This window comes from Curtobacterium subtropicum, assembly GCF_030362975.1.
Taxonomy (GTDB): domain Bacteria; phylum Actinomycetota; class Actinomycetes; order Actinomycetales; family Microbacteriaceae; genus Curtobacterium; species Curtobacterium subtropicum.
This window is the reverse complement of the sequence record NZ_JAUCMM010000015.1, coordinates 1-56,816: the sequence shown is the minus strand read 5'-3', so window position 1 is coordinate 56,816 and position 56,816 is coordinate 1. Positions and strand designations below refer to the sequence as shown.

Here is a 56,816-nt window from a genome sequence, read left to right as displayed (position 1 = left end):
GGGAAGATCGAGCGGTTCCACCGCACCCTGGGCGAGGGCTGGGCATACGCACGGTTCTACGGCTCAGAGACCGAACGCCGACAAGCGCTCCCGGGCTGGCTCCACTTCTACAATCACCACAGGACTCTCTCCGCCATCGGAGCACCACCCATCAGCAGACTCAACAACCTGCCTGAACATCACATCTAGACGGGCGACGACCGAGGCGCGGAACCGGGCCGTGACGGACGGGAGGCTCCCCACCGGTCCGGTGGGGAGCCTCCCGTCCGTCGGTCGGCCGACCGTCTCGTGACGTCAGCCGGCGGATGCGCTCGCGGAGGGGGTCGGCGTGGCCGTCGGCGACGGCGTCGCCTCCGTCGCGCCCGCCGCCGACACCACGAAGGTGCGGAAGTCGTCGTTGGTGATCGGCGCGGTCAGCTCGTACTGCTTGCCGTTCACGAGCACCAGGGGCGGCCCGGGGAACTCGCTGAGCGACGACCCGGGGATGTCCCCACCGGTCACGTCGGCCGTGCGCTCGTCGACCCACTTGACGTAGGTCTGGTCACGGATGCAATCACGGATCGCCGCGGCGTCCTGCACCCCGTCGACCCCGGTGACGATCCGCTCGAGCTGCGCGTCGGTGAGCCCGGAGGTGCCCTGGTCGGGCTGGCGCGCGAAGAGCGCCTGGTTCACGGCGTAGAACTGGTCGGGCGACCGGTCCGCGACGCAGGCGGCGGCGTTCGCGGCGCGCAGCGAGTACTTCGTTCCCTGCGAGCGGTTCGTCAGCACGGCGACGGGGTGGATGTCCACCGTCGCGGCGCCGGACTCGGCGAGGCCCGCGATGTAGTCGCCGTTCGCCTTCTCGAACTGGGCGCAGGTGTCGCAGAGGTAGTCGACGTACATGGTGATGCGCACCGGGTCGGAGGTGCCGGTCGCGCTCGGCGACGGGGCTGCGGCAGCGTCCACGGCCTTCAGGTCCTGCCCGATGGTGATGCCGCCACGGGACATCGTGGACGGACCGGGACCCGCAGGCCCGACCGAGTCGACGAGCACGAGGGTGACGACCGCCACCGCGGCGAGCAGCACGACCCCGAGGCCGACCTGCAGCCCGAGACGGGTCCCGCGCTGCCGGCGCTTCTGCTGCGTCCGGGCGCGCTGGGCCCGTTGCCGTGCGGCCTCTCGTCGTTCGTTGCGCGCGGCGCGTGCGTCACCCTCGGGGCGGTTGGTCATGCGTCGATGGTCCTCACGTTGATCCTGACGTCCGCACGGCCTCACCTTCCCCCGTACGCCGGACGGACCCGCCGATCGTAGTGGTCCTTCCTGGGACCAGCCAACCAGGTCGGACCGACACTGGCGCTGGCGGGGGAAGTCGTGTTGTATGAGCAGCGATGGTCGACGGCGACCATCCGGGGCCCCAACGGGCAACCGCTTCACTACGGATCGTCCGGCACGTACCTGCCGGTGAAGGAAGGATCGAACGCTCATGGCGTCCGTCACCTACGACAAGGCAACCCGTCTCTACCCCGGAGGCACCCGCCCCGCGGTCGACTCCCTCGACCTGGACATCGCCGACGGCGAGTTCCTCGTCCTCGTCGGCCCCTCGGGCTGCGGCAAGTCCACCTCGCTGCGCATGCTCGCCGGCCTCGAAGAGGTCAACTCCGGCGCCATCCGGATCGGCGAGCGCGACGTCACCGACGTCCCGCCGAAGGACCGCGACATCGCGATGGTGTTCCAGAACTACGCGCTGTACCCGCACATGACCGTCGCCGAGAACATGGGCTTCGCGCTCAAGATCGCCGGCGTCGGCAAGGAGGAGCGCGCCACCCGCGTGCAGGAGGCCGCGAAGCTCCTCGACCTCGAGCAGTACCTCGGCCGCAAGCCCAAGGCGCTCTCCGGTGGTCAGCGTCAGCGCGTCGCGATGGGCCGCGCGATCGTCCGTCAGCCGCAGGTGTTCCTCATGGACGAGCCGCTGTCGAACCTCGACGCCAAGCTCCGCGTCCAGACCCGCACCCAGATCGCCTCGCTGCAGCGTCGTCTCGGCGTCACCACGGTCTACGTCACGCACGACCAGACCGAGGCGCTCACCATGGGTGACCGCATCGCGGTGCTCAAGGACGGCATCCTGCAGCAGGTCGGCACCCCGCGCGACCTGTACGAGAAGCCGAACAACGTGTTCGTCGCCGGCTTCATCGGCTCGCCGGCCATGAACCTGCTGCCCGCCGACGTCATCGAGGGCGGCATCAAGTTCGGCTCGCTGAACCACCCGCTCGACCGCGACACCCTGTCGAACGCCCGCTCCGGCTCGATCACGGTCGGCATCCGCCCCGAGGACGTCATCGTGTCCCCGTCGGGCGAGGGCCTGCCGGTCACGGTCGACGTGGTCGAGGAGCTCGGCGCCGACGGCTACCTGTACGGTCACGCCGACGTGAACGGCCAGCGCGCCGACATCGTCGCCCGCGTCGACGGCCGCTCGCACCCGTCGATCGGTGACACGATCGTCATCTCCCCGAAGCAGGGCCACGTGCACGCCTTCGACACCGAGTCGGGCGAGCGCCTGGACGACAAGGCAGTCGTCAGCGCGTAACGCTGGAAGAGCCGGACCGACCCCGGTCACCGCACCAACAGGAGCCACCCGTGCCCGACTCCATGTCCATCACCGCCGCCACCGTCGACCCCGGCCTGCTCGACCTGCCGTGGGACCTGCCGCTCGAGGACTGGCCCGACGACGTCATCGTCGCCCTGCCGAAGGGCATCTCGCGGCACCTCGTGCGGTTCGTCCACCTGAGCGGGTACGTCGCGGCCGTCAAGGAGACCGGCGAAGAGGTGGCCCGAGCCGAGTACGAGATGCTCCGCACGCTGCAGCGCATGGACGTGCCGTGCGTCGACCCGGTCGCGGTGATCACGAACCGCGTCGACGAGCACGGCGACCCCCTGCACCCGGTGCTCGTCACGCGACACCTGCGGTTCTCGCTGCCGTACCGGGCGCTGTACTCGCAGACCCTGCGGCCGGAGACCGCGACGCGTCTCGTCGACGCCCTCGCCCTGCTGCTCGTCCGGTTGCACGTCATCGGCTTCTACTGGGGTGACGTCTCGCTGTCGAACACCCTGTTCCGCCGCGACGCCGGAGCCTTCGCCGCGTACCTGGTCGACGCCGAGACCGGCAAGCTCTACCCGGGCGGGCTGTCGAACGGCCAGCGCGAGAACGACCTCGAGGTGGCCCGGGTGAACATCGCCGGCGAGCTCCTCGACCTCGAGGCCGGAGGCCGCCTCGACGAGAACGCCGACCCGGTGGACGTGTCCAACCGGATCGTCGCGCAGTACCGGACGCTCTGGAAGGAACTGACCGGCACCGAGCAGTTCGACGTCAGGGAACGCTGGCGCATCAACGACCGCGTCGAGCGGCTCAACGCACTCGGGTTCGACATCGAGGAGCTCTCGATCCACACCACCGAGGGCGGCTCGCAGGTCCGGATCCAGCCGAAGGTCGTGGACGCCGGGCACCACCAGCGTCGACTGCTGCGGCTGACCGGGCTCGACGCCGGCGAGAACCAGGCGCGACGGCTGCTCAACGACCTCGACGCCTACCGGGCGCGGAACGGTCGCGACCAGCTCGACGAGGAGATGGTGGCGCACGAGTGGGTCTCGCGCGTCTTCGAGCCCGTCGTGCGGTCGATCCCGCGGGACCTGCGCGGTCGGCTCGAGCCCGCCGAGGTGTTCCACGAGCTGCTCGAGCACCGCTGGTACATGTCGCAGGAGGAGGAACGGTCGGTCTCCCTGCCGGAGGCCACGACCGCCTACATCAACGACGTGCTGCGGCACCGTCGGGACGAGCGGCTGCTCATCAACCCGCCGACCTCGTCGATGACGCTGCCGATCCCCGTGGTCGACGACGACGCCGCCGAGTCCGACGAGGACGACGTCGAGGACTGGCGCGCCACGGTCTGACCGGCGCGGTGCCCTCCGCTGAACGCGACGTCGGCGGCTGCTCGCAGTGCTGGAGCGCTGCGGGGAGCCGCCGACGTTGCGTCGTGCGAGTGGCGGGGTGCGGGAAGCGCTACTCGGCGCGACGGCGCCGTGCGACCTCCCACAGGGTGACGCTCGCGGCGATGCCCGCGTTGAGCGACTCGGTGGCGCTCGAGATCGGGATCGAGACGATCGCGTCGCAGGTCTCGGTGACCAGGCGCGACAGCCCCTTGCCCTCGGAGCCGACGACGATCACGATCGGCCGGTCGGCGAGTTCGAGGGCGTCGAGCTCGACGTCCCCGTCGCCGTCGAGACCGAGCACGAAGAGCCCCATCGACTTCAGCGACTTGAGGGTCTGCGTGAGGTTCGGCGCCATCGCGACGGGCGTCCGGGCAGCGGCACCGGCGCTCGTCTTCCACGCCGACGCGGTCACGCCGACCGAGCGACGCTGCGGCACGATGACGCCGTGCCCGCCGAAGGCCGCGGTCGACCGGATGATCGCACCGAGGTTCCGCGGGTCGGTGATGCCGTCGAGCGCCACCATGAGCGGGACCTGGTCGCGGGAGAACGCGCGCTCGGCGATGTCCTCGGCGACGGCGTACTCGTAGGCCGGCACCTTGAGCGCGACGCCCTGGTGGACGCTGTCGTGCCCGGTGATGCGGTCGAGCTCCGGCCGCATGATCTCCATGATCGGGACACCGCGGTGGTTGGCGAGCGCCAGGATCTCCTTGACGCGGTCGTCGACCTCGATGCGGGCAGCGATGTAGAGCGTCGTCGAGGGGGTCTTCGTCCGCAGCGCCTCGAGCACGGAGTTGCGCCCGGTCACGAGCTCGGAATCGTCGCTCTTGCGCTGCGGCGGGCGACCGGTGCGCTGTTGCGGTGCACTCGAGGCACCGTGGCGTCCACGCGCTGCGTCGAGTCGCTCCTTCGCCGCCTTGCGCTTGCCGGCGGGGTGGTACGGACGGTCCTCGGCCTTCGGCGTCGGCTTCCGGCCCTCGAGCGCCTGCGCGCCCTGGCCGCCGGAGCCGACCTGCTTGTTGCCCTTGCGGCCGGAGCGGACGGCGCCGGGCCGGCCCTTCTTGCTCCCCGAGACGTTCTTCATTGCTCTCTCCTGTCCGGCACGGCCGTTGTCAGGCGATGCTCCAGCGTGTTCCTGCTGCGGTGTCCTCGATGGTGATCCCCGCGGCTGCGAGGTCGTCCCGCACCCGGTCCGCCGTGGCGAAGTCGCGTGCCGCACGGGCGTCGGCGCGCTCCTGCACGAGGCGGTCGACGAGCGCGGCGAGCGGTGCGGCCGAGACGTCCTGCGCACCGCCGGACCAGTGGGCCGCTCGCGGGTCGATGCCGAGGACCTCGACCATCGCGGCCACCTGATGGTACGCGGTCCCGAGCGCTTCCGCATCGTCGGCGTCCAGGGCGGCGTTCCCGGCACGCACGGTGTCGTGCAGCACGGCCAGCGCCTGGGGCACCGAGAGGTCGTCGTCCATCGCGGCAGCGAACGCGTCGGGCACGGACGGTGCATCGCGGAGCGGGACCCCCGCGAGCCGGGCTCCGGCGCGGGCGAGGAAGCCCTCGATGCGGTCGTACGCCGCCTCGGCCTCGGCCAGGGACCCCTCGTGGTGGTCGATCGACGACCGGTAGTGCGCGGCTCCGAGGAAGTAGCGGACCACGGCGGGACGGGCGGCCCCGAGGAACTCCGCGGCGAAGATCGAGTTGCCGAGGGACTTCGACATCTTCTGCCCCTCGACCGTGACGAGCCCGTTGTGCAGCCAGTGGCTCGCGAAGGCGTCACCGGCGGCGGTGGACTGGGCAAGCTCGTTCTCGTGGTGCGGGAAGCGCAGGTCGAGGCCGCCGCCGTGGATGTCGAACGCCGGGCCCAGGTAGCGCCGCGACATCGCCGAGCACTCGATGTGCCAGCCCGGGCGACCCGGACCCCAGGGCGAGTCCCAGGTCGCCGTCGTCGGCTCCCCCGGCTTGGCGCCCTTCCACAGCGCGAAGTCCCGCGGGTCCCGCTTGCCGCGCGGGTCGGCGTCGGCTGCCTCGACCATGTCCTCGCGACGCTGGCGCGTCAGGGCGCCGTACGACTCCCAGCTGCCGGTGTCGAAGTACACGTCGCCCGTGCCGTCGGCAGCGGCGTACGCGTGCCCGCGCTCGATCAGCCGCTCGATGATCTCGTGCATCTGCGGGACGCTCGCGGTCGCCCGTGGCTCGTAGGTCGGCGGCAGGATGCCGAGGGCGTCGTAGGCCGCGGTGAACTCCCGCTCGACGCGGTACGCCCGGGCGAACCACGGCTCGTCGGTGCCCGCGGCGAGGTCGAGCACCTTGTCGTCGATGTCGGTGACGTTCCGCACGAGGGTCACCCGGTACCCGCGGTACGTCAGCCACCGGCGCCAGACGTCGTACACGAGTGCCGAGCGCAGGTGTCCGATGTGCGGGGACGACTGCACGGTCGGACCGCAGACGTACATGCTCACCTGTCCGTCGACCAGCGGGACGAGGTCGACGACGGCTGCGGCGCGGGAGTCGTACAGGCGAACGGTCACGCCACAAGCCTAGGACGTCGGGCGGTCCCGGCGTCGGAACCCGGTGCGGGCCGCTGGGCTCAGGCCGGGCGGACGACGGCGGTCGCGATCGCCGCGAGCCCCTCGCCGCGCCCGGTCAGGCCGAGGCCGTCCGTCGTCGTGCCGGAGACGGCCACCGGAGCGCCGACGACCGCGGCCAGGGCGGCCTGCATCTCGTCGCGCCGTGCACCGATGCGTGGGCGGTTGCCGATCACCTGCACCGTGACCGACGTCGGCACCAGCCCGGCAGCCCGCAGCAGCTCGACGGCGCCGCGGACGAAGACGGCACCGGCGGCACCGGCGTACTGCGGGTCGGACGTGCCGAACCGGCCGCCGATGTCCCCGAGTCCGCCCGCCGACAGCAGGGCGTCACAGACCGCGTGCGCCACCGCGTCGCCGTCGCTGTGCCCCGCGAGACCGGGTTCGCCGGGGAAGTCGAGCAGCCCGACCCGGCAGGGCGATGCCGGGTCGAAGGCGTGCACGTCGACGCCGAGCCCCACCCGGACGGCGGGTACCGTGGCGGCAGCACCCGCGCGGGTGGCGACGAGCGCCTCGGCCCGTGCCAGGTCCCACCGCGTGGTGATCTTGAACGCGTCCGCATCACCCGGCACCGTCCGCACGGTGCCACCCGCTGCCCGGTACACCCCCGCGTCGTCGGTCTCGGACCGCTCGGCGACCGCGTAGGCGTCCCGGAGCCGGGCGAGCGGGAAGACCTGCGGCGTCTGCACCCCGACGAGCGCAGACCGGTCCACGGTCTCGACCACGACGTCACCCTCGACCCGCTTGACCGTGTCCGTGACGGGCAGGGCCGGGACGACGCCGTCGCCGGTCTCCCGCGCACGGGTGAACACCGCGTCGAACTGGGCGGCCGGGGTCAGGCAGCGTGCCGCGTCGTGGACGCCGACCCACTCGATGCCGTCCGGCAGGGCGTCGAGGCCCGCCTGCACCGACGCGTGCCGGTCCGCGCCACCCGTGACGACGGCGGTGAGGTCGACCGCGGGTCCGGCGACGGCGGCGACCAGGGCACGGCACTCGTCGAGCCGGGCCGCGGGTGCGACGACCACGACGACGGTCGGCTCGGCCAGCGTGAGCACGGTGCGCACCGCACGCGTGAGCATCGCCTCCCCGGCGACGGGCACGAACGCCTTCGCGTCACCGATGCCGAGCCGTGTGCCCGAACCCGCCGCGACGACGACGACCGCCCTGCTCACCCGAACGGGGAGCAGGACGGTCGTCGTCGTGTGGTCCAGCTGCGGTTCGCGCTAGGAGGCGAGGACCTCGTCGAGGACGGTCGATGCCTTGTCCTCGTCGGTCTTCTCGGCCAGGGCGAGCTCGGAGATCAGGATCTGCCGGGCCTTCGCCAGCATGCGCTTCTCGCCCGCGGAGAGCCCGCGGTCCTGGTCACGGCGCCAGAGGTCGCGGACGACCTCGGACACCTTGATGACGTCGCCCGACGCCAGCTTCTCCAGGTTCGCCTTGTACCGGCGCGACCAGTTGGTGGGCTCTTCCGTGAAGGGTGCCCGCAGGACCTCGAAGACCTTGTCGAGGCCTTCCTTGCCGATGACGTCGCGGACGCCGACCAGGTCGACGTTGTCCGCCGGCACCTCGATCGTCAGGTCACCCTGCGTGACACGCAGCTTCAGGTAGACCTTTTCCTCGCCCTTGATGACGCGCGTCTTGACTTCAGAGATGGTTGCCGCCCCGTGGTGGGGGTAGACGACGGTCTCGCCGACCTCGAATTGCATGTATCAGGCTCCGTTCCCAGGACCCCCAGTTTACCACAAGGGCGTTTCGGGTAAGGGGCCTGGGCGGCCCGCACCCCAGACGATCGGTAGGATGGACGCGGACCGCCTGGTCCACATCGTGATCTTCCGGAGGAATCTCTTGCGAGCTCGGGTACTCGTGTCCGTCGCCGTTGCGGCAACCATCGCGCTCGGCGCCACCGGCTGCGAGTTCATGTCGCCCGCGCACACCACGGAGATCAAGCAGATCACCGACGGCGTGAACGTGAGCACCGGCTCGATCGACATCCGCAACGCGCTGTTCATCAGTGACCAGGAGGACGACGCCCGCTTCGTCGGCACGATCGTCAACACCGGGTCGAAGGAGATCACCCTCTCGATCGAGGTCGGCGGCGACACGCAGACCGTCGTCGTCCCGGGCAACAGCCGCGCCGACCTCGGCGCGAACACCCCGAACGCATCCCAGACCTCCGAGGCGGGCTCGGAGGAGGGCACCGACGGGCAGGGCTCGAAGGTCGCCGACTCGCAGGCCGTCCTGTTCGACGCCTCCGACGTGGTCCCGGGTTCGCTCGTCAAGACGTACTTCTCGTACTCCGGCGCCGAGGGCGTCTCGGCCAGCGTGCCGGTGCTGACCAGCGCGCTCGAGGAGTACCAGACGCTCGCCCCCTCGACCTCGCCGTCGGCCACGCCGTCGATGCGGTCGACCTCCCCGTCGGAGAGCGGCTCCGAGCCGACCGGCGACGCGACCGCCCCGGGCACGCAGTCGGGTGACTCGCAGACCGACTCGTCCGAGGGCGACAGCGGCACCAACTGACAGTGACACCGTCTGATCGCTGCGCGCCGGACCGGCGCGACGAACGTGACGCAACGCACCGGAGGCCCGGTGGCGGTTCCCGGAACCGGCACCGGGCCTCCAGTGCGTCGCCCGTCAGCAGTGGACGTCCGGCAGCGGACGGCCAGCGTGCCGCGGACGGCGGCGACGGGGCGCGGGCTCAGCCCTCGATCCGGTACCCCAGGCCGCGCACCGTCACCAGGATCTCCGGGGCGCTCGGCACCCGCTCGATCTTCGAGCGGATGCGCTTGATGTGCACGTCGAGCGTCTTCGTGTCGCCGAAGTAGTCGGAGCCCCACACCCGGTCGATGAGCTGCCCGCGGGTGAGCACGCGCCCGGCGTTCCGGAGCAGCAGCTCGAGCAGCTCGAACTCCTTGAGCGGCATCGGCGTCTCGGACCCGTCCACCGACACCGTGTGCCGCTCGACGTCCATCCGGATCCCGCCGACCTGCAGGATGCCGCTGTCACCCGGGTCGTCCTCGGTCCGCCGACGCAGCACGGCCCGCAGGCGCGCCAGCAGCTCGCGCGTCGAGTACGGCTTCGTCACGTAGTCGTCGGCGCCGAGCTCGAGCCCGACGACGATGTCCACCTCGGAGTCCTTGGCGGTGAGCATGATGATCGGCACGTTCGACCGCGTGCGGACCTGCCGGCACACCTCGGTGCCGCTCAGTCCGGGCAGCATGAGGTCGAGCAGGATCAGGTCGGGGTTCTCGGCGTCGAACTTCGACAGCGCGGTCACGCCGTCCGCGGCGACGGAGGTCTCGTACCCCTCGCGCTGCAGGAGGAACTCCAGGGGCTCGCTCAGGGCCGGCTCGTCGTCGACGATGAGGATCTTGGTCACGATGGCTGCTCTTCCAGTTGCTCTTCGAGTGCGGTGGTGAGTTCGGGATCCGCCTCGGGCAGGCGGATCGTGAAGGTCGAGCCCTTGCCGGGCTGCGACCAGACGCGGACGTCGCCGCCGTGGTTGCCGACGACGTGCTTGACGATGGCGAGACCGAGGCCGGTGCCGCCGGTGGCCCGGGACCGCGCGGGGTCGACGCGGTAGAAGCGCTCGAACACGCGGTCGAGGTCGGCCTCCGGGATGCCGACGCCCTGGTCGGTGACCGCGATCTCGACGAAGCCCTTGGTGGACCGGACGCCGACGCCGACGCGGGTGTGGTCCGGGGAGTACTTGACGGCGTTCGCGATGAGGTTCGACACCGCGACCTGCAGCAGCCCCGGGTCACCCATGACCCGCAGCTTCGACCGCTTCGCCCGGACGATCTCGATCTCGCGGGCGCGGGCGACGACCTCGTTCGCGTCGACGGCGGCCTGCACGATCTTGTCGACGGAGGTCTCCTCGCTGCTCTCGAGCGTGTCGACGGACTGCAGTCGGGAGAGCTCGATGATGTCCTTCGTCAGCGCCCCGAGGCGCTCCGACTCGGTGATGAGCTGGCCGGCGAACTTCTTCACGTGGTCGGGGTCGTCGGCGGCGAGCACCAGCGTCTCGGCGAGCAGCCCGATCGCACCGATGGGGGTCTTCAGCTCGTGCGAGATGTTCGCCACGAAGTCGCGTCGGACCTCGTCGATGCGGCGGCTCTCGGTCAGGTCGTCCGCGGTGACGAGCACGTACCGGTTGCCGAGCTGCGCCGCCCGGAAGCTCAGGTAGCCGACCAGTTCCCCGCTGCGCCCGCGGGGCAGCTCGAGGTCCTCGGAGCCCATCTCCCCGCTCCTGCGCACGCGGTCCACCAGGTCGACGAGCTCGGCGTGCACGAGCTTCCGGCGCACGACGAGCCCCACGGTCAGTGCCTGCGGTGACGCGGCGACGACCGTGTTCGACGGGTCGACGACCACGGCCGGGTTGTGCATCGTGGCGATGACCGCGGCGACACCGTCGGGCAGCGTCCGTTCCGCGACGTCGGCTGCCCGGGCCGTGCGCTCCGCCGTGATGACCAGCACCACGACCCCAGCGCCGAAGACCCCGCCGAGGAGCATCGACAGTGGCACGAGCCACGCGTTGTCCATGCCGCCAGTGTAGGGATCGTCACGCGGGGTTCCGACGCCGTTCACCCCGCTCCGGCGCAGTTCCGCCCCCGGATCGAGAGGTGTTCAGCCGCAGGTCACCGTTCGTTCACCTGGGCTGACGACACTCGTCCGGTACGCATCAGAGAGGCACATCCCCCATGCGCGAAGTCTTCCAGCAGGAGCTCCAGGACGTCCAGGAGCGTCTGACCGAGATCGCCGGGCTCGTCGAGTCCGCGATCACCCGTGCGACGCAGGCGTTCAGCGAGTCCGACGTCGCCCTCGCCGAGGAGGTGATCGCCGACGACGCCAAGATCGACCAGGCCGCGAACAGCCTCGACGAGATCGCCATCGACATCCTCGCCCGGCAGGCCCCCGTCGCCCGTGACCTCCGCGTCGTCGTGACCGCGCTGCGCGTCAGCTCGTCGCTCGAGCGCATGGGCGACATGGCCGAGCACATCGCCCAGCTCGCCCGCCAGCGCTTCCCCGAGAAGGTCGTGCCGAAGGGCCTGCGCGGCACCTTCAAGCAGATGGGCGCGCACGACGTCCAGATGGCGCAGAAGCTCACGCGCCTGCTCGCCACCGAGGACATCGCCCTGGCCGCGGAGATCCGCGACGAGGACGACGCCGTCGACGAGCTCCACGCGAGCGTCTTCGACTTCGTGCTCGGCGAGACGTGGAAGGGCAACCCGATCGACACGGTCGACGCGACCCTCGCCTCGCGCTACCACGAGCGCTTCGCCGACCACGCGGTGTCGATCGCCAAGAAGGTCGAGTACCTGGCGACGGGCGACTGGACCGGCGCCGCGTCGGTGACGACCTCCCCCGCCTGACGGGTTCTGCCAGGATCGTGGCATGGCTCAGGTCGCGATCATCGTCAACGGGATGCCCGGTTCGGGCAAGAGCACGGTGGGCGCCGCCCTGGCCGAGGTGCTCGGCTGCCCCTTCCTGTCGAAGGACCGCATCAAGGAGCCGCTGGCCGACGTGGTCGGTCCGATGATCGGTCCGCGCGACCTCGGCGGGATCGCGATGGACACGATGTGGTCGATGGCGCGGGCCGTCGAGAACGGGGTCGTCCTCGACGCCGTCTGGCTGCCGTCCCGTGACCGCGACCGCCTGGAGGCCGGACTCGCCTCCGCCGGGTCGCCGCGCGCCGTCGAGGTGTTCTGCCAGGTCGACCGGGTCACCGCCGCGGACCGGCTGCGCGACCGGTACGAGCCCGGCACGCTGCCCGTCCGGCACGAGGTGCACGGGGACCTGGCGGAGATCCTGGCCTTCTGGGACGAGCACGGCGACGAGGCGGCGCCGATCGGGCTGCTCGGGGTGCCGGTCGTGCGGGTCGACACCGGCCGGCCGTACGACGTCGGGGCGCTCGTGCAGGAGATCGCCGACCACTTCGTCTGAGGTGCCCGCGGTCGTTCGAGAGCCCGACCGCAACGCGGAAGCGACAGTCTGCCGCGAGGGTTCGGCGGCGGACTGTCGCTTCCGCGGTGCTGTCTGGTGCTACTTCTTCGCGCCCTGGGCGGCCACGGCGGCAGCGCCGGCAGCGGCGGCCTCGGGGTCGAGGTAGTACGAGGGCTTCGTCGGACGGAAGTCGTCGTCGAGCTCGTACACGAGCGGGATGCCCGTCGGGATGTTGAGACCGGCGATGTCGTCGTCCGAGATGCCGTCGAGGTGCTTCACGAGCGCGCGGAGCGAGTTGCCGTGCGCCGTGACCAGGACGGTCTTCCCCTCGCCCAGGTCCTTCGTGATGTCCGACTCCCAGTACGGCAGGAGACGGTCGATCACGAGCTTGAGCGACTCGGTCCGGGGCAGCTGGTCGCCGAGGTCGGCGTAGCGGCGGTCGCCTGCCTGCGACCACTCGGCGTCGTCGGCGATGGGGGGCGGCGGGACGTCGAACGAACGACGCCACTCCATGAACTGCTGCTCGCCGTACTGCTCGAGCGTCTGGGCCTTGTCCTTGCCCTGCAGGTCGCCGTAGTGGCGCTCGTTGAGGCGCCAGTCGCGCTTCACCGGCAGCCAGGCGAGGTCGGCCTCGAGCAGGGCGATGTCGGCGGTCTGGATCGCGCGGGTCAGGAGCGACGTGTAGAGGACGTCCGGCACGATGCCCGACTCGGCGATGAGCTCGCCGGCGCGCTTCGCCTCCTTCTCGCCCAGCTCGCTGAGCCGGACGTCGACCCAACCGGTGAACAGGTTCTTCTGGTTCCAGTCACTGTTGCCGTGACGGAGCAGGACGAGCGTGGAGGTCATGCGTCCGAGTCTACCGAGCGGGTGCGCCTCGCTACCCTGGGTCCATGCCCATCGGGAACGTCACGCGCGGGACCACCGGGTACAACCGGCTCCGCCGTGTCGACCGGTGGATCGCCGCGCTCCCGGTCCTGCGCCGGACGGACGACCCGCTCGTGGCCGACGTCGGGTACGGTGCCCGGCCGACGACGACGCTCGAGCTCCGGGACCGACTGGCCCGCGTCCGGCCGGACGTCGAGGTGACCGGCATCGAGATCGAGCCGTCGCGGGTGGCGCTGGCGAACGCCGGCACGCGCGACGGCGTGACCTTCCGGTTGGGCGGGTTCGAGACGCCGACGCCCGGTGGCCGCTTGCCCGCTGTCATCCGCGCCTTCAACGTCCTGCGGCAGTACGACGAGTCCGCCGTCGTGGACTCGTGGCGGATCATGCAGGACCGCCTGCAACCAGGGGGTGCGCTCGTGGAGGGCACCTGCAACGAGGTCGGCCGGGTGGCGGCCTGGGTCACGCTCGACGAGCACGCGCCGCACACCTTCACGGTGTCCCTGCGGGTCGCCGACCTCGAGCTGCCGAGCATCGTCGCCGAGCGGCTGCCGAAGGCGCTGATCCACCGGAACGTCCCCGGGGAACGGGTGCACGCGTTCCTGCTCGACCTCGACCGCGCGTGGGCCGTCGCTGCGCCGCTCGGCACGTACGGCCCGCGTCAGCGGTGGATCGCCACGGTGCACGGCATGCGCGACCGAGGCTGGCCGGTGCTGCACGGGGGGACCCGCTGGCGTCTCGGCGAGCTGAGCGTCCCGTGGTCGGCGGTCGCCCCCGCCTGACCGCACCGGTGGGAATCAGGTTCCGCCAGCAGCACCACGGAACGGACGCACGGAGCACGGTGCCGTGTCCGGAACCAGGTTCCGACGTGACTCGGATCAGCTGCGGCGGACGGCTCCGAGCCGGGGCAGGCGCGGCACGTTCGCCGTCGCGCCGGCCTCCGGCGGGACGATCGTCTCCTGCGCCGCGGTGACCACGACGTCGTCGACGGTCAGGGTCAGCGTCGCAGCGGGGTCGAGCGAGCGCTTCACGACCGCGAGCCCGATCGGCCCAAGCTCGTGGTGGAGCGCCGAGGCGGTGAGCCGCCCGACGTCCTTGCCGTCCAGCTCGACCGCGGTGCCGGGTACGGGCAGCACGCCGTCCGACCCGTCCAGGTGGAGCATCACGACTCGGCGCGGCGGGTGCCCGAGGTTGTGCACCTTCGCGACGGTCTCCTGCCCGCGGTAGCAGCCCTTCGACAGGTGCACCGCGGAGCGGAGCCAGTCGAGCTCGTGCGGGATCGTCCGCTCGTCGACGTCGGCGAGGACCGGGCGCCACGCGGCGATGCGCAGTGCCTCGAACGCGAGGAGCCCCGCGACCGGCGCACCGGACTCCGCCAGGGCGACCGCGGTGTCCGGGGTGACCACGTCGATGCGGAGGGTCCAGTCGGAGCCGGGGTGGGCCTCCAGGGCGGCGTAGCCCCACCCACCGGGCGTGACCGACGACCACGGGTCGACCCACTCGACGACCACGTCGTCCGGCGCTGCCGAGCCGTCGAACCGGCCGAGCGTGACGAGGTCGGCCGAGCGGTCGGCGACCTCGACGCGGAGCATGAAGCGCATGGAGTCGAGCCAGGCCGCGAGCGGGGCGGCGTCCGTCGGCTCGGTGAGGAGCCACGTGACCTCGCCGTCGTCGACCACCCGGGCGGCGTGCTCGACGCGACCGGACTGGTCGAGGACCAGCGTCTCGGTGCTCGCGCCCGGTGCGAGTCCGGTGAGCAGCTGGGACGTGATCGAGTTGAGCCAGGACAGGCGGTCCGGTCCGCTGATCGTCACGACGCCGAGACCGAGCTCGACCACGGCACGGCCGGCGGCGAGCGCCCGCTGCTCGCCGACGGGGTTGCCGTAGTGGGCGGCGGGACCGGCCTCGGATGCGACGAAGCCGTCGCGACCGGCGAACACCGACATCAGTCGACCTTCGCGAGCTGCCCCGAGGCGTGCGAGGTGAGCTGCTGCCCGAGCGCGGCGATGTCCCACGCCCAGAAGAGCTTGCCCTCGACCAGGCCGTACAGGCGGGTCGCCGCCGAGTAGTCCTTCGCGTTCGGCGAGCGCATCACGGCGTCGGTGGCCAGGTCGATGCGACCCTTCTTGACGCGGCCGACGTAGAGCTCGTTGACACCCGTCGGGTGGATGATCGCCGCCTCGACGTCGAAGCCGTCGGTGGTGTTGCGGAGCGTCTCGACGCTCTCCACCGTGCTGAACGGGACGGGCCCGTCACCCATGAGCATCGCGGGGCCGCGGTCGCCCGGCTCGTTCGGACGGTCGATGCGCCAGTAGCCCATCTCGGCGGCGAGGGGGGTGTGCTCGTCGTCGAGCAGCCACGTCGTCGAGGAGTAGTTGAGGTAGGGCAGGCCGTCGTGGCTGAAGCTCACCCGCTGGCCGAACTCGTACTTGCGGGGCTCGTCCTCGTCGCCCACGGGGTACTCGACCACGCCCGTGCCCTCCCAGACACCGACGAGCCACGACAGCGGGACGAGCTCGGGCGCCAGGCCCTCCGGCAGTTCGATCAACGCTGACCCTTGAACAGCTTCACGACGACGACGACCGAGATGAACGCGATCGCGAGCGACGCCAGGCCGAGGAGGCCCACGTAGAACAGCTCGAGCGCAAGCAGCGAATCCATGCGGCGAGTCTACGCGGCACGCCTGACGGCGCCAGGGGGCGTGCCGCGCGGTCGCTGCCGTGTTCAGCGGGCCAGCAGCACCACGGCCGTGACGAGCACCACGACGAAGGACCCGGAGGACGCGATGCTGATCCGCTCGACCAGGCCGTCCTTCGTCGCGGTGATGAGCTGCAGCACGAAGCTCACGAGCACGCAGAGCACGAAGACGAGCAGGAGCCAGGCGAACGAGTCCTTCTGCGTCAGGGTCAGCACGAGCACGGCGCCGACGACCGCGAGCACCCAGACCGGCAGCACGGAGGTCAGGCGCAGTCGGCGCTGGTCGAGGGGCGGGACGGGCTCGGTCACGCGCTCCATCATGACAGGGCCGCGCCTGCGCCGTCGGAGCCCTGACCGACCAGCCGGTCGGCGGGGCGCCGCCGAGGCATCACTAGGATGACTCCACGACGTTCCCTCGCTCTGGAGGTCCTGTGGCCCAGCTCCTGGTACTCACCTCAGCCGCGCCCGGCGACGTCCTGCCGAGTCTCGGTCTCCTGAGCCACCGGATCCGCCACGTCCCCGCCGAGGCCGCGCAGCTGGTCAACGCTCCGCAGAGCGACCTGATGTTCGTCGACGCCCGTCTCGACCTCGTCAGCGCCAAGGCCCTGTGCAAGATCCTCGCGACGAGCGGGTCGACGACGCCGATCATCCTCGTCGTGACCGAGGGCGGGCTCACCGCGGTGAACAGCGAGTGGAACGTCGACGACGTCGTGCTCGAGAGCGCCGGCCCCGCCGAGGTCGACGCCCGCATCCGGCTCACCACGGGCCGTGCCGCGAAGAACCCCTCGGGGTCGAAGATCCAGGCCTCCGGCGTCGTCATCGACGAGGCGAGCTACTCGGCGAAGGTGCGGGGTCGCCCGCTCGACCTCACCTTCAAGGAGTTCGAGCTCCTGCGCTTCTTCGCCTCGCACCCGTCGCGTGTGTTCACCCGCGAGCAGCTGCTCAGCGAGGTCTGGGGCTACGACTACTTCGGCGGCACCCGCACGGTCGACGTGCACGTGCGACGCCTCCGCGCGAAGCTCGGCGACCTCGAGTCGCTCATCGGGACGGTCCGCAACGTCGGCTACCGCTTCAACGTGCACGACGACGAGGCCGAGCGCCTGGCGGGACAGTAGTGCTCGCCGTCGTCGAGATGCTCGCCGCCGCCTCCGTCGCGGCGGGCGAGGCGCCGCCGTTCTCCGACCAGACCCTGGTCGACGTCCGTGTCGGCCGTGCGACCGTGGTCGGCGACGAGCGCGGGGTCGCCGTGGTCCGTGACGGCGAGTTGGAACTCGTCGTCGCCCGGGAGGCCCGTGGCCAGGGCGTCGGGTCGGCGCTCGTCGCGCAGGTGACCGACCCGGGCGCCGGGGGCGCGACGACGGACCCGGGGGCGTCCGCAGACCCGGGCGCGTCCGCTGACCCCGGTGCTCCACGTCTCGCGTGGGCGCACGGGGACCACCCCGCCGCGCGTGCCCTCGCCGACCGGTACGGCTGGACGCCGGTCCGGACACTGCTGCAGCTCCGGGCACCGATCGTGGACACGACCGCACCCGTCGGTCTGCCGGTCGGGTACGGGCTCGACGCCTTCCGCGCCGGCGACCCCGAGGACGAGGACGCCTGGCTGACCCTCAACGCCGCGGCCTTCGCGAACCACCCCGAACAGGGCCGGATGACCCTCGACGACCTGCGCGCCCGCGAGGCCGAGCCCTGGTTCTCCGGCGACGACCTGCTGCTCCTGCGCGACGAGTCGGGCGCGCTCGCGGGGTCGTGCTGGCTCAAGGTCGAGGACGGCACCGGCGAGTTCTACGCGGTGGCCGTCCGGCCCGACCTGCAGGGCCAGGGGCTCGGCGGCGTCCTGATGCGCGCGGGATCGGCCCGTCTCACCGGCCGTGGGCTGACCGCCGCGGCGCTCTACGTCGAGGGCGACAACGAGCCGGCACTCGCGCTGTACCGCCGCTCGGGCTTCACCCAGCACGCGATCGACGTGCAGTACGCGCGCGGCTCCGGCCGGTAACATGACGCGAGGTCGACGAGGGGTCGGCCAGGGGCACTCGGGGGCAACGTGACGGAGCAGGGTCGTGTGCAGTACGGCCGCGGCGAGCCGCTCGGAGCGTCGTACCGGCTGGTCGACCTGCTCGGCACCGGCGCGACCGGCGAGGTCTGGCGCGCCGAGCACACCGCGACCGGCGAGCACGTCGCCGCGAAGCTGCTGCGCGCCGAGCTCGCCGCAGACCCGACCGTCGTCGAACGCTTCGTGCGGGAGCGCACCGTGCTGCTCGGTCTGCAGCACCCGTCGATCGTCCGGGTCCGTGACCTCGTCGTCGAGGGTGACCGACTCGCGATCGTCATGGACCTGGTCGGCGGGGGCTCCGCGCGGGACCTGCTCGCCGGCGCGGGGACGCTGCCACCGCGGGACGCCCTGACGATCACCGCCGAGACACTCGACGCCCTCGCCGCCGCACACGAGCAGGACGTCACCCACCGCGACGTCAAGCCCGACAACGTGCTGCTCGCGACACCGTGGACGCCCGGCGCGACGGGTGACGTGCGGGTGTCGGACTTCGGCATCGCGTCGGTGATGGCCGACCGGCAGCGCACCACGACCGGGCTGCTCGGGACGCCACAGTACATGGCGCCCGAGTCGATCAGCCAGGGGCGCTCGGGGCCCGCGGCCGACGTGTACGGCACCGGGGTGATGCTCTACGAGCTGCTCGCCGGACGCACCCCCTTCGCCGGACCCGGGACCGACTTCGCCGTCGCCTACCGCCACGTCACCTCCGACCCGCCGCAGCTCGACGTCCCCGCGGCGCTCTGGTCGGCGGTGTCGACGATGCTCGCGAAGGACCCGGCCGCACGGCCCGCGGCCGCGGATGCCGCGGCCACCCTGCGCCAGCTCGCCCGGCAGCTCGCCGACGCCCCCGCGCTGCGCCCGACGTCGGACCCGGAGTCCTTCGCCGAGGTCGAGCGGCCGGCGACGGTGGTGCGCGGCGTGCGGCCGACGGACGAGACCCCGGCTCCGGCACCGACGGCAGGTGCGGACGATGCCGGCCCCGCTCCCGAGCTCGGGCAGGCGGGCTCGCGGACGGTCTTCCGGCCGCTCGCCCGCCCGCCGGTCGCGCCCGCTCGCGAACCGGAGGCCCCTGCACGCGGTCGGTGGCAGCGCCCGGACTGGCTGACGAACCGCATGCTCGGCCTCGGTGCCCTCGGCGTGGTGCTCGTCGCGGCGCTCGTCGTCGGCGGGGTCGTCTGGCTCCCCGGCGCGTTGGGCGGGAAGGGCACGCCGAGCGCTGCCCGCACTGCACAGGCGGCCAGCGCCTACCAGCAGGACCGCCCGCTGCCGACCGGGCTCTCGACGACCCGCAAGGCGACCGTCGACCCGCAGGCAGGGACCGTCGCGCTGTCGATCACCTACGCCGCGCAGGCCGCGACGCTCCGCGGGCCGCTGCTCGAGGTGGTACCCGGTGTCGGCGAACGCTCCGAGTGTCCCGCGGTGACGTGGGACGGGGACGCGGCGGCGGGCGACGACGTCACCGGTGCTCGGAACCAGCCGTCGGTGACCGGCGTCGACGTCCGGTGCGGGTGGACGCTGTCCGACGTGGTGGTCCCGGCGGGCGAGGACGTCACCGTCCAGGCCACCGTGCGGCTCGCCGATGTGCCCGACCAGGCCGGCCTGCAGGAGTGGCTCGACGCCGCCGGGAGCGCGACCACGGCGGCCGTCACCGACCAGGCCGTGACCGGGACGTCGTACCCCGTGCAGCGGATGCAGGGGGTCGAGGTCCGCACCCCCGACCGCACGGTCAGCCAGACCACGCTGCCGGTGACGCTCGTCCCGGTCTGGCCGAGCGGCGCCGACGAACTGAACCCGCTGTACCGCAGCCCCTCGACCGGTGCTCCGTCCGAAATGCTCACCGACGTCGCGGGCGGGGAGTCCGGCCTCCGCTTCGCCGACGGGTGCTCGGGCGCGCTGGCGGTGTCGTCCGACGGACTCGTGGTGACCGCGCTGTCCGTCGCACCGTCGTGCACGGTCCGGGCGACCGTGGGCAACTTCACGGACCTCGAGAGCTCGCCCTTCGGCATCACCACCCGCGACTGAGCGGCCCCCGGACCTGTTCCGTCGCACGTGCGCGCGAGCCGGGGATCCGACGGACGGGAGGCGCGCGGCGGCGGTGCGCCGTGCCTCCCGTCCGGTGGTGGTCGCGCCGGTCAGGCGCCGGGTGCGGCGGTCTGGACGAGGCGGACGGCCCCGCCCGACGCGGCGTAGCCGCGGCCCACGGTCAGCGCGACGGGCGCGCGGCGGGGCAACGGGACCCCGAGCAGTTCGCCGTCGTAGTCGACGTCGGGCTGCAGGAGCACGCCGCAGCGGGACTTCCGGACCGCGCGCGTCCAGTGGCTGTAGAGCGACCGGAGGTCGGCGGACCGGCCGGCCGCGACCACGCACAGGCCCGGTCGCTCGGAGGACAGCAGCGAGGCGATCGCCTGGTCGGCGTCGTCGAAGCGTTCGGCGTCGTCGACGAGCAGCAGGACCGGGCCGCGCTCCAGGCGGAGGCCGGCCAGCAGGGCGGGGACGTCGTCGGCCCCGACGGCGAGGCGGTCGAAGACACCGTCGGCGAGCGGGGACCGGCGGTCACAGATCGCCCACACGGCGGGTCGGACGCCCTCGGCTGACCGCGCCTGGTCGGCCAGTGCGAGGAGCACCGTCGACTTGCCGGAGCGCGCCGGGCCGGCGACGAGCACGTGCTCGCCGTCGTAGACCTCGAGTGCCGCGGTGCCGAGGTCGTCCTCGGCGATCCCGACCGGCAGGCGCCACGGCTCGGTGTCGAAGCGCGCCGGCGCTCCGAGGTCGTGCACCCGGACCGCGTCGGGCAGCCGGCCGACGGCGCTCGTCTTCGGCGCCGCGTCCGGCCAGGCGGCGGCGACCGCGGCGACGGCGTCGGCGAGGGGCACCGCCGGCGTCGCGACGTGGCTCTGCAGCTTCGTCGTGGAGTGGACGTAGCGCCCGGGCACCGGGGGCGGGACGTCCTTCTGGCGGACCCCGATGGACGCGTAGTCGTACGGGTCGGCCAGGCGGAACATCCACTTCTGGGTCGTGACCTCGTCCATCGCCGACGGCACGGCCTTCGCGCGGGTCGTGGAGACGGCGAACGAGATACCGAGCGCCGGGCCCTCGGCGTACACGCGGTACAGGGCGTCGAGCAGCTGCTGGCCCTCGAAGTCCTGGTACTCGTCCCGGAGCGCCGCGAGGCCGTCGATGAGCACGACGGCCCGACGCCCGCCGGGGTTCGCGCGCCGACGCTCGAGGTCCGCGCGCAAGTGCCGGAGGAAGCGTGCCTGCAGTTCGCCCGCGCCCGCCCCGGAGCCGACGTAGGCCGTGGTGTGCGGCAGCTGCGCGAGCGGCGCCAGGTCGCCGGGTCCCATGTCGAGCACGAGGAGGTCGAGGTCGTCCGGGCTCGTCGTCCTCGCGAGGCGCAGCGCCAGTGCGGACAGGGCGGTGCTCGTGCCGCTGCCCGGGATGCCCATCAGGACGAGGTTGCCCTCGTCGAGGTCCCAGCCGCCCGCGACCTGGCGCTGGTGGTCGGGGTCGTCGGCGAGCGCGACGGGTACGAAGCGCCGGGCACGGTCGTCGGACGGTTCCGGGATGTCCGCCAGGTCGACCCGGTCCCCCAGCGCCTCGGGCCAGATCGGACGGGGAGCGGCGTACCCGGCGGCGTCGTTCGCGGCACGGATCGCCTCGATGAGGACGTCGAGGTCGGTGTCGTCCGACGCGCTCGGTGCGGGTGCGGGCGCCGGGGCCGGGACGCCGAAGACGTCGGTCGGGCGGACGGAGACCGGCTGCTCGACCCGTTCGTCGCGCGCGCGGCCGGTGACCAGCGCGGTCTGCACCGGAGTGATGTCGTCCTGCCCGAGCTTCACGTAGGCGCGGCCGGTCTGCTGCCGACCGATGCCGGCGGCTGCGGGGACGCCGATGACGTTGGTCGAGTCCTCGCGGCTCTGCACGCGGAGGGCCACCCGGAGGTTCGTGTTCGCGAGGATGTCCTCGCTCACGACGCCCGCGGGGCGCTGCGTCGCGAGCACCATGTGCACCCCGAGCGTGCGGCCCACCGCGGCGATCGCGACGAGCGAGGTCAGGACGTCGGGGAACTCCTTCGCGAGCATCGCGAACTCGTCGACGACGAAGAGCAGGCGCGGCATCGGCTCGGTCGGCCGCGTCGCGAGGTAGGCGTCGAGGTTGTCGATGTCGGCACCGGCGGTCGCGAAGACCCGCTGGCGACGCTCGAGCTCGGCCTCGAGCGCACGGATCGCCCGGTCGGCGAGCTGCTCGTCGAGGTTGCTGATCGTGCCGATCGTGTGCGGCAGCCGTTCACAGGCGGCGAAGGCGGCGCCGCCCTTGAAGTCGACGAGCAGGAAGTTGAGCCGCGTCGGGTCGTTCCGGGCCGCGAGGCCGGCGACGAACGAGCGGAGGAACTCGCTCTTGCCGGACCCCGTGGTCCCGCCGACGAGGCCGTGAGGGCCGTCGCGCACCAGGTCGATCTCGAGGACGCCGGACTCCGAGGAACCGACGGGGGTCGAGGTCCCGGTGCTGGTCTGCCACAGGGTGCGGATGCCCTCGGCGGTGGTGGTGTCGACCGGAGCGGTGCTGCGGTGGGCTGCGGCGTTCCGCGCGGTGCTGCCGTGGGCCGCGGCGCTCCGGGCGAGCAGCTCGGGCAGGCGGACGAGCGACGGCAGTGATGCGCCGGGGACCGTGAGCTCCGGGTCGTCGAAGTGCGCGACGGCGCGGGCGACGCGCTCCGCGGTGACCGCGGTGAGGCCAGCGAGCACGACGTCCTCGACCCGCGTGCGGTCCTCCGGGCGGTAGACCGTCGCGGCCGCGTCCGCCCCGACGGTGACGATCGTCGTGCAGGCGGCGGGCAACTGCTGCTCGTTCGTGGCGATGACGATGCCGCTCACCCGCTGCCGCCGCTCCCCCGGGCGCAGCGAGACCCCGGGGACCGTCCGGCCCTGGCCGAGCAGGCTGCGCGCCGGGGCGTCACGGCCCTCGGTGAGCACGTCGGAGTCCACGACGACGAGCAGGTTCGGCGTGGGGAGCTCGTCGAGCGACTCCTTGAGACCGCGCAGGACCGCGGCGCTCTGATCGCGCTGCGCCGACATCCACCGGGCACCGGTGCTGCTGCCCGCCACGCGCGTGTGCGGCAGCCAGGAGGCCCAGGACCAGTCGTCCTGTCGGCCCGCGTCGCAGAACATCCCGACCGTCAGGTCCGCCGGCCCGCAGTGCACGGTCGCCTGAGCGAGCAGGCTGCGGGCGAGGGCGAGCGCCCCGTCGCGGTCACCGACGATGCCGACGACACCGGCGTCGGACAGGTCGGCGACGACCGGTGCCGCCGTGAGACGGCTCTCCGCGATCGCGGCCTTCGCCTCGTCCTCGAGCTTCGACGACGCCGCGCGCTGGTCGACCTCGGGACGCCACGGTGCGTCGCCGGTGCCGGCGTGCAGGCTGAGGAAGTCGTCGTCGTCCGACCGGCGCTGCCAGAGGTCGGTCGTCGGCAGGAGCGCCCGGCGGACCACGGTCGCCGGGTCGGGCACGAGGTCCTGCCGGCGAGCCGCCTCGACGGCAGCCGCGGCGGCGATCTCGCCGCGGAAGCCCTCGACCGCCTCGGAGAAGCGCGTCTCCTCCTCCTTGAGGTTCTTCGCCCGGCGGTGCTTCTGCTCGAACCACATGCCGATCGCGGTCACGGGGCTGAGCAGCGCGAAGAGGGCGAAGCGGGCGTCCCCGAGCAGGAGCACCATCGCGCCGGCGAGCACGAGCGGCGCCGCGACCGTGATCCAGCTGAACTTCGACGCCGGGGCGACGTCCTTGCGGCTCGGCGGGGACACCGGCTCGGTGTCGGTGACCCGACCGGGTCGGGGCGGACGGTTGAAGGGAGCGGTGGCGGCCGGGGTGAGGTTCGGGAGCGTCCCCGCCGCGGGCACCGTCGTCTCCGGGAGCTCCGGCCGGAGCAGCAGGACCGCGCCCCCGACGATGACGCTCGTGGTGCCGGTCAGCAGGACACCCTCGCCGTCGATGCGCTCCCCCGCGATCACGGTGCCGTTCGTCGACCCGGAGTCACGCACCCGGACACCGTCGTCCTCGCGTTCGACCGTGCAGTGCTCCCAGGACGCACTCTCGGTGGGGAGCACGACGTCGGCCTGCGGGGCACGTCCGACGACGAGCCGACGGCTGCGCGGCACCGGCACGACGAGCCCAGCCTCGAGGCCACCGGCCAGGGTCACGCTCCAGCCGTCGACCGCGCGCGGCGGCTCCTCGGTGGTGCGGGCGACGCGGGACCCCTCGAGGAGCACGAGGTCGCGCAGCGGGGTGTCCGAGCTCGTCCGGTGGCCGTCGACCGCCAGGGGTGTCCCGGGGTCGAGCGGGGTGCCGAGCGACGCCGTGACGAGGTCCCCCAGCGTGGAGGACTCCGCCCACCCGTCGGCCTCGATCGTCTCGCGGCGGTCGTCGAGCTCGATCAGCAGGCGCATGGGCGGTCCTCCCTGGGCGTGGTGCGGCGGTGCGGGTGGTGCGGGTGGGACTCGGTCAGTCGGACGAGTCGGCGAACCAGACGAGCGCGGGTGTGGCCCCGCCGTCCTCGGTCGCGCGGCCATCCCGGGTCGCGCTGGCGGGCCGGAGCCCGAGGTCCTGCGCGGAGGCGGCCAGCACACCGGCGCGGTCGCCGAGGGCCTGCCGCGAGCCGAAGTCGAGTGCGGGGCCCGCGAGTCCGTCGCCGGCGTCGAGGTCGAGACGGGCCAGCGCCTCCGACACCTTCGCCCCGTCGGCGCTCCGGGCCGACCCGACGGCCGCCACCAGCGCCACGACCGCGTCGTGGCTGCGGGCGTCCGCGACAGACGCGACCGATGCGAAGGAACGGTCGCCGGTCAGGTTCTTCGCGTCCAAGTCGTCCGCCAGCACCCGGACGCCGCCGAGGAACGCCGACATGGCACGACCCTCGGGCTTCGAGGACAGGGCGCGGGCGTCGTCGGTCTCGACACCGACGGTGCGGAACGTGCCGCTGAGGCTGCCGCCGGCCTGGGCGAGGGCCGCGGCGAAGGCGGGGCTGGTGGCCTCGGGGGTCAGGACGACGGGCGCGGTGACGTTCGCCTCCTGGAGGGCGGCGACGAGGGCACCCTGTCGACCGGCCGGACCGCTGACGACCACGGCGTCGGAGTCCGGGGCCGCCTGCTCGGTGCTGTCCTGCGTGACGCCGGTCGTGGTTCCGGCCTGGTCGTCGGTCGTCGGGGCGTCGGTCGTCGGGGCGCTGGTCGTCGTGGCGTCGGTGGAGCCCGCGGCCGCGCCGGTGCGTTGCGCGATGGTCGTCGCGAGCGCGCCGAGGTCGGGCGTGCTCGTCGCGTCGAGGACGTGGGCGAACCGCACGCCGGACGGCGCTCCGCCGCCCAGGTCGACGAGCAGCGGCGACGCAGCGTCACCGAGCGCGTCCTGCAGTGCCGCGGCGACGGACTCCGTCGACGGCGCGGTCGACCACGCGTCGTCACCGCCGGCCGCGTAGGGCGCGACGACCGGGATGTCGGCGTCGGCCGCCGCGGTGAAGGCACCGCGGACGTGGTCGCCGGACGTCGCCACGACGATGCCCGAGACGCCGTCGGCCGCGAGGGCCTCGACGGCCTTCCGGGCACCGTCGGTCGACCCGCCGTCGTTCTTCGTCACGAGCTGCACGTCGGTACCGCCGAGCTCCAGACGACGCTGCGCGACGAGGGCGCCCTGCGCGGCGTCGTCCCACTGCGCACCCTCGCCGTCGCCGAGCGTGACCACGACGCCGATCTTCGTGCCGTCGGGGACGTGGGCGACGCTGATCGGAACCGGGGCAGTCGCTGAGACCGCCTCGGCCGGGGTCGAGGCCGAGACACGCACCGCGAGCACCGCGGTGACGACGGCGGCGACGACGAGGACGGCGATCGCGACGATGATCGCGGTCCGCCGACGCTTCCGGGTCTGGGCAGCGTCGGTCGTGGTCGGGTCGTCGGTGCCCTGCTCGTCGATGGTCGGCTCGGTCGACTGGTCCTGCACGTGGCTCATCGCTCGGCTCCGATCCGGAAGGCGTAGAGCGTCGTCGACGTCGCGCTGGACGGCACGTCGAGTCGGAAGGCGGGGAGCGTCGCGGCCCGGTCGAGCGACGCGCGGAACTGCTCCTGCTGCAGGAGGATGCCCGCGACGTCCTCGGCTCGGACGTTGGCGTAACCGGAGGCGTTCTGCGACGCCAGGGCGAGCTGGTAGTCGGCGGAGTCGGACTTCGCCGCGCTCGTGGCCATCGCGCCGAGGATGCCGGAGCCGTTGACCTTGCGGTCGCCGAGGTCGAGCATCACGCGGTTGAGGTCGCCGATCAGGAGCGTGCTCGCGCCCTCGACGTCGCGGACCGAGGCGCTGGTGCTCGCGTCGATGCGCTGCAGGCTCGCCGCGGTCTGCTCGTCCACCGCCGAGGCGAGGCTGCTGCCCTGCTGCTGGAGCGCACCCTTCTGCTCGTCGATGGTGCCCTTCGAGTCGCTCGTCACCTCGCCCGAGGTGGTGCGGAGGCCGGCGATCGACTTGTCGAACGCGTCGACGACGGCATCTCGACTCGTTGCGGATGCTTTGCCGACAATGCGGACCTGCGACCGCAGCGCCTCAGCGAGCGCGTCTGTCGAGCTGTCGGAAGCATCGGCGAACGACTCCTGGACCCGGTCAGCCAGCTCGAGCTGCGTCTTGTGCACGGACTCAAGCTGCTCCGCAACGGTCGTTCGCTGGGACTGCGCTTGCTCGATACTAGTGCGAAGATCACCAACCGTCTTGTCGATGTTCGAGCCCCCGGTCGTCGAGGCGGCACGAACCTCCTTGATCGCCTCCTGGAGTTGATCGAGCTGCGATCGGAGGTTGCCCACCGATGCGCCGATCGTTCCTTCTGCTGCCCCTTCGGTCTTCGTACCGTCGGCGACTTCTTGCCAACGGTTTGCCTGGTCCTCGAGACGCGCATCCATCGGCGTGTCGAACCCGGGGCCCGGGCTCAGCTTCTCGTCCTGTGCAGCTCCCGCGCAGGGCTCTGCCGTGAGGTAACCGCGCAGACGCGCTGCATCTTCGTCGGAGATGCGATCCAACGTCGCGAGCAAGCAGAGCTGGTCTGCAACTGCTGAGTTCTGACGCTCCATCGAGAACGGCAGACCTGCCCCGTCGATGAGCGACCGGGCCGCGTCGGCCCGCGCATGCAGCGCTCGCAGCGCCGTCTGCAATTCGTCGGAACGATCGCTCAAGTCGGAGGAACTTTCCTCAAGAACGTCCAGCGCTTTGGTCACAGACGACGGGTCCGCATCGGCTTGGTAAGCGTCAAGCGTCGTAGACAGGCCGTCAAGAGTGGTTTGCAGCTTGGTTACGCTGTCCGAGGCATCGCCGAAGTTCTGGTTGCGCAAGACGTCGGCGATCGCGGTCCCGGCCGTCACAAGACCGATGAGCGATTCATTGATCGACTTCGAAGAAGCGAAGAGAGAGCACGTCAGTGAATCGGCGTTCTCCTTGAGCGCACAGGAGTCTTCGTCCGGCTGCTCCGGCCCGACAGCGGCCGCGAGCTGCGCGGTCACCTCCTGCTTGCACGCCTCACTCGCCTCGGCGTAGCCCTCGAGCTGCGCGGACACGCGCAGCAGGTTCCCGTAGACGCTCGCGCCCGCAGCGCCGGTCTGCGGCACGGCCTTGCACCCGTCGTCCTTCAGAACCGGCGCGGGGGCCGTCGCCGAGGTGTCGCCGAGCAGCGCGTCGAGGCTTCCCGTCGTCTGCTGCAGCTGCTGCAGCACCGTCGATTGCGTCGCCTGCACGGTCGAGCCGAGGTCCCCGTTGAGCGAACCGAGCTCGCCCGACAGCGACTGCATCGTGCTCGCGAGCGACGCACTGCTCTCCTGCAGGCGCTCCGCCGTCCGCACGCCGAGGGTCTGGGACGTCGACTCGAGGTTCGTGCGGACCTCGGTGATGGTGCCGCCCGCGCGGGCGAGCACCTCGTTCACCTGCGCGATGAGGTCGATCGTCCGGCGCTGGAGGGCGAGCTCGGAGTCCGTGTCGGAGCCGAACGCGCCGTTCATCACGCCGCTGGTCGACAGGTCGGTCGTCAGGCCGGGCTGTGCGGCGACGTCGATCGCGGGCGTGGAGAATTCACGGACGTCTGCGACGAGGTGCAGCGTGCTGCTCGCACCGGAGGTCGGCGGCGCGAGCAGCCGTCCCCACTGGACGACAGCGTCGCCGGAGGCGTTCGTGCTCACGACGCCGTCGGTGGCAGCGCCGCCGTCGACCGACTGGGTGACGATGCGGTCCGGGGCGACGCCGTCGAGCACGGTCGACGCGGCGATGCTGAAGGGCGCGCCGACCAGCGCCGGGGTCGAGCGGGACGCTCCGGCGACGTCGTAGGTCAGGTTCTCGGACCGGACCGTGAGGTTCTCGACCGTCACGTCGATCTCGACGCGACCGGAGTACCCGTCGAGGTCGGCGAGGTCGGTCCCGGAGCGCTTGTCGGTCGTGTACTGGGTGGTGATCCGGAGCGGCAGGTCCCCGGCTGCGTCCTGCACGTCGTGGTCGACGGTCTTCGACGACGAGCGCTTGCCGGCGACCGAGATCGTCGTGTCCGAGATCGCGTTCACCGCGCCGTTCGTGGTGAGCGTCGTGTCCACGGTCTGCAGCACACGTGACGGATCCGTCACCTGGTCCTGGTCGGCGGTGCAGCCGGAGAGCACCAGCGCGAGTGCGCCCGTGACGGCCGCCACCCCTGCGATGCGGCTCCCCTGCCGAGTCCCGGTCCCCCCGGCGCGCGTCAACATCACGATCGTCCCCCTCAGAAATCGACTGCGTGATCGATCCTAACCGCTGAAATACCGTGAGGTTCCGTTCTCCACAGGCCACCGTCACCCCCGTTCGAGCCACAGCTCGGCGACATACGAACTTGCGGTCAGCCCTGGAATTGATACTCTGCACACCGCACCCTGGGGGGATCGCCGAACACGATCTGGTGGTCGGGGATGCATGATCGAGTGGTCGACCGTTCCGGACGTGGCGGTCGACCACTCGGTCCAGGGGCCGCAGCACGAGGGGGACGACACATGTGGATCACGATCACGTCCGTGGGCATCGCCATGGTCGCGGCATTCGTCATCACGACATCCGTGACGGCGGCGACCAAGCGCAGCGACCGCCGCCGACGCGAGCGTGGGGAGCCGCTGCCGAACGAGGGCGGTGCGCTCGTCACGGTGCGCCTGCGGACGTTCCAGTGGGTCCTCATCCGGGTGGTCGCCATCGTCTTCGTCGTGGTCGGAGCCCTGCTGTCGCTGGGCGCCGCCACGACGATCTCGACCGGCGTCGATCCCAGCCTGCTCATCGTGGCGATCGTCATCCTGCTGGCCGGCATCGGAGGCATCGTGCTGTCCCGCTCGTTGCGCCGGACACGGGTGCTCGCGATGGAGGACCACCTGCTGGTCCGTCAGGGCCTCCAGCGGGAGCGCCGCGTGGACCTGCGCGCGATCGCGGCGGTGCTGCCGATCGCGAACCAGTACGGCGGCCTGCAGGCGCGCGATGCGACCGGGAAGCGACTCTTCCACGTGATGGGCCTGGCCCGCGGGTACGCGGAGCTCGAGGCGTACCTGCAGGAAAGCGTCGTCCGTCCCCGCATGACCGCCCCCGCAGGGCTCGGACCGAACGGCGTCTCGGTCCCGCCCTGGCGCGGTGTCGCGTGCAGCGCCGACTGGACCACCGTCCCGCTCGGCCCCGGCGGTCGGGTGCGTCCGGTCATCCGCCTGTTCGTCGGCGGTGACGTCGTCGCGCTGCAGCCCGCCGAGGTCCGCGCCCTCATCGACGGCCGGACGGGGGTCGTGGAGTCCGATTCGCAGCCCCTCGCGTTCCTGGCGAGTCCGGCACTCGTCGACCCGTCATCCCTCGGAGGTCGGCAGTTGGCCGGCCTGCCGCCGGAGAGCCTCGCGCTCCTGTACGACGCGCAGGAGGTACGGGCGGTCGTTCTGCGCGACGGCGACGCCCTCACGTTCCGCGCGTGGGTGAGCGGTCTCCCGTGCTGACCGTCGGAGGCTGATCCCGCACGACCCGGCCTGGAGGCGCGGTGCCGGTCCGACGGACCGCCCACCCGGCCACGCGTCGAGCGCGCCGTCGCCCTGAGAGCACTTGTCGTCGGGCCCTCGCCCACCGCCGAGTGCGCCTGGTCCGGATCCTCCGTGTGACGCTCTCGACCGTCTGCACCGTGAGCAGCGGCGCCCCGACGGCCAGGAGCGGCAGTGCGGTGAACGCGGCGCCGCGGCCGCGGGCGACCCGTCCGATGAACATCTCGCGGAGTTCCGCAGACCGGACGCCCGCCGTCGTCGCGTCGTCCGGGTCCACCATGATCGTCAGGCGCTGCCCGACGCGGTAGTAGTCCGGTTCGTTCGTCACCGTGTACACGTCGAGCGCCGTCTCGTAGTCGACCCCCTCGAACGTCTGCCGCGTGACGGGCGTGTACTCGGTCCGGCCGCGCCCCTTGTAACCGGTGAAGTGCACGCGCTCGACGTGCACGATCTCACCGGAGACGACCGCCCCGGTTCGGCGAAGCGCATCGTCGTAGCGCAGTGCATCCGCGCCCTCGCCGTGCAGGAGCTCACCCAGCGCGGCCACGCAGAACGCACCGAAGCAGAGCATGAACGGTCCGGCCTCACGCAGCCGCTCCCCGCCCGACGTGCGCAGCCCGCGGCCCGTTGTCTCCTTGCGCCGCCTCTCACGAGCGCTTCGCCGTAGGCGAGCCCGAGGGCGGTGACGACGGCGAACGCCCCATCCGTGACGTGGAAGTGCCCGACCACGACCAACGCACTGCTGGCAAGGGCCACCGCTGCGAGCAGCGTGTGGAAGGCCCGCCGTGCAGGAGTCACCGCTCCTCAGTCCGCCCGCTCGAGTGTCAGCAGTCGGCGCTGGTGACCGAGAAGTCGAGCGTGCGGTCGGTGCCCTCGAAGACGTAGGAGTACCGCATCACGATCGCCTTCGACAGCAGGTCACGCGAATCCTTCTTCTGGCAGACGTTCGACACAACCGACGACTTGAGGTCCGCCGCGGTCAGGCTCGCTGGATCGACCGAGGAGTCGATCGTGTATGCGTACTCGAGCTGCGCGCCGTCAGCCGTCACACCGTCCCAGCGGGTCACCTCGTCGAGCTCGAGCGGGAACGTGTAGTTCTCGTTGACCTGCTTCGCTGCCTCGGTCGCGAGGGCCGACGGCGACGGCTCCGCGGTGGCGTTGAAGAACGCGCGGACGCCGAGCGACGCACCGACCGCCGCGAGGACGGACACGACCGGGATGAGGATCCGGAGCGCGACGCTCTTGCCCTTCTTCTCCGGGGTCGGCGGCTGCCAGGGCGGCATACTCCCGGTCGCACCGGCGTAGGGCTGCTGCTGGTACCCGGGCGCCTGCTGGCCCGGCTGCTGGAAGCCGGGCATCTGCTGCTCGTTCGGCTGCCCGAAGCCCGGCGCCTGCTGGTTCGGCTGCTGGAATCCGGGCGTTTGCTGGTCCGGCTGGCCGTTGTTCGGCTGCCAGTCGCCGGGCTGTCCGTTGTTCGGCGTCGTCATGATGGTCCTTCGCGGTCAGCACTCGCGCGCCGGACGTCCCCGAAGTTCCGTGCCCCTGCCGCTCCGCAGCCGGTCGTTCACGCCCCCTCGAGCGCCGGCGCCCCCTGTGCGCGGTACTCGATCTCAGGCACCGGCAAGGCCAGCGCCTGCATCCAACGTATCAGGCCGGCAGCCATCCGCCCCTACCACCGGCGCCGACTCTTGAGTCCTGGTGAACGCCTCCGAACAGGCGTGCGCCTGAGACCTCTCCGAGGGCGGAACCAGCCGAGCCTCCCATCCCAGTCGCCACGAGCTCGGCCCCAGGCACGCAAAGCCCGCGGCGCCACCCCGAAGATCTCAGGGCAGCCAGGGCCGGACCGTCAACACGTCCTCCCCGCGCCATGTCCCGGCTGAACCGGTGACAGTCCGCCCGCCGTGGAACCCCCGAGCGATGGATGACGCCTCGTCCGCACCCACGAGCAGACCACGAGCAATCGGTGCGGACACGTTCCCCATCGCGATCTCGACCGAATCCTGGTCGTCGACTTCCGCACCGAGCGGGACTTCCCAGAGGGATTCATCCTTGGCGTCCTCGGTCCGGAGCACGATGATCCCGGTTGCAGCATCCCCACAGAGGTCCAGCTCCCGCGCTCGATCACGCAGAATGACAAGCGTTCGATCGCGGCCGTCGAGGGCTCGTATCTTGGCCTCGACCTGCGCGAGCGTCGGGTTGGGTTCCTCGAACCGCTTCCCACGGACCCACCACTGCAGGATCGGCCGCTCCTCCGACCCGCGTGCGGGCAGCCCGCGGTCCCGGATCCGACGCACCAGTGCTCCCAGTGCCCAACCCGCGAGGATGCCCTAAGGGTCCGCGACCTCACCCGGCTCCTTCTCTGCCCAAGCGTTGTTGACTCCGATCGCCAGGCCGCCGGCTCCTCCCGCCGCACCTGCTGCGGCACCAACCAGCATCTGCGGACCGACCTTTCCCCAGTCGACCGGTCCGCCATCGGCGGATGATTGAGAACTCGCCAGCCGGGAGGGCACCGGGTCCCGTGGCCGCTCCGACAGCGACCGCCAGGTTGACGCCGAGAACGAACATGAGGGCACGTCGGCGGCTCTCACCGAGCCGGCCCCAATTGCCTCCTGCTGTTCACCGAGCCCTCTACGGAATCGACCCGCAAACGTCTCACCAAATTCGTTCAAGAACCAGCCGAAGTGCTTTATTGACTCACCCGCTGGACCTCGACGGCTTGGTGCAAAGACCGAAGCAATCCCCGAAGCCGGTAGGACGCAGCTCCGAGGCTCAGAGCATAACTACGACCACTTTGAAACTCAGCTGCAATATCCGTTGCGTTGTCGGCCGACACTCCTCTACGTATGTAGACAGTTCCGCAATCGGAAGAATCGAGACGCACTTGATTGAACGATGCACCGATGCCACGCACAGATCGCGATGACCCGTCACCGGCGGAGGCCTCAGTGACACGGCACTTCACCACGAGCGGATGAGCGGCGTCATATGCCTTCAGCGTCACCGGCGCTACGAAGATCGTGGTGAATATCAGCACCATCCCGAGCAGCCATGAGAAGAAGATGATCCTCTTCGACCGCATCGAGCGCTCTTTCCGCATCAATTCCGACTCCTTGCATTGGTCACTTCCGCGCTCCTGCTGAACCCGCGTCAGTGTTTGGGCTTCGTCGCACCGATCGACCCGCCTGCCACGGCGCGGGCCTCATTCCTCAATTGCTCACTTTCGATGCTCTTGTAGTCGAATGCAGTGGGGAATCGGTTGATCAGTTTGAGAGCGCTGCGGAACCAATAGGAAGATGCACCTACACTGAACTCAAACGTTCCCCCTTGGTTCAGCTCCGCCGCAACAGCTTGCTGTTTGCCGGTCGGAATTCCCTGCAGGACCAGCGTGCCACAATTCTTCGTGTCAACGCGGATGTATGAGAACGGCTCCCCCAGGCCCGTCCTGCTCGAGGTGCTGCCTGAGTATTCTTCCGCGCTCTCCACCTGGCATTGCAAAGCGCGCCTGTGGCCCCCGTCGTACGAACTCATTGCTTTAGGCCAAACAAGCAGGACAGTCAAGGAGACGATCACACTGAATACCCATACGGCGAGAATCACCCATGCCCGCCGATTCGTACCCTGTGCGCCCGGCGCCTTCTGCTCAAGGCTCATGTCAGCAACTCCTCACCGCGCGGAGTGCTGCGGGACGTAAGTCGGACTCGGCCTCCCTGACAGGATGCCGTTCACAGCCGTGGTCGCGAACGCGCCTTGCACGTCTCCGCCCGGCCGGATGGCCTCGTTGGCTACCGCGGTGAAACCCCCCATCAGATGATTCGTCGTGCTGCCGATGATCTCATTCGCCGCCGTGGCGAACGGATTTTCCGAAGCGTGGTAACGAGAGCTCGGTCTGCCGAAGCCTGCAGGCACCTTCACCACCGAGCTGATGCCGCGAGAGGCAGCACTGTCACAGCACAGAAGATCTCTCACTCATCGACGATGCTCCCATGCTTGTAGGACTCCGAAATTTGCACCTGCCGTGTAGCAACTGCGTATACATGACCATCGAAGGGCCCGAGTTGCGAGGCTTGTACTCATCTTCGCGGCGATCACCTCACCAGTAGCCGCACCGGCGCCACCGGTCCGCGTCCCGACCGCGGCCTGCACTCCCACTTCGCACCAGTCGACGGACCCCCTTTGTCGCCTTCTGGGGTGCCACAGAGATTCCACCGCTGCCAAGCCCGGCGATGTCAGACGTGATCAACGGACTTGAACTGGTCGCTCCACTGTCACATCCCGACCGATCAGTCGCAGCACGGAGCGGATAGCGTAAGACCCTTGCCCGGCCTCAAATCGGTAATCGCCACCGCTTTTCAACTGCCCAGCGAGTTTCGATGCGTTCTCCGCCGTCACCCCCTGACGCAGCAAGAGTTTCCCACAGTCACTCGTTGTGATCTCGATCTCATCGAAGGACGTGCCCAAACCCGTCCGCGTCACGCTCCCTCCCCTGAGCGGCTCTGCCGCCTCTACGGAGCAGATGATCTGCACACGATGGGCGGCGTCGATCCGGCTCAGCACGAACGGGCCGACCAGCGCAACCAACGCGATGACGACGATGAGCCCGAGGGCACGGTAGAAGCGCCATCCCACCCGCTTTGCCGGTCCCGGCTCAGCCTTCGGTTCTTGCATCAGTCCTCCACCTCGCCGCCACAGTTGCCCTCAGCCCCGTGGTCCACGTGCCCCCGATATGAAGCCGTTTGCGGCGTCCGTCCACAGGTCAGATCCGCGATCGCCGTTCGGTCGAAGCATCTCATTGGCCAATGCTTGGCCAGCCCCAACGACACGATCCGTCGCGAACGCCGTGACCTCATTGGCTAAAGCGACCCCGGGCGTGTTCGCGGCGTGACCGCCGTGTACGTGAATGTCCAGATTCGAAGGCAAGCGCAAGTCTGCGCTGAGCTTGCTTGCGAGGCCACTGCCCCCGGCCCCCGTGACAAGACCACTTCCGAAGGCTTGGGCGTAGCCACCGATACTCCTGTCCTCTCCGTTGAAGGCGTGATCTACCGTGTTCGAGACGGCTCCCTGAGTTCCTGCGGTGACCGCGCGCTGTCCGCTGGATCCAACAGCGGCTCGTACGATGCTCTGTGCTCTCGGATTTGCTATCTGCTGAATCCTCGGAAGCGCTGACTGCGCAACGCTAGAACCGTACCTCCCCACCAGCAGGCCGCCGGTTCCTCCCGCCGCACCTGCTGCGGCGCCAACCAGCATTTGCGTCCCGACCTTCCCCCAATCAACCTTTCCGCTGTCGGGTCCTTGCTGGATGATCGAGAAGCCGCCAGCCATGAGGGCGCCAGACCCCATGGCCGCTCCGATAGCAACAGCCACGTTGACACCCGGAACGAACATGAGGGCAATGCCGCCAGCAATCATGGCGCCTGCCGCGATTGCCTCCTTGTGCTCGCCGACCCACTGCCCCGCCTTCGACAAGAAGCTCTGGTTCGCATCGCGATACGCCGCCAGGTCCTTGTCCGTCGCCGGTCGGAGCCCCAGGGGGTCGATCGCGTGCATCGGGTCGTTCCCGGCGTACGAGTACGGGTTCGCCGACCACGCCGCGCCGAGCACGGGCGCCAACGGGTCCGTCGACAGGAAACCCCTGGCCGCTGGGTCGTACACGCGCGCCCCGAGCCACTCCAGCCCCGCGATCGACAGCCCGCCGTCAGCGGTGAGCGAGACGCCGGTGGGTAGCGCCGCTCCCTGGCTTGATGCGAGCACCGCCCACGGGTCCGAAGGGTCCGTGGAACGAGCGCTCCGCCAGCCTGCGATCAACCAGGCATCACCCACGGCGACCGCGCCGCCCGGCAGGTCGAGCACGCTCTCCCCGCCGATCGACACCATCGAGGGCAGCGGCGCGGCGGAGTCCCACCACACCTCGGCGCCACCGACCTCGGCGAGCTCCCCGAGCACGTCGGTCCACACCTCGGCTCGACCGGTCTCGCCGTACGAGCGGTCCCGCGAGACGACGGCGGTCAAGGACCCGAGGTCGGACCATGCGTACTCCTCGGTCGACCCGTCGGCTCGGGTACGCCGGACCCGTCGACCGAGTCCGTCGTACAGGTACTCCGTCCGCTCGTCGTCCCGGACGGAGGCTGTGAGCTGCCCGGCAGCGTCGTACTCGAACGTCGTCTCGGCACCCTCGACGACCTCGCGCAGCAGACGCCCGCCGTCGCCGTACTCCCACGCGGAGTCGCCGGCACGGACGAGCTGCCCGGCCTCGTCGTACGCGTACTCGACACGACCGTCCGGACCATCGATCGCGGTGATCCGGCCCTCGTCGTCGCGCTCGATGCGCGTGACGGTCGCCCCCTCGGGCGTCGTCGACGTGTGCGCGACCAGCGCACCCCGCTCGTACGACCACGACTGGACGACGTCGCCGGTCGACGCCTGAACGATCCGCCCTGCTGCGTCGTAGGCGAAGGTCGCTGGGGCGAGCCCCTGCCGCTCGACAGCGACAGCACGACCCGCTGCGTCCCGGCGCCACTCGGTCCGCATGCCCGTCGAGTCGATCCGCGCGGTCCGGTTGCCGTCGGCGTCGTACTCCCACCGCACGGAGCGTCCGCCACGGCTCCGTCGGACGAGGAGCCCACGGCGGTCGTACTCGAGTTCGTGGTCGACCGTCCGCCCTGCGCCACGCGTGTGATCGGTGACGACGATGGCGCGGTTGACGGCGTCGCGTCGGGTCTCGCTCACCAGCTGTCCGTCGACCAGGACCTCGGTCGCGCGGCCGGCGGCGTCGAAGGTCCAGCTGGTGGCCCGGCCGTCGGGGTCGGTCCGCTCAACCTGGCGACCGGCTGCGTCGTACCGAGCCGTCGTCTCGCGACCGAGCGGGTCGACGACCGCGACCACGCGGTCAGCTCCGTCGTACCGGCGCCGCGTGACACCGCCGGCGGGGTCCGTGACCTCGGTGAGTCGGCCCCGCTCGTCGTAGGCGAAGCGGGTGGCGCCGCCAAGCCCGTCGACGGCCTCGACCAGCTGCCCTGCAGCGTCGTAGCGGAACCGTCGCTGACCGAAGCGTGCGTCGTGGACGGAGACGAGCCTCCCGGCCCGGTCGTAGCGGTACCGGCTCGTCCCGGCTCCCGCGATCGTCTGGGCGACCACGCGGCCGACCGCGTCGTAGGTCGTCTCCTCGACTTCGTCGGTGGGCAGCGTCCGGGCGACGACGCGGGAGTCCGCGTCGTACGTCAGCGTCGTCCGCGCTCCCGTGGCGTCGGCGGCCGCGGACGGCCGCCCGCACGCGTCGTACTCGTAGGTCGAGCGGGCCCCGGACGGGCTGACGATCGCGGTCACCCGCCCACCCAGGTCGCGCTCGATGCGCGTCAGGCCGCCTTCGCCGTCGACGAGCTCGACGGGCCGTCCGGCTGCGTCGTACGTCACCAGCTCGGATCCGGTCTCGTCGCTCGTCTGCTCGACGGGTCGCCCGAACTCGTCGAACCGGAACGTGGTGGCGGAGAACGCATCGCGCAGGGTCGCGACGCCGGTCGCGACGTCCCGCGCGACCTCCTGCCGCACGCCGGTCGGGTCGACGGTGGCGGCGAGGCCGCCGTTGGCGTCGTACTCGTGCCGCCAGGTCGCGCCCGTCGGGTCGGTGACGGCCTGGAGGCGCGACAACCCGTCGTGCGCGAACGTCCAGACCGCGTCACCCGGCAGGGCGAGCGCGGCGACGTTCCCCTGGTCGTCGAACGTCCGCGTGACCCGCCGACCCAGCGGGTCGACGGTGGTCGCCAGCTCGCCGCTCGCCGCGTACTCGAACGTGGTGCGGGCGCCGAGCGGATCGGTGACCGCTGCGACCCGACCCCCGGCCGTGTGCTCGTACCGCCACACGGCACCGTCGGCGTCGCGGCGCTCGATGAGGAGCCCCGCGACGTCCCAGCGGTACTCGGTCCGCGCGCCGGACGGGCTGACCGCAGCGACCGGACGACCGGCGGCGTCACGCTCGATCCGGGCCGTGTCCCCGACCGCGTTCGTGGTCGCCACCAGCTCGCCGAACTCGTCGTGCTCGAGGTCGAGGACGACCCCGGTCGGGTCGACCACGTGGGTGAGGACCCCACCTGTCCACGTGAGCTCCGTGCGACCGCCGACCGGATCGACGATGACGGACGGGTCACGGTCGTCGTCGCGGTACTCGTAGGACACGACCGCGCCGGCCTCGGTGACGACGGTGGTCACCCGGTCCTGGTCGTCGTACCCGTAGGTGATGTCGCCGCCGGAGGGGGTCACCGTGCGGGTCCTCCGACCGCGCTCGTCGTACGCGTGGACCGTGACGGAGCCGTCGCGCTCGGTCGCCGACACCAGGTTGCCGTGCCGGTCGTAGCTCATCGACTGTCGCCGGTCGTCGGAGTCGATGACCCCGACGAGCCGACCCTTGGCATCGGCGATGTAGGAGTTGGCGCGCGAGCCGTCGTGGTCGGACACGACCGTGACGCGGCCGGGCAGGTACGCGAAGCGCACCGCTCGGCCGTGCGGACTGACCTGTTCGACCACGCGACGCTGGTCGTCGTAGGTGTTGTCGACCTCGACGACCCCGGCAGCCGATGTCACGGTGACGACGAGGTCGTCGTCGTCCCACCCGTAGCGGCGGGTACCGACGGGGTCGGTCACGCTGACGAGTCGCCCGCGGTCGTCGTACCCGTACTCGACCCGCCGGCCGTCGGACGCCCGGAGGACCGCAACGCGTCCGTCGATGTGATCGATCTCGACCCACCGGCCGCGTTCGTGCTCGAGCCGGACGACCAGGTCCTCGGTGTCGCGGATGACTCGGACCGCCGTCCCGACTCCGCCGCGCTGCCCGGTCCAGAGACCGGACGGGGTGAAGTCGATCCGGACCCCGGCGTTGTCACGCACGACGAGCAGATCGCCCTCGGCGGCGAGCCAGCGGTTCTCGCCGACACCGCGGTCCCAGCCCTGACCCGAGCGCGGGAAGCGGATCTGACGGCCGTCGGCGCCGACGAACGTCGCCCCCTCGTCGTCGAGGAGCAGACGCGTCTCGAGGATCGACGACCACCCCGGGCCGAAGAGCCCGACGTGCTCGTCGAGGGAGTTGTACATGCGGGTGACCTCGAGCGAGGCCGAGGCACCGGTGAACCCGAGGTCGAGCTCCGGTTCGAGGAAGTTGCCGGTCGTGGTGTTGACCGGGTCCATCGAGAAGCCCGTCGTGGGCTGGGCGCCGTACGCCGACGGCGGCTCGAACTGCAGGTCCTGGCGGGTCTCGGAGACACCGGCGGCTGCGAGGGCCGCGGCGAGCGCGGAGTCCGCGACCGTCGAGACGTTGCCCTCGCCGCCGGCCGCGGTGAAGGCATCCGCGATGGTGGTGGCCCACTTCGCGTCCTGGGCGTTCGCGTCGAGCCACTGCTCGAAGGCGGTGACGACGCTGTCAGCGTCGATGTGGCCCCACGAGCACTTGGCGGCGAAGTCGGTGAGCTTCCCCCGCAACGCCGCTGGTCGTCCTTCGAGGGCGCTGTCCAGCGACACCGAACCGGTCGCGAAGGAGCGGAGGTCGCTCGGACGCGCCGACGACGTCCCACCGCCTCCGCCCCCACCGGAACCCGGGTTCGGCGTCTCACGGGGCTTGGGTCGTACGTCGGGTTGCTCGAACTTCGGTGCCGGTTCGTTCTTGATGTCCGGCATCGGGTCGTAGTGGACCGTGTCGTTCACGAAGTCCTGGAAGCCGTTCCGGCCGTCCTCGCGCTCCTGCCACTCGCGCGCGCGCCTGCGGTTGTCCCGCTCCTTCGCCGCGGCTTCCTTCATCTGGCCGACCCAACCGGCGACCTTCTCCAGCGCCCCCGCGATGCGGTCGGCGTCGGAGTCGGCAACGGCGGCGTTCGACGAGAACAACTGGGCGAAGCGGCCGCGGAACTCCTGCGACCCCGTGGAGACGTACGAACGACGGGAACCGCGCTGGCCGTTGATCGCCCCCGCCGCGGACTTCATCGCGCTCTGCAGCGCATCGGCCGTCGCGTCGTCGAACTCGATCGGATCCATGTTGGCGTGGATCTGGGCCATGGTCGTTCCCCCCGGAGCTGGTGCTGGACGTACTGGTGGTGCTGATCGTGCTGGTCGCGCGAGTTGCACGCATCGTGCTGTGGTGCGGTCGGCCCCCCGACCGCGAACGCCCGGCCCACCGTGACGGTGGACCGGGCGTGGGATGGGTGCTTATGCGCCGCCACCCGCGGTGAAGATGTCCTGCGAGATCTTGTCGAGCTGCGTGCGGAGCTGCTCGAGCTCGGTCTTCGCCTTGTCGAGCGCAGCCTTGGTCTCGGGCCAGGTCGACCCACGGAAGGTCGAGGCGAGCGGGCCGTCCCACACGTTCGAGTCGGACAGGATGCGCCCCTGGGCGTCGAGCTGCGAGATCTGGTCCGTGAACCCGCCGTTCACGATGGACTGGATCTGGCGGATGGCGGTCTTCGCCTGCTCGGTGGAAAGGACACGCGACATGGTCAACCTCATTCTCTTCGTACCTGCACCCCCGCGCAGTGGAATCCCCCCGGAGGCCTGAACGCCGCCCACCATACCCGCGGAGCCCGACCATGTCACCGTCTGTATATCGTGACGATTCCTCCCCAGTCCGAGGGGCACGTTCGCGCCCGTCGGTGACACTCCTGCACATGTCGGTCGTTCACGCGTGGTTTCCCCAGCGGTCACCCGTGCTCCTCCGAGCAGAGGGGGCTGGTGGCAGGATGTCGACATGGACACCGAACCGCAGCTCGACGGCGAATCCGTCGCTCCCGATCTCGACGACTTCGACGAGGTCGTCGAGATCGAGCACGAGTCGCTGCCGTCGGACCGCTACTTCGACCGCGAGCTGAGCTGGCTGCGCTTCAACCAGCGCGTGCTCGAACTGGGCGAAGACCGCACGCAACCGCTGCTCGAACGGGCCAACTTCCTGGCGATCTTCGCATCCAACCTCGACGAGTTCTTCATGGTGCGCGTCGCGGGGCTCAAGCGCCGCATCGACACCGGGATCGCGGTCCCGACCAACGTCGGGCGGGCACCGAGCGACGTCCTGCGGGACATCGCGCGGAAGGCCCACGAGCTGCAGGACCGGCACGCGGCGGCGTTCATCGAGTCGCTGAAGCCGGACCTCGACGCCGCAGGCATCCACATCGAGCACTGGTCCGACCTCGACGAGGCCGACCGCCTGCGCATGCGGGAGTACTTCAACGAGCAGATCTTCCCGGTGCTCATGCCGCTCGCGGTCGACCCGGCGCACCCCTTCCCCTACATCTCCGGCCTGTCGCTGAACCTGGCGGTCCGGGTGCGCAACCCGAAGTCGCAGCGGCAGGAGTTCGCGCGCCTCAAGGTGCCGCAGAACTTCTCGCGCTTCATCGCGCTGCCCGACGACGGCTCCGGGAGGATGCGCTTCATCCCGCTCGAGGACCTCATCGCGAACCACCTCGACGACCTGTTCCCGGGCATGGAGGTCCTCGAGCACCACGTCTTCCGCGTCACCCGCAATGAGGACGTCGAGATCGAGGAGGACGAGGCCGAGAACCTCATCCAGGCGCTCGAGCGCGAGCTGCTCCGTCGCCGCTTCGGTCCGCCGATCCGTCTCGAGATCACCGAGGACATGGACCCGGTGACCCTCGACCTGCTCGTGCGCGAGCTCGACATCACCGAGCAGGAGGTCTACCGACTGCCGTCCCCGCTCGACCTCGGCGGCCTGTTCGAGATCGCCAAGATCGCGCGCCCGGACCTCCACTACCCGCGCCACGTCCCGACGACGCCGGTGCAGTTCCAGCCGGGTGAGCCGAACACGAAGCCCGACCTGTTCCGCGCCATCGGCTCGCGCGACGTCCTCGTGCACCACCCGTACGAGTCCTTCGCGACGAGCGTGCAGGCGTTCCTCGAGCAGGCCGCTGCCGACCCGAACGTCCTGGCGATCAAGCAGACGCTCTACCGCACGTCCGGCGACAGCCCGATCGTCGAGGCCCTGATCGACGCCGCCGCCGCGGGCAAGCAGGTCCTGGCCCTCGTCGAGATCAAGGCGCGCTTCGACGAGCAGAACAACATCACCTGGGCACGGAAGCTCGAGAAGGCCGGCGTGCACGTCGTCTACGGCCTTGTCGGGCTGAAGACGCACTCGAAGCTCGTGCTCGTCATCCGGCAGGAGGGCGGCACACTCAAGCACTACAGTCACATCGGCACGGGTAACTACAACCCGAAGACCTCGCGCATCTACGAGGACATGGGGCTGTTCACCGCGGACGACACCGTGGGCAAGGACCTCACCCGTCTGTTCAACGAGCTGTCCGGCTACGCGATCGAGAAGAAGTTCAAGCGGCTGCTCGTCGCGCCGCTGCACCTGCGCAAGGGGCTCGTGAAGCGGATCCAGGCCGAGGCCGCGAACGCCCGCGCCGGCAAGCCGTCTGGCATCCGGATCAAGGTCAACTCGATGGTCGACGAGCAGGTCATCGACGCCCTCTACCTGGCGAGCCAGGCCGGTGTGCCGATCGACGTCTGGGTCCGCGGCATCTGCTCGCTGAAGCCGGGCATCGAGGGCGTCAGCGAGACGATCCGCGTGCGCAGCGTCGTCGGCCGGTACCTCGAGCACTCGCGCGCCTTCACGTTCCACAACGACGGTGACCCGGTGGTCTTCATCGGTTCGGCCGACATGATGCACCGCAACCTCGACCGCCGCGTCGAGGCGCTCGTCCGGCTCACCGATCCGGCCCATGTCGCCGAGGTCGAGGAGATGTTCGACCTGGCGATGGCGGAGTCGACGAGCTCGTGGCACCTCGAGTCCGACGGCGAGTGGACGCGCCACTCCACGGACCCGGACGGCCGTCCGCTCGACGACGTGCAGAATGTGCTCATGCGGAAGATCTCGGCCCGGAAGCGTTCGGCTCGGTGAGCGGCGGCCCCACGGGGCCCGTCGTCGCGGCGGGCGCGGTCGTCTGGCGTGAACGGGACGGAGTGCCGCTGGTGCTGCTCGTCCACCGGGACCACCACCAGGACGTCTCCCTGCCGAAGGGCAAGGTCGACCCCGGCGAGAGCATCCCGACGACCGCCGTGCGGGAGATCGACGAGGAGACCGGGTACCGCGTCCACCTCGGGGCACCGCTCGGTACCGCGGAGTACGTGCTGCCGAGCGGTCGCGACAAGGTCGTGCACTACTGGTCCGCGCGCGTCGGCTCGAAGGAGTACGAACGGGCGGGGAAGTTCCGACCGAACGACGAGGTCGCCGCGATCGAGTGGGTGACCGTCGACCAGGCACGGGCTCGGCTCACGTACGAACGCGACGTCGCGATCCTCGACCGGTTCGCCGATCGTGTCGCAGCGGGCGAGCACCGGACGTTCGCGCTGATCGCCCTCCGCCACGCGAAGACCGTGCCCGGCTCGGACTGGGACGGCCCCGACGCCACCCGCCCGCTGCTGCCGGTCGGGCGGTCCCAGGCCAAGGCCGTCGCGGCACCCGTCGCGGCGTTCGGTCCGAAGAAGATCGTCAGCAGCACGGCGGCGCGGTGCCTCGCGACCGTCGAGCCGCTCTCCGCCCGGACCAAGGTCGGGGTCTCGAGCACGACGGACATCAGCCAGGACGCCCACGACCGCGGCGCCGCCGACGTCAAGGGCGTGGTGCAGAAGCGCATCGCGAAGGCGAAGTCCGCCGTGCTGTGCTCACACGGTCCGGTGCTGCCGGACATCATCGCGCGCATCGCCTCGGCCACCGCCGACGACCGCCGTCGCTTCGACCTCCGTCGGGCCGCGATGCTCTCGGTCGGCGACTTCGCCGTGCTGCACATCGCGGGCGAGAAGCTCGTCGCCGTCGAGACCCACCGCAACACCATCCCGGCCTGAGTCGAGCGCCCGACGCGATCTGGCGCAACCGCGCCCGGCGCGACCGAGCCGCACCGCGTCGGCGCGACCGAGCCGAACCGCGCCCGTCATGGCGGGGCCGCCGGACCGCGGGCGACGAGGCGGTGGCGGGGCGCGCCCCCAGGCCGGTACCGGAGCCCGCGCCGTCCCACGCGCGGCGACCGCCGACAGGGCCGCTGCGCCACCTTCGTGAACCGATGCGATCGCATCGTCCGCGCCCGCGCACGGTGACCCGATCCTGCACCCTCCTCCGGCCGGTCGTCCGGCACCCGAGCCGGGACCACCCCTCGTTCACCTTCCGTTCACCGAGGAGCGCCATCCCCGTCACCTCGCGTCCCTACAGTCGCTCCCGGGTCAGCACCGGCCCGAGGGACCAGCAGCGGTCCCGCTTGCAATGACATTCCCGAAGGGACCCCTGTGAACATCAAGCGAATCGGTTCGATCGCAGCGATCGCGATCGCCGGCGCCGTCGTGCTGTCCTCCTGCGCGGCGAACGAGAGCGGCAGCGGCGACACCGCGGCGCCGACCTCGAGCTCGGGCACCGACTACTCGAAGCTCTCGGGCACGCTGACCGGCTCCGGCTCGTCGGCGCAGCAGACCGCTGAGGCCACCTGGGCTGCGAACTTCCAGAACGTCGCCTCCGGCGTGACGGTCAACTACTCGCCGGACGGCTCCGGTGCCGGCCGCAAGAACTTCATCTCGGGTGCCGCGGACTTCGCCGGCTCCGATGCCGCGCTCAAGGACGAGGAGCTCTCGGGCTCGTTCGACCTGTGCACGGACAAGGCCATCGACATCCCGGTCTACATCTCCCCGATCGCCATCGCCTACAAGGTCGAGGGCGTCTCCGACCTGACGCTCGACGCGAAGACCATCGCGGGCATCTTCTCGGGCAAGATCACCAAGTGGAACGCCTCCGAGATCGCCGACCTGAACAAGGGTGTCGACCTGCCGGACGCGAACATCACCGTGATCCACCGCTCCGACGACTCGGGCACGACGCAGAACTTCTCCGAGTACGTCTCGGCGAACGCGTCGGACGTCTGGACCGAGGCCCCCAGCCAGACCTTCCCGTACCAGGTCGGCGACTCGGCCAAGGGCACCTCGGGCGTCGCCTCGGCGATGGCCAGCGCCTCGAACGCGATCACCTACATCGACGACTCCGGCGCCGGCGACCTCGATAAGGCGAAGCTCATGGTCGGCGACAAGGCCACCGAGATCTCGGCCGAGGGCGCTGCCAAGGTCGTCGCGGACTCCGACACGGTCTCGGGCCGCTCGGAGAACGACCTCGCGATCGACATCAACCGCAAGGACACCGCCGAGGGTGCGTGGCCGCTGGTCCTCGTCTCCTACGCGATCGCCTGCCAGGAGTACAAGGACGCGGACAAGGGTGCGCTCGTGAAGGGCTACCTCGACTACGTCGTCACGCAGGACGCGCAGGAGGCCGCCGCGAAGGAGGCCAAGTCGGCCGCCCTCTCCTCCGACCTGTCGGAGAAGGCCGCGAAGGCAGTCGCCTCCATCAAGTAAGGCCCGCTGAGCACCCGGACGCCGGTCCCACCCATCCTGACCGGCGTCCGGGTTCTCGCCCGTCCAGCCCGGACGCAGCACCAGCAGCACCGGCCCGACCGGACGCAGCACCGGCCCGACCGGACGCAGCACCAGCACCACCGGCCCGACCGGACGCAGCACCAGCACCACCCCCGTCGCCTCCCCCGGCCGCTCCTCCACGGAGCCCGGCCTCCCCTCCGACAGGAGTCCCATGACGACCGCACCGGCCCAGCCAGGGGCCACCGTCTCCCCCACCAAGCCGAAGGCCGTCGTCCGCGTCGGTGACCGGGTGTTCTCGACCGCCTCGGTGGTCGCCGGCAGCCTGATCCTCTTCGTGCTCGTGCTCGTCGCCGCCTTCTTGGTCTGGCAGAGCATCCCCGCCTTCACGGCGAAGGTCGGCGAGCTGCCGAACAACGCCACGAGCTTCTGGGACTACGTCGGTCCGCTCGTCTTCGGCACCGTCTACTCGGCCCTCATCGCGCTGGTCATCGCCGTGCCGCTCTCGCTCGGCATCGCGCTCTTCATCTCGCACTACGCACCGCGCCGCATCGCGCCGGTGCTCGGGTACGTCATCGACCTGCTGGCCGCGGTGCCGTCGGTCGTCTACGGCCTCTGGGGCATCGTGGTCCTCGCCCCGCTCCTCAAGCCGTTCTACGGCTTCCTCAACGAGTACCTCGGCTGGTTCCCGCTGTTCTCCGGCCAGGTGTCCGGCACCGGCCGCACGATCCTGACGGCGTCGATCGTCCTCGCGGTGATGGCGATCCCGATCATGACCGCGGTCATGCGTGAGATCTTCCTGCAGGCCCCGACCCTCAACGAGGAGGCCGCGCTCGCCCTCGGTGCGACGCGCTGGGAGATGATCCGCCTGTCGGTCCTGCCGTTCGCGAAGTCCGGCATCGTCTCGGCGATCATGCTCGGTCTCGGCCGTGCGCTGGGCGAGACGATGGCGATCGCCCTCGTGCTGTCCGTCTCGACGAACGTCACCTTCCAGATGCTGACGTCGCTGAACCCCTCGACGATCGCGGCGAACATCGCCCTGCAGTTCGCCGAGGCGTCGGGCACGGCCCTGAACGCGCTGGTCGCGTCGGGTCTGATCCTCTTCGTCATCACCCTGGTCATCAACATGCTGGCGCGCTACATCGTGCGCAAGCGGGTCTCCTGAGAGGTCACGCCCGATGTCCCTCGCCCTCCGTCAGACCGGCACCGCCGGCAACGTCTACGCCAACGGCAAGCTGCACAAGTCCGTGCCGTGGCTCCTGCTCATCGGCTCCTGGGTCGCCCTGATCGCGGTCTTCGCCCTGCTGAACGCGGGCGGCGCGGTGAAGGACTTCAACGTCGTCGCCGCCCTGTTCCTCGGCACCGTCCTGTTCGACGTCCTCATCGTCGTCGTGTCACGCATCGTCGAGGGCGGGCGCAAGGCGGTCGACCGGCTGATCACCTCGCTGGTCGTCACGGCGTTCGTCATCGCGGTGCTGCCGCTGGTGTCGCTGCTCTGGACCGTCCTGGCCGACGGCCTCGCCCGCTTCGACGCCCAGTACTTCAACTCCTCGATGCGCGGCGTCATCTCCGACGGCGGCGGCGCACTGCACGCCCTGATCGGCACGCTCGAGATCACGCTGTTCGCCGCGCTCATCTCGGTGCCGATCGGCCTGCTCACCTCGATCTACCTGGTCGAGTACGGCAAGGGCGCCCTGGCGAAGGGCATCACGTTCTTCGTGGACGTCATGACGGGCATCCCGTCGATCGTCGCCGGTCTCTTCGCCTACTCGCTGTTCGCGCTGTTCCTCGGCCCGGGCGCCCGCTTCGGCCTCGTCGGCTCGATCGCGCTGAGCGTGCTGATGATCCCCGTCGTCGTCCGCTCGACCGAGGAGGTCCTGAAGATCGTCCCGATGGAGCTCCGCGAGGCCTCGTACGCGCTCGGCGTGCCGAAGTACCTGACGATCCTCAAGGTGGTGCTGCCGACGAGCCTCGCCGGCATCACGACGGGCGTCATGCTGTCGATCGCCCGCGTCATCGGTGAGACCGCGCCGCTGCTCGTCACGGCCGGCTTCACCGCGAGCATGAACTACGACCTGTTCAAGAACCCGATGATGACGCTGCCGGTGTTCGCGTACACGCAGTACTCGCAGCAGGGCGCCAACCCGGTGCCGTTCGTCGACCGGGCCTGGACCGCGGCGCTCGTGCTCATCCTCATCGTGATGCTGCTCAACCTGCTCGCCCGCTTCATCACCCGACTCTTCGCCCCCAAGCTCCCCCGCTAGCGCCGAGCGCCAGCGAAGCGGCAACTCCACCCACCCCGAAGGAAACCACGTGTCCAAGCGCATCGAGGTCGACGGCCTCAACGTCTACTACTCGAAGTTCAAGGCCGTCGAGGGCGTCGACATGACGATCGAGCCCCGCACCGTCACCGCCTTCATCGGCCCGTCGGGCTGCGGCAAGTCCACCTTCCTCCGCACGCTCAACCGCATGCACGAGGTCATCCCGGGTGCGTACGTCGAGGGCTCCGTCAAGATCGACGGCGACGACCTGTACGGCCAGGGCGTCGATCCGGTGCTCGTCCGTCGCCAGGTCGGCATGGTCTTCCAGCGCCCGAACCCGTTCCCGACGATGTCGATCCGCGACAACGTCCTCGCGGGCGTGAAGCTCAACAACAAGCGCGTCTCGAAGTCGGAGAGCGACGACATCGTCGAGCGCTCCCTGCAGGGCGCGAACCTGTGGAACGAGGTCAAGGACCGCCTCGAGAAGCCCGGCATGGGGCTCTCCGGTGGGCAGCAGCAGCGTCTGTGCATCGCCCGCGCGATCGCGGTGCAGCCGGACGTCCTGCTCATGGACGAGCCGTGCTCGGCCCTCGACCCGATCTCGACGCTCGCGATCGAGGACCTCATCGAGGAGCTCAAGAAGGACTTCACGATCGTCATCGTCACGCACAACATGCAGCAGGCCTCGCGCGTCAGCGACAAGACCGCGTTCTTCAACATCGCGGGCACCGGTGCGCCGGGCAAGCTCATCGAGTTCGACGACACCGCGACGATCTTCTCGAACCCGTCCGTCCAGGCGACCGAGGACTACGTCTCGGGTCGCTTCGGGTGATCGGCGCCCGGTCCGTCTCCTGACGGTCGGCCTGGAGGCCCGGTGCACGTCCGCCACGGACGGCACCGGGCCTCCCGTCGTCGCGGGCGCGGTGCGCGACGCAGAACGGCGGGCAGCGGATGATCCGCTGCCCGCCGTCCGCGTGGTCGCTACGCCTGGGTCGTGGGGACGGCCATGAGCGGCGTCGAGGTCGGCTGGTCGGACCCGCCCTCGGGCTCGACCGTCATGCCGATCGCGTCGCCGGGGGTCAGGTCACCCTCGAGCACCGCCGTGTGCACGCCGTTCCGGGCACCGTCGACGAGGCCGGCCGGAACCACCTTGGTGCCCTCGGAGCCGATGTACCAGAGCTCGTAGGTCTTGCCCGCCGGAGCCTGCTCGACGCCGTCGAGGATGACCGCGGACTTGCCGACGTCGTGCGACCAGACCACCGTCGCTGAGCCGCCACCGGGGACCTTCGCGGTCGTGCGCTGGAAGTCGGACGCTGCGTAGATCGAGTCGAGCGTGCCCGAGGCCTGCGTGGTGCCCGTGCCGGAGCCGTCGGACTGGCCGAAGCCCGTGCCCACGCCGAGTCCGACGCCGAGGAACACCACCGCGACCGCTGCCGCGGCGGTCAGGGCGGCCGCCGGACGCTGGAACCAGCGACGGCGGGCCTTCGCCGATGCCGCGCCCACTCCGTCCGCAGCGGCGGGAGCCGTCCCGAACGCCACGACGTTCGCGGTGTCGGCCACCTGCGCGGGGGCGGGAGCCGCACCGACGACGGGGGCGGGCGACGTGGTGGACGCGAGCGGGGCCTCCAGTCCGACGACCGGAGCCGAGGCGTCCGAGGGAGCCGCCTGCGGGGTCCGGGCGATCTGCGCCATCAGCGAGGCCTTGAGCGACGCGGGCGGCTCGATCGGCTCGACGGCGTACGCGAGCTGCAGGGCGGTCTCGCGGAGCGAGTCCGTCTCCGCCTGCAGCTCCGGCGAGGTCGTCAGGGCGTGCTCGAGGAGCGCGCGCTCGTCGTCCGACAGGGCGTCCAGGGCGTGCGACCCGGTGAGCAGGGCAGGGTCGTCGTGCCGTTCGGTCATGACGTCACCCCCATCTCGTCTCGGAGTCGGATCATCCCGTCACGCAGACGGGTCTTGACGGTGCCGATCGGGACACCGAGCCGTTCGGCCATCTCGCTGTGCGAGTAGCCGCCGTAGTACGCGAGCTGCACCGCCTGCCGTTGGAACTCGGTGAGCTTGCCGAGTGCCCGGCTGACCCGTTCGTGCTCGATCCGGATCTCGACCGACTCGGAGACCTGGTCGAAACCGGACTCCAGGTCGCGGATGCCGATCTTGGTGTCCCGGTCGTGCGACGCCTGCGACGCGCGGACCCGGTCGACCGCGCGGCGGTGGGCCATGGTGAGCACCCAGCTGGCGGCGGTGCCGCGTGCACGGTCGAAGCGGGTGGCCTGCTGCCAGACCTCGAGGAAGACCTCCTGCGCGACCTCCTCGGACTGGGCGCGGTCCTTCAGGAGGCGCGTCACCAGACCGAGTACACGGCCGGACAGGGCGTCGTAGAGGTCGGAGAAGGCTGCCTGGTCGCCGTCGGCGACGCGGGCGAGCAGATCGTCGGGCGACACGGGGGTGGGCTCGGTGGAGCTCCAGGCCTCGGTGTCGTGTTCCACGAGCGCAAGCATTGCAGGTTTCCCTCCTCTCGGTGGCATTGCGTCCGACATGTGCAATCACTTCGCAGGTCGGGTTCGGGTCGTTCGGATCCTCGCGGCGGTGGAGTCAGGGCGAGGGCCGCACGGCCCGCAGGGAATTGACCGGCGGGTACCGGACCGGGTCGAGCGGGCCCTCGCTGTGACGTCCGCGAGGAGCGTCACACCCTCTGTTCGGCACCGTCGCCCGAGCGGATTGGCCGGAGCTGCGCCGTCCTCGTGTCCAGGGCACGCCCGGCCGCGCATCGTGTCCACCGAGAGTGAACACGGCGACGCGCACAGCACGTGTCTCGTAGAATCGATCTCGCCGGGCCGCAGCAAGCCCCGGGCTCCAAAATTCGCCGCTTCGAGCGGCCTCGCGCCGAGAGGCGCTTCTGCGGCCCGGTCTTCGCATGTCCGGGGGCGGTCACGCCGTGCGCTCGCCTGTGGTCGTCGCGGTCGCAGTGGTCGTCGCGGTCGTCGTCGCAGTCGCGGTGGTCGTGCCCGGTCGGGAGGCGCGGCGTCGGTCCGCCCCGCCGCCCGCTCAGTCCAGGCTGTCGCGGCGCCAGAGCGCCGCCGCCTCCGTCAGGTCGGCCGCCAGCTCCGTCAGCCGCAGCGCTCGACGGGTCAGCTCGGTCGCGCGCTCCCCCGCGGTCAGGTCCGCGTCGTCCGCCACCGAGGTCGCGCCCGCGGCGGTCAGACGGCAGAACGCCGCTCCGCGGTCGAGCGCCACCGCGAGGTCACCCGTGTACAGCCCGTGCAGGATGCTGTCCGCCAGGGTCAGGATCTCCGCCGGACCCGTCGGCTGCTCGGCACCCGCGACGGCCTCGTCGATGGTGCCGATCTGCGCCGTGCCCCGCTCGAAGAAGTACGCGATCTCGTCCGGGTTCTGCCGGATCACGACCCGCACGAGGTAGATCCGCCACAGCGCGCCGGGGAGCGTGTGCGCGCCGACGCGTGCCCACAGCTCGGCGATCGCGTCGATGCCGTGCACGTCCGTGTAGGTCACGAGCCGCTCGACCACCGCCGGGTCCGGGTCCTGCCGGACGCGGTGCAGCAGCGCGTTCGCCGTCTCGTGCGCGACACGGTTCACCAGGGCCGGGTCGTCGCCGCCCTGGATCGCGGCGAACTCCTGGTCGGTGAAGTGGACGGGACGGTGGTGATCGCGAGGCACCCGGCGAGTGTAGGCGCGGCCGCCGACGTGCACGTCCCCCGTTCGCCACGAACGCAACCGGGCCCTCGCGGGTACCGTGCTCCGGCAGGGAGGCACTCCTCCCGGACGTTGAGAAGAGGAGACTCCATGAACGCCCTGCTCGTCATCCTGGCCGTGATCGCGGTCATCCTGCTGTTCGTCGGTGGCTTCACCGCGAGCCTGAAGTTCCTGCTGTGGGTCGGCATCGTGCTGCTCGTCATCGCGGTGATCATGTGGCTCCTGCGGACGCTCACCGGGCGCCGCAGCTGACCGACGGCACTGGTTCTCGTCTGGAGGCCCTCACCCGCTAGCCTTGCGGGTGAGGGCCTCTAGCTCAGTTGGTAGAGCACCGGACTTTTAATCCGAGGGTCGTGGGTTCGAGCCCCACGGGGCCCACCACCTTCCCGAACCCCGCCTTTTCATCCGAGGGTCGTGGGTTCGAGCCCCACGGGGCCCACCTCATCTCTCCCATCGGACATCTGCCGGGGTACAACCCGATCACAGGATGTTCATGGTGCGTCTTGTGCACAGTCCAGTCCCCGCTCAGCGGTTTGCCTGCACGACGCCGATAGTGTCGTTCCCGGTCCTGATCCACGGACCGAACAGCACCGCAGCACCAGAGAACGAACGGGGTACACCGTGACCGAGCCCATCGACGCCACGCAGACCAGCACCACCGGTGACGCGCGCCGCATCGTCGAGCTCGCAGCAGCGACGAACACCACCATGAGCAACAAGCTCCTCCTCGACACCCTGCGCCGCAGCGCGCAGGTCACGACGCGGCACATCCGCACCGACTTCGTCGAGGTGGCCACTGCCACCGCCGTCCTCGGGTACGTCTGCCGGCAGGGCAGCGAGTACACCGCCCTGCGCGGCGACGACCCGGCCTGGGCGCAGGAGATCGGCCGCTACGGTACCGAGTCGCTCGCGGTCGAGGCACTGCGCATGCGCCGCGCCTGACGCACACGAGCACTGACGACGAAGGCCGCCCCACGTGGGCGGCCTTCGTCGTGTGTGGCGGTTGTCGGGCACGCTGACCGCACACTCGGAGGTCCTCAGCGCGCCGTTGCGGTCGCACGACATGCCGCCCGCGATCGTTCCGGTCGCACGACTTGCCGCTGGCCATGAACCTGAGCGGCATGTCTCGCGACCAGGCCCCCGCACGTGCGCGAGGAGCGCCGGCCAGGCGATCCCGCCGCCCGCGGTCAGGACCAGACGCGGCGGATGCCCCAGGTACCGGTCCAGGTCGCGTCGGGCTCGAGCCAGCGCAGGCCCTCGCCCGAGTTCAGGGCGTTCGCGGGCGCCGTCATCGGCTCCACGGCCACGGCCAGCCCGGTGCCGTCACCGCGGGGGAACTCCCGGGAGGTGAAGACCTGCACGTACGGGAACGACTCGTCCTGCCACAGCTCGACGCCGTCGCCCTCCGGGCCGTGCAGCGTCGTGCGGCGGACACCGTGCTCGTCGGGCGCGATGTCCCGGTACGCGGTGTCGAGGTCGGCATCCCCGGCGCGCTGCCCGGAGCGCAGGTCGTACGGGGTGCCCTCGACCGACACCGTGCCGTCCGGGATCTTGTGCTCGTCGACGGTGAAGGCCGTGGCAGCGTCGAGCGTGACGACGAGGTCCTCCGCCGGGGTGTCGCCCGCACGCAGGTACGGGTGCGCCCCGACGGCGAACGGGGCCCGGACGCCGGAGCGGTTCGTGATCGTGTGAGTCACCCGCACGCCGTCGTCGACGAGCTCGTGGTGCACGCGGGTCTCGAGGGTGAAGGGCCAGCCGTGCTGCGGGTGGATCGTCGCCTGCTGCTCGATCGACGACTCGGTCTGGGCCACCACGCGGTACGGCGAGAACCGCAGCAGCCCGTGCGAGGCGTTGCCGTACTTCGGCTCGGAGACGTCCAGCTGCTGCCGCTTCCCGTCGAGCTCCCAGACGGCGCCGGCGACACGGTTCGGCCACGGCACGAGCACGATGCCGTCGGCACCCGGCGGCAGCGAGGTCACGGGGAACGGCTCGGTCAGGTCGAACCCGGCGACGCGGAGCTCCCGGATGCCCGCGGCGACCTCGGTGACGACGGCCTCGACGACCCCGTCCGGCCCGGCGTGGCGGAGGTGGTACTGCGCTCCGGTGGGTGCTGCTGCGGTCATGCGTGCGACTTCCTTCCGTCTGGTGCTGCGCCGCCGTCCTCGTCCGCCACGACGACCAGTACCCCGGCCGCCCGGATCGGTGCGACGGCGTCCGCCGTGACCTCGGCGGTGACGACGACGTCGATGTCCTCGAGCGGGCGGACGACACCGAGGTGAGCCCGGCCGAACTTCGAGCCGTCCGCCACCACGACGGTACGCCGGGCGGCGTCGGCGAGCATCCGCTTCGCCTCGGTCTCGGGCAGGTTCACGTTCGTCAGGCCGTGCTCGACGTCGAGTCCGGTGCCGCCGAGGAACACCACGTCCGCGGCGATCATGGGCAGGACCGCGCCGAGGAAGGGCGCGACCAGCGAGTGCTGCAGCGGGCGGAGGGTCCCACCGGTGACGACCACGGTGAAGCGCGGAACCGCCGGTTCGAGCGCGAGCGCCGTCGTCAGCGAGTTCGTGACGACGGTCAGGTCGGTCAGGTCCTCCCGCGCGACGAGCGCCGACGCCACCGCAGCCGGCGTGGTGCCGACGTCGAGCACGACGCACTCACCGGACCGGACCATCGCTGCCGCGGCACGGCCGATGGCGGCCTTGGCCACCTGGTGCTCGACGGCGGTCTCCTCGAAGGGGCGCTCGGGGGAACCGGCCGCGCGGCGGACCGCACCGCCGCGCACCCGCCGGATGCGCGCCTCCTGGTCGAGCAGGGCGAGGTCCTGGCGGACGGTGACCTCGCTGGTTCCCAGCGCCGCTGCCAGGGAGGCGGTCCGGACCAGGCCGGGGGCACCCTCGACGATGGAGACGATGCGGTCCTGCCGCAGCGGCGCGGGCAGTGACCCGTCGAGGAAGGAGAGGTCGTCGCGCACCGGACGAGTTTCGCGTACTTACGGATGCTTTCGCAACGCTTCGCGCGGCGAGTAGGCTGTCCCGGTGATCACCAAGCGCGTGACGACGCTCGCCGACGGCCGCGAGCTCATCTACTTCGACGACGCCGACACCCAGCTGCCCGCCGAGCGCAGCATCGACCAGCGTGTCCTCGACCCCCGGCCCGGGACGGCCCGGATGCGACAGGACGTCCTGACCGGCGAGTGGGTGTCCATCGCCTCGAGCCGGCAGAACCGCGTGTTCCTGCCGCCCGCCGACCAGGACCCGCTCGCGCCGCAGACCGCCGCGAACCCGTCCGAGATCCCCAGCCGGTACGACGTCGCCGTGTTCGAGAACCGCTCCCCGTCGTTCGGCCCCCTGCTCGAGGCGGACGACGCACCGGAGTCGCTCGCGTCGCTGTCCGACGTCGGACTGAACCGTCAGCTCCGGAGCGTCGGCCGCTGCGAGGTCGTGTGCTTCTCCCCCGAGACGAGTGGCTCGTTCGCCTCGATCAGCGAGTCGCGCGCACGCACCGTGGTCGAGGCCTGGGCGGACCGCACCGCCGCGCTGTCCGCGATGCCCGGCATCCAGCAGGTCTTCCCGTTCGAGAACCGCGGCGAGGCGATCGGCGTCACCCTGCACCACCCGCACGGGCAGATCTACTCGTACCCGTACGTCACGCCGCGCACGCAGCGGCTGCTCGCGTCGATCGAGCGCTTCGGTCCCGACCTGTTCGAGCAGCACCTCGCGAACGAGCGGGCCTCGGAGCGCGTCGTGCTGCAGGGCGAGCACTTCACCGCGTTCGTGCCGTTCGCCGCGCGCTGGCCCGTCGAGATCCACATGCTGCCGCACCGGCACGTCCCCGACTTCGCCGCGCTCACCGACGCCGAGAAGGACGAGCTCGCGCACATGCACCTGCGACTCACCCGCGGGCTCGACGCGCTCTACGACACCCCGACGCCGTACATCGCCGCCTGGCACCAGGCGCCGGTGCACACCGCGCGGGACACCGTGCGGCTGATGCTGCAGATCACGTCGCCGCGCCGCGCGGCCGACAAGCTCAAGTTCCTGGCCGGCAGTGAGGCCGCCATGGGCGCCTGGATCGGGGACCTCGTGCCCGAGAAGGCGGCCGAGTTCATCCGAGGAGGGATCGAACGCGCATGACGTTCCAGCAGGTCTACGGGTACGAGCCGGCGGTGCGGTACTCCGCTCCCGGTCGCGTCAACCTGATCGGTGAGCACACCGACTACAACGACGGGTACGTGCTGCCCTTCGCGATCGACCGCCGCACGGTGGCCTCGATCGGGCAGCGGGACGACCGGTTGATCCGGGTCGCCTCGGCGTTCGAGCCGGACGCGGTGCACGAGCTCTCGCTCGACGACCTGTCGCCCGAGAACATGCAGGGCTGGTCGGCCTACGTCTTCGGCATCGCCTGGGCACTGCGCGAGCAGGCGGGCGCGGACCTGTCGGGCAAGACCGGGTTCGACGTCTTCATCGACTCTGACGTGCCGGTGGGCGCGGGCCTGTCGTCGAGCGCCGCGATCGAGTGCGGTGTCGCGCTGGCCTTCACCGACCTGTGGGGACTCGACCTGTCGCGCAAGCAGTTGGCGCGTGTCGGGCAGTACTCCGAGAACCACGCCGTCGGCGCACCGACCGGCATTATGGACCAGTCCGCCTCGCTGCTCGGTGAGCAGGACGCGGTCGTGTTCCTCGACTGTCGGACGCTCGACACCGCCGTGGTCGACCTGGCACTCGAGGCGAACGGCCTCGAGGTCCTGGTCATCGACACCCGTGTCGAGCACGCGCACGCCACCGGCGGGTACAAGGCGCGTCGGGAGTCCTGCGAGCGCGGTGCCGCGGCGATGGGTGTCCCGGCGCTCCGCGACGTCGCGGTCGAGGACCTGCCCCGCGCCGAGGAACTCCTCGACGACGAGACCTTCCGCCGCGTGCGGCACATCGTCACCGAGGACCAGCGCGTCCTCGACACGGTGCGCACGCTCCGCGAACAGGGTCCGCGAGCGATCGGCGAGCTGCTCGTCGCCTCGCACGCGTCGATGCGCGACGACTTCGAGATCTCGGTGCCGGAGCTCGACCTGGCGGTCGAGACGGCGATGGCGAACGGCGCCGTCGGTGCGCGCATGACGGGTGGCGGATTCGGCGGTGCGGCGATCGCACTGGTCGACCGGGAGGCCCGTGGCACGATCACGGACGCCGTCACCTCCGCCTTCGCCGCGGCCGGGTACCGCGAGCCCACCGTGTTCACGGTGCACGCCGCGCAGGGCGCCCGGCGCGACTGACGCGCGGCGCGCGCCGCGCGGGGCGCGGCGCGACTGACGCGCGGCGCACGCCGCGCGGGGCGCGGC

The 56,816-nt window shown here is 71.0% G+C and carries 47 protein-coding genes and 1 tRNA gene; 22 read left to right on the top strand and 26 right to left on the bottom strand.

What is annotated here, in order from left to right:
* Positions 1 to 189, top strand: a 189-nt coding sequence (locus tag QUG98_RS15570) for an integrase core domain-containing protein (protein ID WP_289471411.1), incomplete at its 5' end; no start/stop codon positions are given.
* A gap of 105 nt (positions 190 to 294) precedes the next feature.
* Here the strand turns inward: QUG98_RS15570 and QUG98_RS15565 are convergent.
* A complete protein-coding gene (locus tag QUG98_RS15565) occupies positions 295 to 1,209 on the bottom strand; it encodes a DsbA family protein (protein WP_289471410.1) in 915 nt (304 codons plus the stop codon).
* A 253-nt stretch (positions 1,210 to 1,462) separates the two neighbouring features.
* Here QUG98_RS15565 and QUG98_RS15560 point away from each other — a divergent pair, with 253 nt between their 5' ends.
* The gene (locus QUG98_RS15560) at positions 1,463 to 2,563 is read left to right on the top strand and encodes an ABC transporter ATP-binding protein (protein ID WP_289471409.1); all 1,101 of its coding nucleotides are present in this window, start codon (positions 1,463 to 1,465) and stop codon (positions 2,561 to 2,563) included.
* A gap of 50 nt (positions 2,564 to 2,613) precedes the next feature.
* A complete protein-coding gene (locus tag QUG98_RS15555; RefSeq protein ID WP_289471408.1) occupies positions 2,614 to 3,924 on the top strand; it encodes a DUF4032 domain-containing protein in 1,311 nt (436 codons plus the stop codon).
* A gap of 109 nt (positions 3,925 to 4,033) precedes the next feature.
* Here QUG98_RS15555 and rlmB read toward each other — a convergent pair whose 3' ends face one another.
* Genes rlmB through QUG98_RS15535 form a run of 4 tightly spaced genes read right to left on the bottom strand, consistent with a single transcriptional unit; the run spans position 4,034 to position 8,245 of the window.
* Positions 4,034 to 5,044: a 23S rRNA (guanosine(2251)-2'-O)-methyltransferase RlmB gene (gene rlmB / locus QUG98_RS15550; RefSeq protein WP_289471407.1), complete on the bottom strand. Its 1,011-nt coding sequence runs from the start codon at positions 5,042 to 5,044 to the stop codon at positions 4,034 to 4,036.
* Between the two features lie 28 nt (positions 5,045 to 5,072).
* Positions 5,073 to 6,482, bottom strand: coding sequence for a cysteine--tRNA ligase (gene cysS, locus QUG98_RS15545; protein ID WP_289471406.1), 1,410 nt, complete (start codon positions 6,480 to 6,482; stop codon positions 5,073 to 5,075).
* A 59-nt stretch (positions 6,483 to 6,541) separates the two neighbouring features.
* Positions 6,542 to 7,711, bottom strand: a complete 1,170-nt coding sequence (gene ispD / locus QUG98_RS15540) for a 2-C-methyl-D-erythritol 4-phosphate cytidylyltransferase (RefSeq protein ID WP_288468448.1) — start codon at positions 7,709 to 7,711, stop codon at positions 6,542 to 6,544.
* A gap of 51 nt (positions 7,712 to 7,762) precedes the next feature.
* Entirely contained in the window at positions 7,763 to 8,245 is a 483-nt protein-coding gene (locus QUG98_RS15535) for a CarD family transcriptional regulator (protein ID WP_017888066.1), read from the bottom strand.
* Positions 8,246 to 8,336: 91 nt separating this feature from the next.
* On the opposite strand from QUG98_RS15535, the gene QUG98_RS15530 reads away from it, so the two are divergent.
* Positions 8,337 to 9,056 (top strand): hypothetical protein, encoded by a 720-nt coding sequence (locus QUG98_RS15530; protein ID WP_289471405.1) that lies wholly within the window; start codon positions 8,337 to 8,339, stop codon positions 9,054 to 9,056.
* Between the two features lie 178 nt (positions 9,057 to 9,234).
* Here QUG98_RS15530 and QUG98_RS15525 read toward each other — a convergent pair whose 3' ends face one another.
* Both QUG98_RS15525 and QUG98_RS15520 read right to left on the bottom strand, forming a co-directional pair.
* A complete protein-coding gene (locus tag QUG98_RS15525) occupies positions 9,235 to 9,915 on the bottom strand; it encodes a response regulator (protein ID WP_289471404.1) in 681 nt (226 codons plus the stop codon).
* The gene (locus QUG98_RS15520; RefSeq protein ID WP_289471403.1) at positions 9,912 to 11,078 is read right to left on the bottom strand and encodes a sensor histidine kinase; all 1,167 of its coding nucleotides are present in this window, start codon (positions 11,076 to 11,078) and stop codon (positions 9,912 to 9,914) included. The genes QUG98_RS15525 and QUG98_RS15520 overlap by 4 nt, the downstream gene beginning before the upstream one ends.
* Positions 11,079 to 11,236: 158 nt before the next feature.
* Between QUG98_RS15520 and phoU the strand changes: the two genes are divergently transcribed.
* Together phoU and QUG98_RS15510 are read left to right on the top strand one after the other, a co-directional pair.
* A complete protein-coding gene (phoU, locus tag QUG98_RS15515) occupies positions 11,237 to 11,908 on the top strand; it encodes a phosphate signaling complex protein PhoU (protein WP_209675432.1) in 672 nt (223 codons plus the stop codon).
* A gap of 22 nt (positions 11,909 to 11,930) precedes the next feature.
* Positions 11,931 to 12,479, top strand: coding sequence for a P-loop nucleotide/nucleoside kinase family protein (locus QUG98_RS15510; RefSeq protein WP_289471402.1), 549 nt, complete (start codon positions 11,931 to 11,933; stop codon positions 12,477 to 12,479).
* 99 nt (positions 12,480 to 12,578) lie between these two features.
* Here QUG98_RS15510 and QUG98_RS15505 read toward each other — a convergent pair whose 3' ends face one another.
* Positions 12,579 to 13,325, bottom strand: coding sequence for a phosphoglyceromutase (locus tag QUG98_RS15505; protein WP_058729300.1), 747 nt, complete (start codon positions 13,323 to 13,325; stop codon positions 12,579 to 12,581).
* A gap of 44 nt (positions 13,326 to 13,369) precedes the next feature.
* Between QUG98_RS15505 and QUG98_RS15500 the strand changes: the two genes are divergently transcribed.
* A complete protein-coding gene (locus tag QUG98_RS15500) occupies positions 13,370 to 14,143 on the top strand; it encodes a class I SAM-dependent methyltransferase (protein ID WP_289471401.1) in 774 nt (257 codons plus the stop codon).
* Positions 14,144 to 14,239: 96 nt separating this feature from the next.
* Here QUG98_RS15500 and ygfZ read toward each other — a convergent pair whose 3' ends face one another.
* From ygfZ to QUG98_RS15485, 3 genes are all read right to left on the bottom strand, one after another.
* Positions 14,240 to 15,307: a CAF17-like 4Fe-4S cluster assembly/insertion protein YgfZ gene (gene ygfZ / locus QUG98_RS15495; protein ID WP_289471400.1), complete on the bottom strand. Its 1,068-nt coding sequence runs from the start codon at positions 15,305 to 15,307 to the stop codon at positions 14,240 to 14,242.
* Positions 15,307 to 15,909, bottom strand: coding sequence for a heme-binding beta-barrel domain-containing protein (locus tag QUG98_RS15490; RefSeq protein WP_289471399.1), 603 nt, complete (start codon positions 15,907 to 15,909; stop codon positions 15,307 to 15,309). Before QUG98_RS15490 ends, ygfZ begins: the two co-directional genes overlap by 1 nt.
* Before the next feature lie 176 nt (positions 15,910 to 16,085).
* Positions 16,086 to 16,367 (bottom strand): hypothetical protein, encoded by a 282-nt coding sequence (locus QUG98_RS15485; RefSeq protein WP_289471398.1) that lies wholly within the window; start codon positions 16,365 to 16,367, stop codon positions 16,086 to 16,088.
* A gap of 122 nt (positions 16,368 to 16,489) precedes the next feature.
* Between QUG98_RS15485 and QUG98_RS15480 the strand changes: the two genes are divergently transcribed.
* Genes QUG98_RS15480 through QUG98_RS15470 form a run of 3 tightly spaced genes read left to right on the top strand, consistent with a single transcriptional unit; the run spans position 16,490 to position 20,130 of the window.
* Positions 16,490 to 17,173 (top strand): winged helix-turn-helix domain-containing protein, encoded by a 684-nt coding sequence (locus QUG98_RS15480; protein WP_137768305.1) that lies wholly within the window; start codon positions 16,490 to 16,492, stop codon positions 17,171 to 17,173.
* Entirely contained in the window at positions 17,173 to 18,051 is an 879-nt protein-coding gene (mshD, locus tag QUG98_RS15475) for a mycothiol synthase (protein ID WP_289471397.1), read from the top strand. The genes QUG98_RS15480 and mshD overlap by 1 nt, the downstream gene beginning before the upstream one ends.
* Before the next feature lie 48 nt (positions 18,052 to 18,099).
* Positions 18,100 to 20,130 carry a protein kinase domain-containing protein gene (locus QUG98_RS15470; protein WP_289471396.1) on the top strand — a complete coding sequence of 677 codons (2,031 nt, stop codon included), beginning with the start codon at positions 18,100 to 18,102 and terminating at the stop codon, positions 20,128 to 20,130.
* Positions 20,131 to 20,240: 110 nt separating this feature from the next.
* On the opposite strand, the gene QUG98_RS15465 is transcribed toward QUG98_RS15470, so the two are convergent.
* From QUG98_RS15465 to QUG98_RS15455, 3 genes are read right to left on the bottom strand one after another with little or no spacing between them, the layout of a single operon-like run.
* Complete coding sequence (locus QUG98_RS15465) at positions 20,241 to 24,548, bottom strand: type VII secretion EssC family protein (RefSeq protein ID WP_289471395.1); 4,308 nt, start codon at positions 24,546 to 24,548, stop codon at positions 20,241 to 20,243.
* Between the two features lie 55 nt (positions 24,549 to 24,603).
* Complete coding sequence (locus QUG98_RS15460; RefSeq protein WP_289471394.1) at positions 24,604 to 26,097, bottom strand: ABC transporter substrate-binding protein; 1,494 nt, start codon at positions 26,095 to 26,097, stop codon at positions 24,604 to 24,606.
* Positions 26,094 to 28,793 carry a hypothetical protein gene (locus QUG98_RS15455; protein ID WP_289471393.1) on the bottom strand — a complete coding sequence of 900 codons (2,700 nt, stop codon included), beginning with the start codon at positions 28,791 to 28,793 and terminating at the stop codon, positions 26,094 to 26,096. Before QUG98_RS15455 ends, QUG98_RS15460 begins: the two co-directional genes overlap by 4 nt.
* A gap of 333 nt (positions 28,794 to 29,126) precedes the next feature.
* Between QUG98_RS15455 and QUG98_RS15450 the strand changes: the two genes are divergently transcribed.
* A complete protein-coding gene (locus QUG98_RS15450; RefSeq protein ID WP_289471392.1) occupies positions 29,127 to 30,092 on the top strand; it encodes a hypothetical protein in 966 nt (321 codons plus the stop codon).
* Here QUG98_RS15450 and QUG98_RS15445 read toward each other — a convergent pair.
* From QUG98_RS15445 to QUG98_RS15415, 7 genes are all read right to left on the bottom strand, one after another.
* Positions 30,055 to 30,702, bottom strand: a complete 648-nt coding sequence (locus QUG98_RS15445; RefSeq protein ID WP_289471391.1) for a DUF3592 domain-containing protein — start codon at positions 30,700 to 30,702, stop codon at positions 30,055 to 30,057. The genes QUG98_RS15450 and QUG98_RS15445 overlap by 38 nt on opposite strands.
* Before the next feature lie 253 nt (positions 30,703 to 30,955).
* Positions 30,956 to 31,618: a hypothetical protein gene (locus QUG98_RS15440; protein ID WP_289471390.1), complete on the bottom strand. Its 663-nt coding sequence runs from the start codon at positions 31,616 to 31,618 to the stop codon at positions 30,956 to 30,958.
* A gap of 336 nt (positions 31,619 to 31,954) precedes the next feature.
* Entirely contained in the window at positions 31,955 to 32,425 is a 471-nt protein-coding gene (locus QUG98_RS15435) for a hypothetical protein (RefSeq protein ID WP_289471389.1), read from the bottom strand.
* An 853-nt stretch (positions 32,426 to 33,278) separates the two neighbouring features.
* Entirely contained in the window at positions 33,279 to 33,782 is a 504-nt protein-coding gene (locus QUG98_RS15430) for a hypothetical protein (RefSeq protein ID WP_289471388.1), read from the bottom strand.
* A gap of 585 nt (positions 33,783 to 34,367) precedes the next feature.
* Positions 34,368 to 34,796 carry a hypothetical protein gene (locus tag QUG98_RS15425; protein ID WP_289471387.1) on the bottom strand — a complete coding sequence of 143 codons (429 nt, stop codon included), beginning with the start codon at positions 34,794 to 34,796 and terminating at the stop codon, positions 34,368 to 34,370.
* Positions 34,797 to 34,826: 30 nt separating this feature from the next.
* Complete coding sequence (locus QUG98_RS15420) at positions 34,827 to 40,163, bottom strand: DUF6531 domain-containing protein (protein ID WP_289471386.1); 5,337 nt, start codon at positions 40,161 to 40,163, stop codon at positions 34,827 to 34,829.
* Positions 40,164 to 40,313: 150 nt separating this feature from the next.
* Positions 40,314 to 40,595 (bottom strand): hypothetical protein, encoded by a 282-nt coding sequence (locus QUG98_RS15415; RefSeq protein ID WP_058729289.1) that lies wholly within the window; start codon positions 40,593 to 40,595, stop codon positions 40,314 to 40,316.
* A gap of 250 nt (positions 40,596 to 40,845) precedes the next feature.
* Here QUG98_RS15415 and QUG98_RS15410 point away from each other — a divergent pair, with 250 nt between their 5' ends.
* The 6 genes from QUG98_RS15410 (at position 40,846) to pstB (ending at position 48,608) form a co-directional block, all read left to right on the top strand.
* Entirely contained in the window at positions 40,846 to 43,011 is a 2,166-nt protein-coding gene (locus QUG98_RS15410; RefSeq protein ID WP_289471385.1) for an RNA degradosome polyphosphate kinase, read from the top strand.
* Positions 43,008 to 43,955 (top strand): NUDIX hydrolase, encoded by a 948-nt coding sequence (locus QUG98_RS15405; RefSeq protein WP_289471384.1) that lies wholly within the window; start codon positions 43,008 to 43,010, stop codon positions 43,953 to 43,955. The genes QUG98_RS15410 and QUG98_RS15405 overlap by 4 nt, the downstream gene beginning before the upstream one ends.
* Positions 43,956 to 44,390: 435 nt before the next feature.
* The gene (locus QUG98_RS15400) at positions 44,391 to 45,497 is read left to right on the top strand and encodes a phosphate ABC transporter substrate-binding protein PstS (protein WP_058730112.1); all 1,107 of its coding nucleotides are present in this window, start codon (positions 44,391 to 44,393) and stop codon (positions 45,495 to 45,497) included.
* A gap of 232 nt (positions 45,498 to 45,729) precedes the next feature.
* Positions 45,730 to 46,680: a phosphate ABC transporter permease subunit PstC gene (gene pstC / locus QUG98_RS15395; protein WP_058729268.1), complete on the top strand. Its 951-nt coding sequence runs from the start codon at positions 45,730 to 45,732 to the stop codon at positions 46,678 to 46,680.
* A gap of 13 nt (positions 46,681 to 46,693) precedes the next feature.
* Positions 46,694 to 47,779 (top strand): phosphate ABC transporter permease PstA, encoded by a 1,086-nt coding sequence (gene pstA, locus QUG98_RS15390; RefSeq protein WP_289471383.1) that lies wholly within the window; start codon positions 46,694 to 46,696, stop codon positions 47,777 to 47,779.
* Positions 47,780 to 47,828: 49 nt separating this feature from the next.
* Entirely contained in the window at positions 47,829 to 48,608 is a 780-nt protein-coding gene (gene pstB, locus QUG98_RS15385) for a phosphate ABC transporter ATP-binding protein PstB (RefSeq protein WP_058750201.1), read from the top strand.
* Positions 48,609 to 48,757: 149 nt separating this feature from the next.
* On the opposite strand, the gene QUG98_RS15380 is transcribed toward pstB, so the two are convergent.
* The 3 genes from QUG98_RS15380 to QUG98_RS15370 form a co-directional block, all read right to left on the bottom strand.
* A complete protein-coding gene (locus QUG98_RS15380; RefSeq protein ID WP_289471382.1) occupies positions 48,758 to 49,675 on the bottom strand; it encodes an anti-sigma factor in 918 nt (305 codons plus the stop codon).
* A complete protein-coding gene (locus QUG98_RS15375) occupies positions 49,672 to 50,271 on the bottom strand; it encodes a sigma-70 family RNA polymerase sigma factor (protein WP_058728600.1) in 600 nt (199 codons plus the stop codon). Before QUG98_RS15375 ends, QUG98_RS15380 begins: the two co-directional genes overlap by 4 nt.
* 547 nt (positions 50,272 to 50,818) lie before the next feature.
* Positions 50,819 to 51,448 (bottom strand): DNA-directed RNA polymerase subunit beta, encoded by a 630-nt coding sequence (locus tag QUG98_RS15370; protein ID WP_289471381.1) that lies wholly within the window; start codon positions 51,446 to 51,448, stop codon positions 50,819 to 50,821.
* Between the two features lie 126 nt (positions 51,449 to 51,574).
* Here QUG98_RS15370 and QUG98_RS15365 point away from each other — a divergent pair, with 126 nt between their 5' ends.
* The 3 genes from QUG98_RS15365 (at position 51,575) to QUG98_RS15355 (ending at position 52,426) form a co-directional block, all read left to right on the top strand.
* Complete coding sequence (locus QUG98_RS15365; protein WP_146240285.1) at positions 51,575 to 51,736, top strand: DUF2207 domain-containing protein; 162 nt, start codon at positions 51,575 to 51,577, stop codon at positions 51,734 to 51,736.
* Positions 51,737 to 51,789: 53 nt separating this feature from the next.
* Positions 51,790 to 51,865, top strand: a tRNA-Lys gene (locus QUG98_RS15360).
* A 240-nt stretch (positions 51,866 to 52,105) separates the two neighbouring features.
* Complete coding sequence (locus QUG98_RS15355) at positions 52,106 to 52,426, top strand: hypothetical protein (protein WP_289471380.1); 321 nt, start codon at positions 52,106 to 52,108, stop codon at positions 52,424 to 52,426.
* 245 nt (positions 52,427 to 52,671) lie between these two features.
* Here the strand turns inward: QUG98_RS15355 and QUG98_RS15350 are convergent, their stop codons facing one another.
* Positions 52,672 to 53,607 carry an aldose 1-epimerase family protein gene (locus QUG98_RS15350; protein ID WP_289471379.1) on the bottom strand — a complete coding sequence of 312 codons (936 nt, stop codon included), beginning with the start codon at positions 53,605 to 53,607 and terminating at the stop codon, positions 52,672 to 52,674.
* A complete protein-coding gene (locus tag QUG98_RS15345; RefSeq protein WP_289471378.1) occupies positions 53,604 to 54,455 on the bottom strand; it encodes a DeoR/GlpR family DNA-binding transcription regulator in 852 nt (283 codons plus the stop codon). The genes QUG98_RS15350 and QUG98_RS15345 overlap by 4 nt, the downstream gene beginning before the upstream one ends.
* Positions 54,456 to 54,519: 64 nt before the next feature.
* Between QUG98_RS15345 and galT the strand changes: the two genes are divergently transcribed.
* Both galT and galK read left to right on the top strand, forming a co-directional pair.
* Positions 54,520 to 55,617: a galactose-1-phosphate uridylyltransferase gene (gene galT, locus QUG98_RS15340; protein ID WP_289471377.1), complete on the top strand. Its 1,098-nt coding sequence runs from the start codon at positions 54,520 to 54,522 to the stop codon at positions 55,615 to 55,617.
* Positions 55,614 to 56,750, top strand: coding sequence for a galactokinase (galK, locus tag QUG98_RS15335; RefSeq protein ID WP_289471376.1), 1,137 nt, complete (start codon positions 55,614 to 55,616; stop codon positions 56,748 to 56,750). Before galT ends, galK begins: the two co-directional genes overlap by 4 nt.
* The last annotated feature ends 66 nt before the right edge of the window (positions 56,751 to 56,816 follow it).

Bases quoted from the DNA above. Each gene is read 5' to 3' on its own strand.
- QUG98_RS15565 (WP_289471410.1), bottom strand. From the start codon at position 1,209: ATGACCAACCGCCCCGAGGGTGACGCACGCGCCGCGCGCAACGAACGA.
- QUG98_RS15560 (WP_289471409.1), top strand. From the start codon at position 1,463: ATGGCGTCCGTCACCTACGACAAGGCAACCCGTCTCTACCCCGGAGGC.
- rlmB (WP_289471407.1), bottom strand. From the start codon at position 5,044: ATGAAGAACGTCTCGGGGAGCAAGAAGGGCCGGCCCGGCGCCGTCCGC.
- QUG98_RS15535 (WP_017888066.1), bottom strand. From the start codon at position 8,245: ATGCAATTCGAGGTCGGCGAGACCGTCGTCTACCCCCACCACGGGGCG.
- QUG98_RS15530 (WP_289471405.1), top strand. From the start codon at position 8,337: ATGGACGCGGACCGCCTGGTCCACATCGTGATCTTCCGGAGGAATCTC.
- QUG98_RS15520 (WP_289471403.1), bottom strand. From the start codon at position 11,078: ATGGACAACGCGTGGCTCGTGCCACTGTCGATGCTCCTCGGCGGGGTC.
- phoU (WP_209675432.1), top strand. From the start codon at position 11,237: ATGCGCGAAGTCTTCCAGCAGGAGCTCCAGGACGTCCAGGAGCGTCTG.
- QUG98_RS15510 (WP_289471402.1), top strand. From the start codon at position 11,931: ATGGCTCAGGTCGCGATCATCGTCAACGGGATGCCCGGTTCGGGCAAG.
- QUG98_RS15505 (WP_058729300.1), bottom strand. From the start codon at position 13,325: ATGACCTCCACGCTCGTCCTGCTCCGTCACGGCAACAGTGACTGGAAC.
- QUG98_RS15500 (WP_289471401.1), top strand. From the start codon at position 13,370: ATGCCCATCGGGAACGTCACGCGCGGGACCACCGGGTACAACCGGCTC.
- ygfZ (WP_289471400.1), bottom strand. From the start codon at position 15,307: ATGTCGGTGTTCGCCGGTCGCGACGGCTTCGTCGCATCCGAGGCCGGT.
- QUG98_RS15465 (WP_289471395.1), bottom strand. From the start codon at position 24,548: ATGCGCCTGCTGATCGAGCTCGACGACCGCCGCGAGACGATCGAGGCC.
- QUG98_RS15460 (WP_289471394.1), bottom strand. From the start codon at position 26,097: ATGAGCCACGTGCAGGACCAGTCGACCGAGCCGACCATCGACGAGCAG.
- QUG98_RS15450 (WP_289471392.1), top strand. From the start codon at position 29,127: ATGTGGATCACGATCACGTCCGTGGGCATCGCCATGGTCGCGGCATTC.
- QUG98_RS15445 (WP_289471391.1), bottom strand. From the start codon at position 30,702: ATGCTCTGCTTCGGTGCGTTCTGCGTGGCCGCGCTGGGTGAGCTCCTG.
- QUG98_RS15440 (WP_289471390.1), bottom strand. From the start codon at position 31,618: ATGACGACGCCGAACAACGGACAGCCCGGCGACTGGCAGCCGAACAAC.
- QUG98_RS15430 (WP_289471388.1), bottom strand. From the start codon at position 33,782: ATGAGCCTTGAGCAGAAGGCGCCGGGCGCACAGGGTACGAATCGGCGG.
- QUG98_RS15425 (WP_289471387.1), bottom strand. From the start codon at position 34,796: ATGCAAGAACCGAAGGCTGAGCCGGGACCGGCAAAGCGGGTGGGATGG.
- QUG98_RS15420 (WP_289471386.1), bottom strand. From the start codon at position 40,163: ATGGCCCAGATCCACGCCAACATGGATCCGATCGAGTTCGACGACGCG.
- QUG98_RS15415 (WP_058729289.1), bottom strand. From the start codon at position 40,595: ATGTCGCGTGTCCTTTCCACCGAGCAGGCGAAGACCGCCATCCGCCAG.
- QUG98_RS15410 (WP_289471385.1), top strand. From the start codon at position 40,846: ATGGACACCGAACCGCAGCTCGACGGCGAATCCGTCGCTCCCGATCTC.
- pstC (WP_058729268.1), top strand. From the start codon at position 45,730: ATGACGACCGCACCGGCCCAGCCAGGGGCCACCGTCTCCCCCACCAAG.
- pstA (WP_289471383.1), top strand. From the start codon at position 46,694: ATGTCCCTCGCCCTCCGTCAGACCGGCACCGCCGGCAACGTCTACGCC.
- QUG98_RS15380 (WP_289471382.1), bottom strand. From the start codon at position 49,675: ATGACCGAACGGCACGACGACCCTGCCCTGCTCACCGGGTCGCACGCC.
- QUG98_RS15375 (WP_058728600.1), bottom strand. From the start codon at position 50,271: ATGCTTGCGCTCGTGGAACACGACACCGAGGCCTGGAGCTCCACCGAG.
- QUG98_RS15365 (WP_146240285.1), top strand. From the start codon at position 51,575: ATGAACGCCCTGCTCGTCATCCTGGCCGTGATCGCGGTCATCCTGCTG.
- QUG98_RS15350 (WP_289471379.1), bottom strand. From the start codon at position 53,607: ATGACCGCAGCAGCACCCACCGGAGCGCAGTACCACCTCCGCCACGCC.
- galK (WP_289471376.1), top strand. From the start codon at position 55,614: ATGACGTTCCAGCAGGTCTACGGGTACGAGCCGGCGGTGCGGTACTCC.